Origin of the sequence: Streptomyces sp. NPDC051664, from assembly GCF_044453545.1 — a bacterium.
In the GTDB taxonomy this organism is placed as follows: Bacteria; Actinomycetota; Actinomycetes; order Streptomycetales; family Streptomycetaceae; genus Streptomyces.
The window spans coordinates 225,348-283,018 of sequence record NZ_JBITCU010000010.1; the positions used below are offsets into that span (position 1 = coordinate 225,348).

Sequence of the window (57,671 nt, forward strand, 5' to 3'; positions counted from 1 at the left end):
TCGAAGGAGACGACTCTCATGTCCAACGTCTCGCACACCCGCGCTGACATAACCAGTCACCCGGATGTTTCCGAAATGCGGGAACGCTATGCCCGCATGCTCGGTGGTCGCGATGTGGCACTCGTGGACGGACCGGTGTTCCTGGTCGGCCTCTTCTGCGCCATCTCGCCCTGGGTGCTCCACTTCACCGCGAGCCAGCCCACACTCGTGCAGCACAACCTGATCATGGGGATCGCGATCGCGGTGCTGGGACTCGGGTTCACCGTGATGCCGGCCCGGATGTACGGCCTGAGCTGGGCCATCTGCGCCATGGGCATCTGGATGATCCTGTCGCCGTGGATCGTCGGCAGCAGCCCCGACATGGGCGTCATCCTCAACAACGTCATCATCGGCGGTCTGGCGCTGCTGCTCGGGCTGGTATGCGTCGGTGCCTCGATGAAGAGCAGCCGGACCTGACACCCTGCCCGGCGGATCGCCGCCGGGCCGAACGGAGGGAAAGCCGTCGGCCGGTCCGCACCGAGCGGGCCGGCCCAGGTATGCCCCGTCCGCACAGCACATACCGGCCGACCGAGGCGCGGTCCGGTCCCGAAGGCACACCACCCCTGGTGGGGCAGGCAGGCCGTCAGTCGGGCCGCGTCCCCACAATTCTCAACGCCGCATCCGCAGTCGCCGCCGCGAACGCGGCCACCGGCCGTTCCGGCCCCGAGCGGCGGACCAGGATCACGCCCTCGATGAGTCCGAAGACCAGATCGGTACGGAGGGCCAGCTCCCCCTCGTCCAGCGCCGTCCCCGCACGGGTCGCCGCCAGCAGCGTCCCGTACGCCTCCTTCAGCTCGTCCCGCACCCGGTGGAAGCCGGCGAACCGCTCGGCCCGCACCTCGGGCAGTACGTACAGCGCACCCAGGTTGTACGGCCCACCGCACAGCAGCGCCACGTCGGAGCGACAGAGCTCCCACAGCCGGTCCTCGGCGGCCGTCGCCTCGTCGGCGAGCAGCTTCCCGGCCAGCGCCAACGACGGAGTGACCGTGGATTCCAGGAGCTCCGCCAGGAGGTCCTCCTTGCCCGCGACGTAGTGGTACATCGTCGCCTGCCGCATGCCGGCCCGTTCCGCGACGGCCCGGGTGGTGGTCGCGGCGTACCCGCGGGTGGTGAACAGCTCGGCGGCGGCAGTCAGCAGTTCTTCGCGCGCGGACAGTCCGCTGTCCGCGCGCTGCTGGGCGCGCGGCCGGCCGACCCGTCTCCCGGTGGTGGACATGGGCCGATCGTCGCACATCCGTGCCCGCCCCGATCTTGGTGAGCACTCGGTAACTCCCGCGCAACGGACGGGCAATGACCCCGACTCGCCCGCGTCCTAATTTCTGTCACGCGACAGAAATGCACGACGGAAATGCACCACAGAGGTGCGCGACAGCAGTGCGCGATCGACACAGGCACGTCGAGCCGGAGGGTCCAGCCATGGCGACAGCGACGACACACGGAGCCCGGGACCACGCCCGCGCCCAGCACGGCACCCGTACCGAAACCATGCCGGTGGTGCCCGCGAGCGACTGGCCCGCGGCCGTCCCCGGCACGCCGGTCTGGGCCGAGACCGTGGCGGGGGGCAACTACACCCACCGGGTACTCGCCCGCGGCACCGAGCTCCGGCTCACCGATCTCGCGGGCGACGCCTGCGCCCATCTGCTGCTGTACGTGGACGGGCGCCCCTGGGAGCGGCTCAACACCGCGGACACCGTCAAGGTCCAGTGGAACGCCTACCTGGGCGCCGACCGGCTGCTCCTCTCCGACCAGGGGCGGGTCCTCGCCTCGGTGGTCGCCGACCGCTCGGGCCGGCACGACGCCCTGTGCGGCACGTCGACCCTCGTACGCAACACCGAGCGGTACGGGGACGGCACCCCGCAGTCGCCGTCCCCGGCCGGCCGGGAGCTGCTGAAGCTTGCTGCCGCGAAGAACGGGCTCGGGCCGCGCGATCTGCCGCCGTCGCTCTCCTTGTTCCAGGGTGTCGAGGTACGTGAGGACGGCGCCCTGGACTTCACCGGCTCCGCCGGACCCGGCGCGTCGGTGACGCTCCGCGTCGAGCAGGACCTGACCGTTCTCATCGCCAACGTCCCGCATCCGCTGGACCCGCGCCCCGACTACGTGTGCACCCCGCTGGAGGTGCTGGCCTGGCGCGCCCGCCCGACTGCGCCCGGGGACCAGCTCTGGGACGCCACACCGGAGGGCCGCCGGGCCTTCCTCAACACGCTCGACTTCCTCACCGCCAGGGGGCTCGCATGACCGTCGCCACCACTGTCACCAGCACCGTCCGCAGCTCGGACGTGATCCCCGCGCGGGCCGCCTGGTCCGCCGTCGTCCGCACCGGCGAACAGCTCACGCTGACCGACCTGCACGGCAACCAGGCCGTGGACTTCCTGGTGTACGACGCCCAGGACACCGCCGTCCGCTACAGCGCCCCGGACACCGTCCATGCACAGGGCAGCATCTTCCTCACCACCGGCAGCGTGCTGCTGTCCAACGAGCACACCCCGCTGATGACGGTCACCGAGGACACCTGCGGCCGCCACGACACGGTCGGCGGCGCCTGCTCCAAGGAGTCCAACACCCTGCGCTACGGGCACCACACCTGGTCGCAGCACGCCTGCGTGGACAACTTCCTCGCGGAGGGCGCTCGGCACGGGCTCGGCAAGCGCGATCTGGTCTCCAACATCAACTGGTACATGAACGTCCCCGTGGAGAAGGACGGCACGCTCGGCATCGTCGACGGTATCTCCGCCCCCGGTCTGCGGGTCACCCTGCGCGCCGAACGGGACGTCCTGGTCCTGGTCTCCAACTGCCCCCAGATCAACAACCCCTGCAACGGCTTCGACCCGACGGCCGTCGAAGCCACCATCGGCCAGGTCACCGCATGACGAATTTCGACACACTGCTGGTGGCCAACCGGGGCGAGATCGCGGTACGGATCATCCGCACCGCCCGCCGCCTCGGCCTCCGTACGGTCGCGGTCTTCTCCGACCCCGACCGCTCAGCGCCCCATGTCCGCCTGGCCGACACGGCGGTACGGCTGGGGCCCGCGCCCGCCAAGGAGTCGTATCTCGACGCCGACCTGGTCCTGAAGGCCGCCAAGGACACGGGGGCCGGTGCCATCCACCCCGGCTACGGCTTCCTCTCCGAGGACGCCGGGTTCGCCAGGCGCTGCGAGGACGCGGGGATCGTCTTCGTCGGCCCGACCGCCGAGCAGCTGGAGCTGTTCGGAGCGAAGCACACCGCTCGCGCGGCCGCCGAGGCCGCGGGCGTACCGCTCGCCCCCGGCACCGGGCTGCTCCCCGATCTGCCGTCGGCGGTGGCGGCAGCAGACCGCATCGGCTATCCCGTGATGCTCAAGGCGACCGGCGGTGGCGGCGGTATCGGCATGTCGGCATGTCGATCCGTCGACGAACTCGCCGACGCCTGGGAGCGGGTGCAGCGGGTCGCCGCAGCGTCGTTCTCCTCCGCCGGTGTCTTCCTCGAACGCCTCGTGGAGGACGCCCGCCATGTCGAGGTGCAGGTCTTCGGTGACGGCCGGGGCCGGGTGGTGACCTTCGGCGACCGCGACTGCTCCCTCCAGCGCCGCAACCAGAAGGTCCTGGAGGAGGCGCCCGCCCCGGGGCTGCCGCCGCACGTCCGTAAACAACTGACCGCGTCCGCCCAGGATCTGTGCGGGGCGGTCGGCTACCGCTCGGCGGGCACCGTGGAGTTCGTCTACGACGCGGCGCGCGCGGAGGCGTACTTCCTGGAGGTCAACACCCGCCTCCAGGTCGAACACCCGGTCACCGAGGAGATCTACGGCGTCGACCTCGTCGAGTGGATGCTGCGCCTCGCCCAGGGCGACACGGATGTCGTACGCGAACCGGATGCGCCGCGCGGCCATGCCGTCGAGGCCCGGGTCTACGCCGAGGACCCGACCCGCGACCACCGTCCCGGCGCGGGCCTGCTGACCCGGGTCGCGTTCCCCGAGGGAGTCCGTGTCGACACCTGGGTCGAGACGGGGACGGAGGTGACGACGTCGTACGACCCGATGCTGGCGAAGGTCGTCGCGTACGGCACCGACCGCGCCGAGGCCCTCGCACGGCTGGACACGGCACTCGCCGCCACCCGGATCGACGGCATCGAGACCAACCTCGGACTGGTACGGGCCGCTCTGGCCGACGACCGGGTCCGCACCGCGGCGCACTCCACGGCCACGCTCGCCACCGTCAGTGACCCGACCCCGCGCATCGAGGTGGTCTCCGGCGGCACCCTCACCACGGTGCAGGACTGGCCCGGCCGCACGGGCTACTGGCAGGTCGGCGTCCCGCCGTCGGGCCCGATGGACGACCTGTCGTTCCGCCTCGGCAACACCGCGCTCGGCAATGACGCGGGCGCACCCGGCCTCGAATGCACCCTCCAGGGCCCGGCCCTGCGGTTCACCCACCCGACCACGGTCTGTGTCACGGGCGCGCCCGCCCCCGTGACGGTCGACGGCGAACCGATCGCCCTGTGGGAACCCTTCACCGTCCCGGCGGGCTCCACACTCGCGGTCGGCGCACCGGACGGTCACGGTCTGCGTACGTACGTCCTCTTCGCCGGCGGCGGCCTGGACGTGCCCGGCTTCCTGGGCAGCGCGGCGACCTTCACCCTCGGCGGCTTCGGCGGACACGGCGGCCGGGCCCTGCGCACGGGCGATGTCCTGCACGGCGGCGCGGTGCGCGCCCCGAGCGCCCCCGTACCGGACGCCGACCGGCCGCACATCGGCGGCAGCTGGCACATCGGCGCGGCCGAAGGCCCGCACGCCGCACCGGAGTTCTTCACCGAGGAGGACATCCACGACTTCTACGCCGCCGACTGGAAGGTCCACTTCAACTCGGCCCGCACCGGTGTCCGGCTGGTCGGCCCCAAACCGCGCTGGGCTCGCACCGACGGCGGCGAGGCCGGACTCCACCCCTCGAACATCCATGACACGCCGTACTCCGTGGGCGCCGTCGACTACACGGGAGACATGCCCGTGCTGCTCGGCCCCGACGGGCCGTCGCTGGGCGGCTTCGTCTGCCCGGCGACCGTGGTGACGGGCGAGCGGTGGAAGCTGGGCCAGCTACGGCCCGGCGACACGGTCCGCTTCACACCGGTGACGATCACCGGCGAGCGGCGTCCGGACATCGTCGACGGCGGCATCCTGTACCGGAGCGACGACGTCACGTACCGCCGCAGCGGCGACGACAACGTGCTGGTCGAGTACGGCCCGATGCAGCTGGACCTGGCCCTGCGGATGCGGGTGCACGCCCTGATGGAGGCGCTGACCGCGGCGGCCGTACCCGGCATCACCGGCCTCACACCCGGCATCCGCTCGCTCCAGATCCAGACGGACCCGGAGCTCCTCCCCCAGCACCGGCTCCTGGCACTCCTCCACGCCACCGAGGCGGCGCTCCCGCCCACGGACGCTCTGACCGTGCCGTCGCGGACCGTGCATCTGCCGCTGTCCTGGGACGATCCGGCGACCCGCGAGGCCATCGCCCGCTATATGGCGGGGGTACGCGACGACGCCCCCTGGTGCCCGTGGAACATCGAGTTCATCCGCCGGGTCAACGGCCTGGACTCGGTCGACGACGTGTACCGCACGGTCTTCGACGCCGAGTATCTGGTGCTGGGTCTCGGCGACGTCTATCTGGGCGCACCGGTCGCCACCCCGCTCGACCCCCGGCACCGCCTGGTCACCACCAAGTACAACCCGGCCCGCACCTGGACTGCGGAGAACTCGGTCGGCATCGGCGGCGCCTATCTCTGCATCTACGGGATGGAGGGGCCGGGCGGTTACCAGTTCGTCGGGCGCACCACCCAGGTGTGGTCGGGGTGGCAGCAGCGCGGCGCCTTCGAGCCCGGCTCACCGTGGCTGCTGAGGTTCTTCGACCGGATCAAGTGGTACCCGGTGGAGGCGGACGAACTCCTGGAGCTCCGCGCGGACATTGCGTCCGGCCGGTTCGTACCGCGGATCGAGGAGGGCGAGTTCTCCCTGGCGCGGTACGAGAAGTTCCTGGCCGACAACGCCGACTCGATCGCCGGTTTCCGCACCCGGCAGGGCGCCGCCTTCTCGGCGGAGCGGGACGCCTGGGAGGCGGCCGGCGAGTTCGCGCGGGCGGAGGCCTCCACGGAACCGGCTCCACCGGCCGCCGAAGTGACTGTGCCATCGGGCGGCCGGCTGGTGGAGGCCGAGTTCGCGGCGTCGGTCTGGCAGCTGAACGTCGCCGCGGGCGACACGGTGACGGCGGGTCAGCCTCTTCTCGCACTGGAGGCGATGAAGATGGAGTCCCGCGTCCACGCCCCGGCGGACGGCATCGTCGTGGAGATCCTCACCCGGCCGGGCGCCCAGGTGGAACCGGGCACGGCACTGCTGGTCCTGGCCCCGCCCCCCACGAACTGAGGAGCACACATGACCACGCCCACACCCGTACTGGCCCGGGTCCGCGCCGCCCACGCCCGGATCGAGGCCGTCGACCGCCCGGAGATCTGGATCGACCTGCGCCCGCTGTCCGAGGTGGAGGCCGAGGCCGGAACCCTCGACGCCCGCGTGTCCGCGGGGGAACATCTCCCCCTCGCCGGCCGCTTGCTGGCCGTCAAGGGCAACATCGATGTCGCCGGCCTCCCCACCACCGCGGGCTGCCCGTCGTACGCGTACAAACCGACGGCCGACGCCCCGGCCGTGGCCCGCCTCCGTGCGGCCGGAGCCCTGGTGATCGGCACGACCAACCTCGACCAGTTCGCCACGGGTCTGGTCGGCACCCGCTCCCCCTACGGAGCGGTCCGCCACGCCCATGACCCGTCCCTGATCAGCGGAGGCTCCAGCTCCGGTTCCGCGGTCGCCGTCGCGCTCGGCATCGCCGACCTGTCGCTCGGCACCGATACCGCGGGCTCCGGCCGGATCCCGGCCGCGTTCAACGGGATCGTAGGCCTGAAGCCGACCCGCGGCCTGGTCCCGACCGACGGTGTGGTCCCGGCCTGCGCAAGCCTGGACTGTGTCACCGTCTTCGCCCGTACGCTCCCCGAGGCCGAGCAGGCGCTCGCCCTGATGACCACGACCGCGCCGCAGTCCGCGCCCGCCCGGGCACCGGGCCCCTGGCGGATCGCGGTCCCGGCGACCGAACAGCTGGGCGAGCTGGACCCCGGCTGGGCGGAGGCGTACGCGGAAGCGGCCGGCCGCCTCCGCGCGGCGGGCGCGCACCTGCAACCGGTGGACCTGACCCCCTTCCTCGAAGCCGCCGCCATGTTGTACGAGGGAGCATTCGTAGCCGAGCGCTACACGGCGGTCGGCGCATTCATCGACACCGCCCCCGCCGCCGATCTCGACCCCACCGTCGCCCACATCATCACGGCAGCCCGGGACATCCCGGCACACCGTCTGTTCGCCGACCGGGACCGGCTGGCGGTACTGCGCGATGCCGCCATGACAGCCCTCTCCGACGCCGACGCCCTTCTCCTGCCCACCGCACCGGGTCACCCCACGCTGGCGGAGGTGGCCGCGGACCCGCTGGGCGTCAACGCACGGCTGGGCCGGTTCACCAACTCCACCAACCTGTTCGGCCTGTGCGCGGTGGCCGCCCCGGCCGGCGACGTGGCCGGACACCCCTTCGGCGTGATGCTGATCGGCCCGGCCCACACGGATGAACGCCTGGCCCGCATCACCGCGCTGCTGACCCCGCCCACCAGGCTGGTCGTCGCGGGCGCCCATCTGACGGGCCAGCCCCTGAACCCTCAACTCCTGTCCCTGGGCGCCCACTTGCTCCGTACGACGACCACGGCCCCTGCGTACCGCCTGCACGCCCTGCGCACCGACCCGCCCAAGCCCGGCCTGGAACGGGTGGGCGAAGACGGCGCCGCGATCGAGGTGGAGGTGTGGGAACTGCCCCCTGAGGGTCTGGGCCGCCTCACGGCGGAGCTCCCGTCCCCCATGACACTGGGCCGGGTGGAACTCTCGGACGGCACCACCGCCCCCGGCTTCCTGTGCGAGCCCTACGCGCTGCGCAGCGCAACGGACATCACGGTGCACGGCGGCTGGCGCGCCTACCTCGACCGCTGACCGGGAACACGGCCGGCGCAGCACCGTCCACTGACCCCGGTCCTCACCCCCGGACGGGCGGCCGATCCACCCGGCCCCACCCCGTCCGGGCAAGTGGTGCAGCCCTCCGGCGCTGAGGACCGGGGCCCGGGGCAGCGGCCCCGTCACCCCACGGAGCTGTAAGCCACAACCCCCCGCAACACCGCATCCATCCCCTTACGCGCATTGCGAGCCACGGAGCTTTCCCCGCCCCCCGGCGCCGCAGCAGCGATCTGCCCCAGCACGTCGATCACCTGCTTGCACCACCGCACGAAGTCCCCTGCCGGCATCTCCGCCTCGCGCAACACCTCGTCCAGCGTCCGCCCCGACGCCCACATGTAGACCGCCCAGGCGAACCCGAGATCGGGCTCCCGCTGCCCGACCCCCTCCGCCTGGTTGATCTTGAAGTTCTCCTCCAGGGCATCGAGCCGCCCCCAGATATGGACCATCTCGGCCATCGCCGTCTTCGCCGGCCCGGACGGCAGCTTCGGTGCCACCGCGTCGTCCGCCTGCCGCGCCTCGTACACCAGCGCCGACACACATGCGGCGAGCTCCGCCGGGTTCAGCCCTTCCCACACCCCGGCCCGCAGGCACTCGCTCGCCAGCAGGTCGAGCTCGCCGTACAACCGGGCCAGCCGCCGCCCGTGCTCGGTGACCTCGTTGCCCCGCAGATAGTCCAGCTCGGTGAGGAGCGCGACGATCCGGTCGAAGGTGCGGGCAATCGTGTTCGTCCGCCCCTCGATCCGCCGCTCCAGCTGCTTCGTGTCCCGCTGCAGGCGGTGGTACCGCTCCGCCCACCGCGCATGGTCCTCGCGCTCGGCGCACCCATGGCAGGGGTGGGCCCGCAACTCGGCCCGGTAGCGGGCGATCTGCTGGTCGTCGGCGGCCTCGGCCCGACCTCTGCGGTGCCGCTCCGGCACGATGTGCCCCGCCTTCGTCCGCAGCGCCGACGCCAGATCGCGCCTCGACTGCGGCGACCGCGGGTTGAACGACTTCGGCACCCGCATCCGTTCCACGGCCTCGACCGGCACGGGGAAGTCGATCGCGGCGAGCCGCTTGACCTGCCGCTCGGAAGTCAGCACCAACGGCCGCGGCCCGTCGTAGTATTCGAGCCCCCGGTACCCGTTGACCCGCCCGGCCGGCAGCCCAGGGTCCAGCACGAGCGCCAGGCCGGCGAACTTCCCGGTCGGAACGTGGATGACGTCGCCCGGCTTCAGCTTCTCCAGGGACGCCGCAGCCGCCGCCCGACGCTGCGACGCACCGTGCTTGGCGAGCTCCGTCTCCCGCTCCTTGAGGTCGCGGCGCAGCCGTGCGTACTCCTCGAAGTCACCGAGGTGGCAGGTCATACCCTCGCGGTAACCCGCCAGGCCCTCCTCGTTCTTCTGCACCTGCCGGGAGATCCCGACGACCGACCGGTCGGCCTGGAACTGTGCGAACGAGGTCTCCAGCAGCTCGCGCGACCGGTGCCGCCCGAACTGCTGCACCAGGTTGACGGCCATGTTGTACGAGGGCCGGAAACTGGACCGCAGCGGATAGGTGCGCGTACCCGCGAGTCCGGCCAGCGCCCCCGGATCCATGCCGCGCTGCCACAGCACCACCGCATGGCCCTCGACATCGATCCCGCGCCGCCCGGCACGACCGGTCAGCTGGGTGTACTCGCCGGGGGTGATGTCCGCGTGCTGCTCGCCGTTCCACTTGACGAGTTTCTCCAACACCACCGAGCGCGCGGGCATGTTGATGCCGAGGGCGAGGGTCTCCGTCGCGAAGACCGCCTTGACCAGCCCGCGCACGAACAGCTCCTCGACGACCTCCTTGAAGGTCGGCAGCATGCCCGCGTGGTGCGCGGCGATGCCCCGCTCCAGCCCTTCGAGCCATTCGTAGTAGCCGAGGACATGGAGGTCCTCGCCGGGGATGGACGCGGTCCGCTCCTCGACGATCTCCCGCACCAGCCGGCGCCTGTCCTCGTCGTTGAGCCGGAGTCCGGCCTGCAGACACTGCTGCACGGCGGCCTCGCAGCCGGCCCGGCTGAAGATGAACGTGATCGCGGGCAGCAGCCCTTCCGCGTCCAGCCGGTCGATGACCTCGGGCCTGGACGGGGTCCAGATCCGGCTGCGCTGGCGCCGCTCGCGCTCGCGGTCCGCCTCGCGCACCATCTTTCCGCGGCGGCGCTCGCGCGGGTTGTACCCGCGCTGGTTCTCCATGCGGGCGAGCCGGACGAGGTCGGGGTTGACCTCGCGGCGGCCGGCGCCACGGCCGCCGTGGTCGGTCTCCTCCTCGAAGAGGTCGTACATCCGGCGGCCGGCCAGCACGTGCTGCCAGAGCGGCACGGGCCGGCTCTCGGCGACGATCACCTCGGTGTCGCCTCGGACGGTGTCCAGCCAGTCGCCGAACTCCTCGGCGTTGGACACGGTCGCCGACAGCGACACCAGCGTCACCGAATCCGGCAGATGAATGATCACTTCCTCCCACACCGCGCCGCGGAAGCGGTCGGAGAGGTAGTGCACCTCGTCCATCACGACATGGCCGAGGCCACGGAGCGCCTGCGAGCCCGCGTACAGCATGTTCCGCAGCACTTCGGTGGTCATGACGACCACCGGGGCATCGGCGTTCACGCTGTTGTCGCCGGTCAGCAGGCCGACCTTGTCCGCGCCGTAGCGCTTGACCAGATCGGCGTACTTCTGGTTCGACAGGGCCTTGATGGGCGTGGTGTAGAAGCACTTGCGCCCCTGGCGGAGCGCGAGATGCACGGCGAACTCGCCGACGATCGTCTTGCCCGACCCGGTCGGGGCGGCGACCAGCACCCCCTTTCCCGCTTCCAGGGCCTTGCATGCCTCTATCTGGAACGGGTCCAGATCGAACTCGTACATCTCGCGGAAGGGCGCGAGTGCCGTGGCCTGCTCGGCGGCGCGGATCCGGAATGCCTGGTATCGCTCAGCTGGTGAGAGGTCCTCTGTCATCTTGCTTACGAGCGTACCCGTCACCTCTGACAGTCAGCGCGATCTTTATTTCACTGTGCAAGAACCCTGACCGCAGCCGGCACGCACGTGGCGGTGAGCGGCAGCGGACCGAGCGGTTCGCCGTCCGCGTAGGCGGTGACGGAGGCGGCGGCCAGCTCGATCGACGAGACCCGGTGCACGGTGACCGCGGGGTGGTCGAGGTGGGTGCCCCGGTAGACCCGGGGAAACACCTTGAGCAGCGTCGTACGGCTGCAGTCGCCGACGACGGTCAAGTCGAAGAGCCCGTCGTCCATGACGGCGTCCGCACAGATCCGCATGCCACCGCCGTAGGTGGAGCCGTTGCCGACCGCGATGAGCGTCGCCTCGATCTCCTGGACCGGCCCGCCGTCGAGCCTGATGCGGTACGGGATCGTCCGGAACGCGGCGAGTTCGGCGAGGATCGCGAGGTCGTACTTGAACCGTCCGCCGACCCAGCGCATCCGGTTGCCCCGGTCGTTGACCCGGGAGTCGAAGCCGGAGGCGAGCACGGACCCGAACCACCGGTCGCCGACCCGGCCGAGGTCGATGTCCCTGATCGCCCCGCCCTTGAGCGCCTCGGCAGCCAGCCGGCCCGCAGCAGCCGGATCCCGTATCGGCAGACCGAGGGCGCGGGCGAAGTCGTTGCCGGTACCGACGGCGATCACACCGAGCGGCGTCATGGTCCCGGCCACGGCCTGGAGGGCGAGGGACATCATGCCGTCCCCGCCCACCGCTATCAGGGCACCGGTCCCGCCGTCGACCGCCTCACGGGCCCGCCGCAGCGCGTCGTCGGCGTCCTCGCCCAGGACCGTACGTACGGAGAATCCGGCGTCCCGCAATGCGGAAGCGGCCGGCTGCGCGGCGTGCGCGCCCCGGCCGCGTCCTGCGGTGGGATTGACGAAAAGGGTGATCTCGCTGGTCACCCGGGGGACCTTACAAGGTCAGGTGATGTCGTCGTAACCGTTCACCCGGTCACGGTCCGGCCCCGACTGCGCCGGCAGCGACCTGACGGACGAGACCGGTTCGATCTCACCGACGTCCTCGGGAGTGAGGTCCAGCTCCGACGCCTCGTCATCGGCGGGACCCTCCGCCGCGCGCTGTGCCTTGCGGCGGTCGTTGAGGAGCGAGAGCGCCGTCGCGCAGAAGTACAGGACCCAGATCGGCCCGGCGAGCGCCAGCATCGTCAGGGGGTCCGTACTGGGCGTCGCCAGTGCGGCGAAGACCGTGATGCCCATGATCATGCCGCGCCACCAGCCGAGCATCCGCTTGCCCGTGATGACGCCGCCGAGGTTGAGCATGACGAGCAGCAGGGGCAGCTCGAAGGAGAGCCCGAAGACCACCACCATGCGCGTGATCAGGTCCAGCAGGTCGTCGAGCGGCAGCTGGTTGTCCAGACCGGCCGGCGAGAAGTCCAGCAGGACCTTCGCCATCGTGGGCAGCGTCTTGTACGCGAAGAACCCACCGGCGAGGAAGAGCGGGAAGCCCGCGCCGACGAAGCCCAGCGAGTACTTCTTCTCGTGCCTGTGCAGTCCCGGGGCGATGAACGCCCAGAGCTGGTAGAGCCAGATCGGCGACGAAAGGACGACGCCTGCCATCAGGGAGACCTTGAGCGCAAGGGTGAACGGCGTCAGCAGACCGTTCAGGACGATGCGCGCACAGGTGCCGTCCTCCTTCTGGGCGAGTTCGGCGAAGCTCGAATCGCAACCGACCGCCTTCAGCACCGGGTCGGTGAAGAACTCGATGATCCCCTTGTAGAAGAACGCGGCGACGATCGTGACGACGACGATCGCCAGGAGAGCCTTCGCCAGCCGGTTGCGCAGCTCACGCAGGTGCTCCACCAAGGGCATGCGGCCCTCGGGGTCCGTCTCCTGTTTGCGGGCAGACTTGAGCAACCCACGTCCTCATCTCGTGCAGCAGGCCGTCACCGATCACGGCGCCTGCGTCGGCCCAGTTGTCAGCGGTTGGTCGAGTCGGTCGGCTCGGCGACCGGCCGCGAACTCGTCACATCGCCGGGCGCGGCCTTGATCGTGCGCGGGGCAGCCTGGTCCTGAGCGGGGTCGTGCGGCGGGTCGGCAGGGGTGGCCGACGGGTTGCCCTCCGACTTCATGGCCTTGGCCTCGCTCTTGAGGATGCGGGCCGACTTGCCGAGCGAGCGAGCCATGTCAGGAAGCTTCTTCGCGCCGAACAGCAGAACAATGACGACGAGGATCAGGATGATCTCGGGAGCGCCGAGCCTTCCGAACATATGCGTGTACCTTCTCACCGAGGCAGCAGGGGTGGGGCTGATCGAACGTCGGACAGACGTCCGATCTTCGTACTGTCAGCGATCGTATCCCGCAGGAGTAAACGCAGGGCAATACCCATGCATCCTTGCGATTACGGCCCACGCCTCGCTCTCAGGGCCGCCAGTGCAGCGTACCCTCCGAACCTGAGAAACTGGAGGCCGCGCCCTCCCCGATCGACCGGCCCGACCCGAAAGACCTGGTCTACCGGAGGGATTCACCGGTGGCTGCGAGGTCGGTGGCGGCCCGTTCGAGATCCTCAGCCGCCCGGTTGATGCGTTGAGTGGTGCGGGTCACCTGGCGCCCCAGGCGCTGGGCCTCGACGAAGACCTTGACGGCCAGCACCCCGAGGACGGCGATGCCGAGGAACCCCAGGGCGATGGCGAGCATGGGCCAGAACATGCGCAGAGCCTCGATATGTCTAGGTGGGCCGGTGTCCGGAGTGCTACAGCCCGGCGTGGAGGCGGAGCGTCCGTACGCCGCCGCCGGTCAGGAGCTCAATGATCCGCTCACCGGCCGGCTTGCGGACGGCTGCTCCGCACTCGGGGCAGGTGAAGGAGTAGAACGTCGTACGGCGGCTGGCGCCGATGGCGAGCCGCAGGGCGCCCGCCGCGAGCTCGAAGCGCCCGCGACAGTCCGGGCAGGCGGCCTTGAACCGTACGGACTCGGGTACCACCACAGTCGAGATACCTGACACCACAGACAAATTGCTCATATCTCCTCGGATATCCGCTCAGGCCGCGGCGTCATAGGCGGCCAGCGCCGCCCGCGCCGCCTGCCGCGCGCTCTGCGCCAGCTCCTGCGGGGCGACAATGTGCCCATCCCCGCCGAGCCGCAGCGCGAGCCTGCGCAGCGAGGCCGGATCGGGGGTGCGCAACGTGATCCGCAGTCCGCCGTCGGCCAGTTCCTCCGCGCTGTCGTGCGGGTAGTACTCGGCGACCCAGCGGCCACCGGGCCCCACCTCGATCACGACCTCGGGATCCTCGGCCGCCGGCTGCACCAGCCCCTCGGAGAGATCCCGCAGCTCCAGCTCCGGGGGCGCGGACGGCTCGTCCAGCAGCCGGATCTCGGCGACCCGGTCGAGCCGGAACGTACGCCGGTCCTCGGAGAGCCGGCACCAGGCCTCCATGTACGTGTGCCCCACGGCGAACAGCCGGATCGGGTCCACCTCACGCTCGGTGAGCTCGTCGCGCGCGGGCGAGTAGTACCGCAGCCACAGCCTGCGCCGCTCGGAGATCGCCCGGTCGACATCGGCGAAGACGCCGCCCTCCGACTCGAAGGTGACCGAGAGCCGGGAGCTCGCCGCCGCCGTCTCACCGGCCGCCGTCTCCAGCTTGGCGGTGGCCCGCAGCAGCGCCTGCCGGTCGCTCTCCCGCAGCCCCGGCAGCGTGGCCACGGCGCGCGCGGCGACCAGCAGAGCCGTCGCCTCGTCGGCCGCGAGCCGCAGCGGCTCGGCCACGTCGTCCGGGTTGTGCCACCAGATCCGGTCGCCGTCGGTGTCGATGTCCAGCAGATCGCCACCGCGGAAGCTCGTCCCGCACATGGGGAGCACATCGAGGTCCGAGATCAGCTCGTCCTCGGTGATCCCGAAAGCACGGGCGACGTCCTGCACATGGGCGCCGGGGCGCTCCCGCAGATACGTCACCAGGGACAGCATCCGGCGCGTCTGGTCGATCGCGTTCGTCGCCATGAATACGGTCCTCTCAGTCCTTGGCCACGGCGCGCAGCCGGTCCACCACATCGGCCCGCAGATCCGCGGGTTCCCGCACGACGACGTCCGGGCCGAACTCGACGAGCCAGGCGTCCAGACCGTGTCCGTACGGGATCTCCAACTCGTCCCAGCCGTCTCCGAGTTCCCGCACGGATATCGCGCGCGACCGCAACGGGTAACCGGAACCCGACCGCAGCCTGATCAGCGCGGTCCGGGTCGCCGTCTCCCCCGCCCAGCTCTCCACGGTCTCCCGGACGGTCACCACATCGGGCACCTCGGCGGTGAAGGCCCCGGCCCGGGAGCGGACCCGGCCGCTGATCCTGGACAGCCGGAACACCCGCTCGGCGCCACGGTCCCGGTCCCAGCCCGCCAGATACCAGTGCCCGCGCCAGCACTCCAGCGTCCAGGGCTCGACCTGGCGCTGCTCGGGCCTGGCGGCGTTGGCCTTGCGGTAGTCGAAGGTGACCGGACGGCGGTCGCGGCACGCCAGCATCAACGGCTCGAACGCGGTCTCATGCACCGGAATGCGGGGTTCGAGCGCACTGTGCACCTCGTACGCGTCCTCGGCCTCGGGCATCCCCGCGGCCCGCAGCTTCTGCAGCGCGCCACTGGCCGCGCCGGCGAGCCGGGCCTGCTGCCAGACCTTCGCGGCCAGACCGAGCGCCGCGGCCTCCTCGGCGTCCAGCGTGATCGGCGGCAGCCGGTTGCTGTCCCGGCGGGCCAGGTAGCCGGTGTCGCCGTCCAGGTTCTCCACGGTCTCGATGACCAGACCGAGCTCGCGCAGATCGTCCTTGTCACGCTCGAACATCCGGTTGAAGGCGTCGTCGGAGCCCGCTTCCAGGTACGCCTCGATGGACCCGCGCAGCTCGCGCTTGCTGAGCGGGCGCCGGGTCCCCAGCAGGCACAGCGCCAGGTTCATCAGCCGCTCGGCCTTGGCAATGGCCATCGACGCCCCTTTTCTACTTGCTCTACGACGATCGACCGTACCGCTCCCGGGTGTCCGGACAAAAGCGAGGGCCCACACCGGACGGAACGAGGGCCCGTGCAGTCCAGCACGGGCCCTCGAGATGCGTCCGGGGACGGATATCAGACGGCGACCAGGTCGCAGACGAAGATCAGCGTCTCGCCCGGGGCGATACGGCCGCCGGCTCCGCGGTCACCGTAGGCGAGGTGCGCGGGGATGGTCAGCTGGCGACGGCCGCCGACCTTCATGCCCTGCACGCCCTGGTCCCAGCCGGAGATGACCTGACCGACACCCAGCTGGAACTGCAGCGGGGTGCCGCGGTTCCAGGAGGCGTCGAACTCCTCGCCGGTGGAGAAGGCCACGCCCACGTAGTGGACCTTGACCATGTCGCCGGCCTTGGCGACCACGCCGTCGCCCTCCCAGATGTCCTTGATCTCCAGGTCGGCCGGCGGCTCGCCACCCGGGAAGTCGATCTCGGGCTTCTCGATGCTCACTGAACTGCTCCTCCAAATGATGAACTGGACAACCGGGACAGTCTTACATCTTCGCCAGCAGGTCCACGGCGAACACCAGGGTGGACTTGGCGGGGATGGACTGCTGCGCCTTGTCGCCGAACGCCTGGTCCGGCGGGATGACCAGCAGGACACGACTGCCGATCTTCTTGCCGATCAGACCGTTCTTCAGACCCTTGAGGGTGACCTGGGCCAGCGGGAAGGTCTGGGTCTTGCCCTGGGCGTAGGTGCTGTCGAACGTCTTTCCGTCCTTCCACAGCAGGCCCACGTAGTTCACGACGACGCTGTCGGTCTCCTTGATGACGGCGCCGTCGGACTCCAGGATGTAGTTGGAGACCAGCTTCGTCGGCGGGTCCGTCTTCTCCGGGACCTTGACGGACGGCGCCTTGCCGTCGGTGTCGGTGCCCACCTTCGGCAGGTCGACGTTGTCCTGGGCGACCGCGGTGCCCTTGGCGGACGTCGGGATCTGCGTGGCCTTCAGGATGTCCACGACGAAGACGAGTGTGGCGTTCGGCTTGATGTCGCCCTGGCCCTGCGCGCCGTAACCGAGGTCCGGCGGAATGACCAGCTCGACGCGGCTGCCGACCTTCTGGCCGACGAGGCCCTGGTCCCAGCCCTTGATGACCATGCCCGCACCGAGCGTCAGATCGAAGGGCTGCTTGCGGTCGAAACTGTTGTCGAACGGCTTGGTGGAGTCCCACGCCTGTCCGAGGTAGTTGACCTGGATCGCGTCGCCGTTCTTGAGCTTCGCGCCATCACCCTCGCTGATGACCTGCGTCTTCAGCTCCTTGGGCGGATCGCCCTGTCCCTTGGACAAGGTGGGCTTCTCGCCGAACTTCGCACCCGCGGTGATCGCGGGGAATCCGTTCTTCGAGGCGGAGTCGGAGCCCTTGCCGTCGCCACCGCATGCCGCCGTCAACAGCAGCAGGGGGACAACGAGAAGGGCGGCAAGTCGGCGCACTGGTTCCTCAGATCTCAGACGACACAGATGGTTGAGTCCCCGACACTCTAGGGCGTGCACAGGGCCCCGTACGAGGACGTACGGGGCCCGAGTCGCACAAGTGCCGAGGCGCGTCCTGCGCCGGCTCACATACCCGCGATCAGCTTCTCCACTCGGTCGTCCACCGAACGGAACGGGTCCTTGCACAACACCGTGCGCTGTGCCTGGTCGTTGAGCTTGAGATGGACCCAGTCGACGGTGAAGTCCCGCCGCTGCTCCTGCGCCCTTCGGATGAAGTCGCCGCGCAGCCGCGCCCGGGTGGTCTGCGGGGGCACCGACTTGCCCTCGAAGATCTTCAGGTCGTTGCAGATACGGGCGGCCTGCCCCTTCCGCTCCAGCAGGTAGTACAGCCCGCGCCGACGGTGGATGTCGTGGTACGCGAGATCTATCTGGGCGACCCGCGGATTCGACATGGTCATGTTGTGCTTGGCCCGGTACCGCTCGATGAGCTTGTACTTCATCACCCAGTCGATCTCGGTGTCGATCCGGTCGAGGTCCTCGGCCTCGATCGCGTCGAGCGTGCGGCCCCAGAGCTCCAGGACCTGGGCGACGGTGCCGGTGCGGATGCCGCGGCGATCGACGAAGTCTGCGGCCTTCTCGTAGTACTCGCGCTGCACCTCGATGGCCGACGCCTCACGGCCGCTGGCGAGGCGGACCTTGCGCTGCCCCGTGATGTCGTGGCTGACCTCGCGGATCGCCCGGATCGGGTTCTCCAGTGTCAGATCGCGCATCACCGTGCCCGCTTCGATCATCCGGAGCACCAGGTCCGTCGCGCCGACCTTGAGCAGCATCGTCGTCTCGGACATGTTCGAGTCGCCGACGATGACATGGAGGCGACGGTACCGCTCCGCGTCGGCGTGCGGTTCGTCGCGCGTGTTGATGATCGGACGGGAGCGCGTCGTCGCGGAACTGACGCCCTCCCAGATGTGCTCGGCACGCTGGCTGACGCAGTAGACCGCGCCGCGCGGGGTCTGCAGCACCTTGCCCGCTCCGCAGAGCAGTTGCCTCGTGACGAGGAAGGGAATGAGGATGTCCGCGAGCCGGGAGAATTCTCCGTGCCGTGCCACGAGGTAGTTCTCGTGACACCCGTAGGAGTTTCCCGCCGAATCGGTGTTGTTCTTGAAGAGATAGACGTCGCCCGCGATTCCCTCCTCGTGCAGGCGGCGTTCGGCGTCGACGAGCAGGCCTTCGAGAATGCGCTCGCCTGCCTTGTCGTGGGTGACCAGCTCGGTCAGATTGTCGCATTCGGGGGTTGCATATTCCGGATGCGATCCCACGTCGAGGTAGAGGCGGGCGCCGTTCCGCAGAAAGACATTGCTGCTGCGGCCCCATGACACAACACGGCGGAAGAGGTAGCGCGCCACTTCGTCAGGAGACAGTCGGCGCTGTCCCCTGAACGTGCACGTGACGCCGTACTCGTTCTCCAGCCCGAAAATGCGGCGGTCCATGACTGAACATTACGCCTGATGGCCCGAGCTGAAACCGGGTTCGACAGCACCGTTTCGATCATTTTCCGATACCCGCACAGCAACCGGCGTACGCCCGGGAACTGCGAGGACCCTTCCCGTGGCCAGCAGAACCAGCAGCGCAACCACCCCACCGGCCCCCGCGACGGCGAAGCCGTGCGCCGTCCCGCCCAGTTCTACGGCCGGGCCCGCCAAGGCCGTTCCCGCCGCCGCGCCGACCCCGAACGTCGTCACGAGCCAGGAGAACGCCTCCGTCACCGTGCCCCGCGGAGCATGCCGGTCCACCACGATGAACGAGCACGCGATCGCGGGCGCCAGGAACACCCCGGCGAGCGCGGCCAGTACGGTCATCGGCACCACCCCGGGCGTGAGCATCAGCGGCAGATAGCCGAGTGCCAGCAGCGCGACGATGGCGCGCAGCCGGCGCTCCGGCGCCCCGGCCCACTGCCACGCCCCGTACGCCACGCCGCCGATCAGCGCGCCCAGTCCGAGCGCGGCCATCAGCCAGCCGTACACCGACTCGCGGCCGTGGTCGTCGGCGTACGCGACACCCGCCACCGTGATGGACCCCAGGGCGAGTCCGACGAAGAAGAAGGAACCGAGCAGAGCCAGCAGGCCCGGTGAACGCAGAGCGCCCAGCCAGTGCGCCTCGCGGGGCGCCGAACGCCAGGTGCGGGAGGGCTCCGAGACCACCACCGAGAGCGCCCCGAGCACCCCGATCGCGTTGATGACGAGCAGCGCGGCTGCGGGAGACCAGAGCGAGACCAGCACCGTCACCAGCAGCGGCCCCACCGTGAACATGACCTCCTGGGCCACCGCGTCCATGGCGTACGCGCGGTGCACCCGGTCCTCGTGCCCCAGGACCGTCGGCCACAGGGCCCGCAGGCCGCCCTCCAGCGGCGGTGTGCAGACGCCGGCCACGATCACGGCCGCGTAGGCCAGCGGCAGCGATCCGAGGCCTGCCAGGGCCAGCAGGGCCATGCCCAGCGCGGACAGCACGGAGGCGGGGAGCTGGACGCGAGGCTGGCCGTGCAGGTCCACGGCCCGGCCCAGCAGTGGCTGCCCGACCGCCGTGGAGAGGCCGTACACCGCCGTGAGGGCCCCCGCGAGGGTGTAGCTGCCGCCCTCGGCGCGGGTGAACAGGACGATCGCGATGTGCGCGGTGCCGCTGGGCAGCCGGCCCACCAGTGTGCCGACCAGCAGCCGGGTGGCATGCCGCGCCCGGAGGATGTCCAGATATCCCGCGGCCATGTCTCGCCCCCCTCTCCCTCGGACGTTCTTCCGACGCCCGAAGTTTTACGTATAACGTCGAGGTTCATACGTACCATGTGCCCAGTCCACAGGTCCACCTCGCCGCACGCACCAGCACCGCACCCGTCCGGAGGTCCCAGTGACCAGCGCATCACAGCCCGCCCCGGCCCGGCCCACCAGCCGCGACGTCGCGCGGGCCGCAGGCGTCTCGCAGGCCACCGTCTCCCTCGTGCTCGGCGACAAATGGCGTGGCAGGGTCTCCGAGGCCACCGCCGAGCGTGTCCGCAGCGCCACCCAGGACCTCGGCTACCGGCCGAATCTCGCCGCCCGCAGCCTCCGCCTCGGCCGCACCAGGACGGCACTGCTGGTCGTCCCCGCCCTCACGAACGAGTTCTTCGCCCGCGTCTACACCGGCGCCGCCGCGGTCGCGGCGGAGCACGGCTTCGGGGTCGTCCTGTACCCCTCCCCCGACGGCACGGGGCCGGCCCGGGACCCCTTCGCCTCCGCCCGCGCCGCACTCGACGGAGTCATCGCCTCCTCGATGGCCGCCGACGCACTCGGCGCCCTGCACGGCGCCGACCTGCCCCTGGTCATGCTGGACAGCGACCCCGCGGACACGGGCGTCGCAGCCCACGTCAACCTCGACATCGCCGACGGCATGCGGCAGGTGACGGACCATCTGCTCGCCCTCGGCCACCGCCGCTTCATCCATCTCGCGTCGGCCATCGACTCCTGGACCTTCGCCGTCCGCGCCCGGGCCGTCCACGACGCCGTACAGGGGGTGCCGGGCGCCGTCGTACGGACCGTGCAGGCAGCGCTCGACGTGCGGGCCGGCCGGGAAGCCGCGGAGTACGCGCTGGCCGCCCCCGGCCCCCGGCCGACCGCGATCATCTGCGACGACGACATCCTCGCCGCGGGCGCCTGCAAGGCGGCCCGCCGGCTCGGGCTCCGGGTCCCCGACGACGTCTCCGTCACCGGCTTCGACGATCTGGCCCTGGCGACCGCCGTCGAACCCGAACTCACCACTGTGCAACTCCCCGCGGAACAGGTCGGCGAGCGCGGCATGACCGCCCTGCTGGCCGTCCTGGACGGCCGCCCGGCCGAACCCGGCAGCCTGCCCGTGCAGCTGGTCGTGCGCGGCTCCTCCGCGCCCCCGCCGCCCCGGTCATGACTGTGCCCCGGTCCACCGGGAACGCCGGACCGGGGCACAGACTCAGCGATGGACTACTTGTCGGAGGACTCCACGTCGCCACCGGAATCACTGGACTTGGTGACATCCGTCGTGCTCGCGGAGGACTCGGAACCCTCACCGTCCTCGATGTCGGAGGGGGCGTCGGTCGGTGCGGAGCCACCGTCCGCCTCCAGCAGCCGCGCCAGCTGCCGCCCGACGATCCGCTTGAACTTACGCTGCTGAGGCCTCGTACGGTCCAGGACCGCCACCTCGAGACGCTCGGCGGGGATCTCCCGCTCACTCCCGTTGGGATCACGGGACAGCGCCTGCACGGCCAGCTTGAGGGCCTCGGCCAGCGTCATCCCGTCACGGTGGCGCTGGTCCAGGAACGTACTGATCTGCTCCGCGTTGCCGCCGACCGCGACGGAGCCGTGCTCGTCCACGATCGAGCCGTCGTGCGGCAGCCGGTAGATCTGGTCGCCCTCGGGCCTGGCGCCCACTTCGGCGACCACCAGCTCCACCTCGTACGGCTTTTCGGCCGCACTGGAGAAAATGGTGCCCAGCGTCTGCGCATAGACGTTGGCCAGTCCGCGGGCCGTCACATCGTCACGGTCGTACGTGTATCCGCGCAGATCGGCGTACCGGACACCGCCGATACGCAGATTCTCGTACTCGTTGTACTTACCGGCGGCGGCGAAACCGATTCGGTCATAGATCTCGCTGAACTTGTGCAGCGCACGGGACGGGTTCTCGCCGACGAACACAATGCCGTCGGCATACTGCAGCACAACCAGGCTGCGACCACGGGCGATGCCCTTCCGGGCGTATTCCGCCCGGTCGGCCATGGCCTGCTGAGGTGAGACATAGAACGGCGTCGACACCGGCTATCCGTCCCTTTCTGTCAGTGACGAGTCCATCGAAGAGGCCCTGGAACCGGGATCAGAGCAGCGCGGCACGCGGGCCGTCGGGCTGTTCCAGCCGGCGTTCCAGGATCGCCCGGGCGATCTCGGAGGATTCCGCCTCGGTGAGCTTCCTGAAGCCCTCATCGGTGATGACGGTGACGATCGGATAGATCCGCCGGGCCACATCCGGACCGCCGGTCGCCGAGTCGTCGTCCGCGGCGTCGTACAGCGCCTGTACGACCAGGGTGAGTGTCTGCTGCTCCGTCAGGTCCTCGCGGTAGAGCTTCTTCATCGACCCGCGGGCGAAGATCGACCCGGAGCCGGTGGCCGCGTAGCCGAGCTCCTCGGACCGACCGCCGGTGACGTCGTACGAGAAGATCCGGCCCCTCTCGCGGTCTACGTCGAAGCCGGCGAAGAGCGGGACCACGGCGAGGCCCTGCATGGCCATGGCCAGATTGCTGCGGATCATCGTGGAGAGCCGGTTCGCCTTGCCCTCCAGGGAGAGCTGGGCGCCCTCGACCTTCTCGAAGTGCTCCAGCTCCAGCTGGAAGAGCTTCACCATCTCCACCGCGAGACCGGCCGTACCGGCGATACCCACCGCCGAGTACTCGTCGGCCGGGAAGACCTTCTCGATGTCGCGCTGCGCGATCATGTTGCCCATGGTCGCCCGCCGGTCACCGGCGAGCACCACGCCGCCCGGGAACGTAGCGGCGACGATGGTCGTCCCGTGCGGCGCCTCGATGGCCCCCTGCATGGGCGGCAGGTGCCGGTTGCCCGGGAGCATCTCGGGCGACTGGTCGGACAGGAAGTCCATGAACGAAGAGGATCCCGGCGTCAGGAAGGCAGCTGGTAGACGCCCGGTGCTACGAGTGTTGGCTTCCACGCGTTTCCCTCCAGGTAAGCGATGGCCCTGCGGAAGGTGTCAGGATCATCTCCCAACGTGCCGATGGCCGAATTGCAGTTGAAGCACGGTACGCCACGGACCCTACCCGTCTCGTGGCAGTGATCCACATGGTCTGCGGGGGAAGCTTGCGGAGTCCGAATTGCCGGTTGTGGCCGCGCGGTACGGGCTCCTTTCGCCCGTACCGCGCGCACCATGCCACTCCCCCTGATTCACATGAGTGGACTACTGTCCACCCTTCTGAACGAATGAACGGACGAAGTCCTCGGCGTTCTCCTCCAAGACGTCGTCGATCTCGTCCAGAACCGAGTCGACATCGTCGCTCAGCTTTTCCTGCCGCTCCTTGAGGTCCTCCGAAGCCTGCGCGTCCTGCGCCTGCTCCTCGACCTCCTCGGTGGAGCGTGTCGCCTTCTGCTGTCCGCCGCCGGTGTCCTTGGTCGCCATGTAGCTCACCCCGCTCGGTTCGAAGCACTTGATCAGACCCTACCTACGGGGTCCGACATTGGCCCGGTACTTGTCTCAACGCACGGGGGCCATCTCGATGATTCCCTGATCGCGGCCATTTCAGCCGCCGGACAACACCCGGACCAGCTCTTCCGCCGTACGACAGCGGTCCAGGAGCTCCTTGACGTGGTTACGGGTCCCGCGGAGGGGCTCCAGGGTGGGCACCCGCTGCAGCGAGTCATGGCCCGGCAGATCGAAGATGACCGAGTCCCAGGAGGCAGCGGCGACGTCGTCCGCGTACTGTTCCAGGCAGCGGCCACGGAAGTACGCCCTGGTGTCCTCCGGAGGCTTCGTACGGGCCTGCTCGACCTCACTCTCGTCCAGCAGGCGCTTCATCTTGCCGCGGGCCGCCAGACGGTTGTAGAGGCCCTTCTCGGCCCTCACGTCGGCGTACTGGAGGTCGACCAGGTGCAGCCGGGGCGCGTCCCAGTCCAGGTCGTCGCGCCGGCGGTAGCCCTCCATGAGCTCCCGCTTGGCGATCCAGTCGAGCTCCCCGGAGAGGCTCATCGGATCATTCTCCAGCCGGTTGAGGGTGTCCTCCCAGCGGATCAGAACATCCTTGGTCTGCTCGTCGGCGTCCGCCCCGTACCGCTCCTCGACGTACTTGCGGCCGAGTTCGAAGTACTCCATCTGGAGCTGCACCGCGGTGAGCGTCCGACCGCTACGCAGCGTGATCAGATATTGCAGCGAGGGGTCGTGGGAGACGTGGTGCAGGGTGCGCACCGGCTGGTCGACGGCGAGGTCGACATTGATGAAGCCGTCCTCGATCATGGACAGCACCAGCGCCGTGGTGCCGAGCTTGAGATACGTGGAGATCTCCGACAGGTTCGCGTCGCCGATGATCACATGGAGGCGGCGGTACTTCTCGGCGTCGGAGTGCGGCTCGTCGCGGGTGTTGATGATGGGGCGCTTGAGCGTGGTCTCCAGGCCGACCTCGACCTCGAAGTAGTCCGCGCGCTGACTGATCTGGAAACCGTGCTCGTGACCGTCCTGGCCGATGCCGACGCGGCCGGCACCGGTGACGACCTGGCGGGAGACGAAGAACGGGGTCAGGTGGCGCACGATGTCGGAGAACGGGGTCTCCCGCTTCATCAGGTAGTTCTCGTGCGTGCCGTACGAGGCGCCCTTGTTGTCGGTGTTGTTCTTGTACAGGTGGATCGGCTGGGCGCCGGGCAGCTGAGCCGCACGTTCGGCGGCTTCCGCCATGATGCGTTCACCGGCCTTGTCCCAGAGGACGGCGTCCCGAGGGTTGGTGATCTCCGGCGAGCTGTACTCGGGGTGCGCATGGTCGACGTAGAGCCGTGCTCCGTTGGTGAGGATGACGTTGGCGAGGCCGATGTCCTCGTCGGTCAGCTGACTGGAGTCGGCGGTCTCGCGGGCGAGGTCGAAGCCTCGCGCGTCTCGCAGCGGGTTCTCCTCCTCGAAGTCCCAGCGGGCGCGTCGCGCCCGGTGCATCGCCGCCGCATAGGCGTTGACGATCTGGGACGAGGTGAGCATGGCATTGGCGTTGGGGTGGCCGGGCACGGAGATGCCGTACTCCGTCTCGATGCCCATTACTCGCCGTACGGTCATGCGGCCCTCCTTGCCCGGCGGCGTTCCCTTCCGGGATCGGCGCTCAAGTACCGCTGCTTGTCCGGTGCGTGTGCGGTGCCCGTCCCCGCACTGCGCGACTGGGCGGTACGGAAGAGCCTAGAGCGCCTCTGCGCTGGTGGGGAGATCAATTACGTCATTGCTCCGGTGTCGTGGGAGCTGTCCGGAAAGCAACCGGCTGCGGATGCCCGGCCGGGCATCCGCAGCCGGTCTGCGTTCTACAGGTACTGCCCGGTGTTTGCCACTGTGTCGATGGAGCGACCCGTGTCTGCGCCCTGTTTTCCGGTGACGAGCGTACGGATGAAGACGATCCGCTCGCCCTTCTTGCCGGAGATCCTGGCCCAGTCGTCCGGGTTGGTGGTGTTGGGAAGGTCCTCGTTCTCCTTGAACTCGTCCACGCATGCCTGGAGGAGATGGGAGACGCGAAGGCCCTTCTGGCCCTGGTCGAGGAAGGCCTTGATGGCCATCTTCTTGGCCCGGTCGACGATGTTCTGGATCATCGCGCCGGAGTTGAAGTCCTTGAAGTACAGGACTTCCTTGTCGCCGTTGGCGTACGTGACCTCGAGGAAGCGGTTCTCCTCGGACTCGGTGTACATCCGCTCGACGACGGACTGGATCATGGCGTGCGCCGCGGCTTCCTTGGAGCCGGTGTGCTCGGCGAGGTCGTCCGCGTGCAGGGGCAGGGAAGACGTGAGGTACTTCGCGAAGATGTCCTTCGCGGCCTCCGCGTCCGGACGCTCGATCTTGATCTTCACATCGAGGCGGCCGGGGCGCAGGATGGCCGGGTCGATCATGTCCTCGCGGTTGGAGGCGCCGATCACGATGACGTTCTCCAACCCCTCCACACCGTCGATCTCGGCGAGCAGCTGCGGGACGATGGTGTTCTCCACGTCCGAGCTGACGCCGGATCCGCGGGTGCGGAAGAGCGACTCCATCTCGTCGAAGAAGACGATGACGGGGGTGCCCTCGCTCGCCTTCTCACGGGCCCGCTGGAAGACGAGGCGGATGTGCCGCTCCGTCTCACCGACGTACTTGTTGAGGAGCTCAGGACCCTTGATGTTGAGGAAGTAGCTCTTGCCGGCGGGCTGTCCGGTCACCTCGGCGACCTTCTTGGCCAGGGAGTTGGCGACGGCCTTGGCAATGAGAGTCTTGCCGCAGCCGGGCGGGCCGTAGAGCAGGATGCCCTTCGGCGGCCGCAGTTCGTGCTCCTTGAAGAGGTCGGGGTGGAGATAGGGGAGCTCGACCGCGTCCCGGATCAGCTCGATCTGGTCGCCCAGGCCGCCGATCTTGTCGTAGTCGATGTCCGGAACCTCTTCGAGGACGAGCTCCTCGACCTCGCTCTTCGGCACCACTTCGTAGACGTAGCCGGACCTGGGTTCGAGCAGCAGCGCGTCGCCGGGCCGGATGTTGATGTCGAGAAGCGGTTCGGCGAGCCGTACCACCCGTTCCTCGTCGGTGTGCCCGAGAACCAGGGCCCGCTCGCCGTCCTCAAGGATCTCCTTGAGGGTGACGATGTCCCCTGCCCGCTCGAATTCCATGGCCTCGACCACGTTGAGCGCTTCGTTGAGCATGACCTCCTGGCCACGCCGGAGGTCGTCGATCTCGACGCTGGGGCTGACGTTCACCCGGAGCTTGCGGCCCCCGGTGAAGATGTCGCAGGTACCGTCCTCGTTGCCCTGCAGGAAGACCCCGAAGCCGGCCGGTGGCTGTGCGAGCCGGTCGACCTCCTCCTTGAGGGCGACGATCTGGTCGCGGGCCTCGCGCAGGGTGTTGGCGAGCCGCTCGTTCTGTGCTGAGACGCCTGCGAGGTTGGTCTGCAACTCGACGATCCGCTCTTCGAGAATCCTCGTATGGCGCGGAGAGTCGGCGAGCTTACGTCGCAGGACGGCGATTTCCTGCTCGAGATAGGCGACCTGGCCGGCTGGGTCTTCAGACCCCCGCCCGGGCCGGATGCCGCGGTTGATGTCGTCGTCGTGGGCTGCCACGGTCCTCACCTCCTCCAAGGGGAGCTGGACGCTTCCTGACCCTACCTGGGTGGGTGCTGATTGAAACCCCTAGATCACAAAGACTCCGGGACGTGTCCGATCTTCACCCTTGCGCTCTCCCTCACGCCAGGGGAATACCCACCCTTCAACATCGAAAAGCGGCCGGTTGTATCGTCGAACCGTTCAACACCCGTCAGGGCTGGCCATTTTTGGTTCGGATACGCAGGAAACGGCAGGAGAAATGACCGTGCAGCAGGACGCCCCGACCGGCAGCGACACGCAGGATCTGGAGGTCTGGATCGACCAGGACCTCTGCACCGGGGACGGTATCTGCGTGCAGTACGCACCCGAGGTGTTCGAGCTGGACATCGATGGTCTGGCGTATGTGAAGAGCAGCGAGGACGAGCTGCTGCAGGACAAGGGGGCGACGACGCCCGTTCCGCTGCCGCTGCTTCAGGACGTGGTCGATTCGGCCAAGGAGTGTCCCGGCGACTGCATTCATGTACGGCGCGTTTCGGACAGGGTCGAGGTCTACGGCCCCGAGGCTGCCTGATCAGGCCGCGGCGCGGCCGGGCCCGCTACGCGCAGTGACCGGTCAGGCGCTGCCCGTTTCGCTCTGCGCGGCACGGACGAAGGCGCCGTTCCGCCACTGCCAGGTCACCTTTTCCTGCTGGTCGGGGCAGCAACGCGGGACGTCGGCCGAGGAGTAGCCGAGGAGCGTGGCGGAGATGATCCCGTCACGCACGGTGAGGTCGCCGACGCTCATCTTCTGCGCGGGGTCCACCAGGGTCGCAACGATCCGGGGTTCGGCCCCGCTTCCCTGTGTGAGGACATAGACGCCGCTCGGCGGTGTACCGGATCCGGCCGCACAGTGGACCACCGCGACGCTCTCCGGGCGGCCGTCGCCGTCGAGGTCGCCGGGGGCTCGATCGGCAACGGTACTGTCCGCCGTCCCGCACTGCAGCGGGAAGGTCACACGGGCCGGATCGGGGGCCGCGACGGGTGCGGTGCCGTGCTGCGCGGTCGTGCGGTGGGACGTCGAGGCCGAGGCGGTCGCGTCGTCGGGCTGGAGCATGCCGGCCCCGGCGATGACGGCGGCCATGGCGGTCGCGGTGGCGAGCCAGTGCATCGGCGTCGTGTCGGTGTGCGCGAGGTCCGGGAGGTCGGAGGTCTGCACGCGGGATGTCTCCTGTGGTTCCTGTGGTTCGGCGATGCCCGTGAACGACGGGGCCGGTGGGGCGAACGCCGTAGGTGGGGGTGGCCAGCATCGTGCCATACCTCACAGGGCAGTGGAACGGTGGGGTCGGTACGGATCCCGATATCCGTCGGGCGGTCCCGTGCCGGCAGCCTCCGCGCGGGCAACGAAAAGGCGCCGCCGTCGAGTTCCCGGGTCGGTCCGGGAACTCGGCGGCGGCGCCGGTGCGTTGCGCGGGTCAGCCGCGGGAGGAGCCGCTCTGGCTGCCGGGACCGTCGTAGTCCTCGCCGTAGGCGCCCTTGGCGGGGCGGCGGCGGCGCAGCGGGGCCTCCACACCGTCGGCCAGGCGGCGGGCGGTGACGAGGAAGCCGGTGTGGCCGATCATGCGGTGGTCCGGGCGGACGGCCAGGCCCTCGACGTGCCAGTTGCGGATCATCGATTCCCAGGGCTGCGGCTCGGCGAAGCAGCCCATCTCACGGATGGACTCGACGGTCCGGGCGAGCTGGGTGGTGGTGGCGACGTACGCGCAGAGGATGCCGCCGGGCACGAGCGCCTTGGCGACGGCGTCCAGACACTCCCAGGGGGCGAGCATGTCGAGGATGACCCGGTCGACGTCGGTGTCGGACAGGTTGTCCTGCAGATCGCCGACGGTGAGCTGCCACGCGGGGTGCGGTTCGCCGAAGTAGCGCTCGACGTTCTGCTGGGCGATCTCGGCGAAGTCCTCCCGGCGCTCGTACGAGTGCAGCATGCCCTGGTCGCCGATGGCGCGGAGCAGGAAGGTGGAGAGCGAGCCGGAGCCGACCCCGGCCTCCACGACGCGGGCGCCGGGGAAGATGTCGGCGAACGCCAGGATCTGCCCCGCGTCCTTGGGGTAGACCACGGCGGCGCCGCGGGGCATGGACAGGACGTAATCGGGGAGCAAGGGGCGCAGCGCGAGATAGGCGACGTTTCCCGTGGTTCGGACCACACTGCCCTCGGGCGCACCGATCAGCTCGTCGTGCGGGAAAGAACCCTTGTGGGTGTGGAAGTTCTTTCCGGCTTCGAGCGTGAAGGTGTAGTGGCGTCCCTTGGGGTCGGTGAGCTGGACCTGGTCCCCGACCTTGAAGGGCCCACGTCGGCGGGCGGCACCGGTCGGTTCAGACATGTGACCAGCGTACCGGTGTTTCCCGGGGCTCCGACCGCCCGCCGGGAGCGGCTCAGGCTGCGGGGCGGGCCATCGCCGCGACGAAAGCGCGTTCGACGTCGGCGGTGGAGAGGACGCCGTAGATCTCGCCGGTCTCCTCCAGGACGAGGTACTCGGTGGCCGGGCTGGCCCTGAGGGTGTCCAGGAGCGTCTCGCCGGACAGCTCGACGGAGATCTTCATGCCGTCGCTGAGGTCCTGGGCGAGGGTGCTGACCGCAACCCAGGGACGGCGGTGTTCGGGGACCGAGCCGATGGCGGCCTCGCGGACGACGGCCTTGGGGTCACCGTGCCCGTCGACGACGACGAGCGCGCGGGCGCCCGCCTCGTTGGCCCGGCGCAGCGCCTCGGAGAGCGGGGTGGCGGCCTCGACGGGGACGGCACGTCGGGTCAGGGTGCGGGCGCGCAGCTCGGGGAGGTGCTCGCGCAGGCGGGCCATCCGCAGGCTGTTGCCCGCCCCGGTCCAGATGATGGCGCAGAGGATCGCGGCGAGCAGGGCGTCGGTGACGGTGTCCATGCCGCTGATGTCGTCGGTGCTGTTCCCGAACCCCCCGGTCTGGGTGAGGAGCGGGAGTCCGATGAGGACGCTGACGGCGAGGGCGCGGCCGACCCAGGCCGCGGCGACGGTGCCGCTCATGGGGCGTCCGGTGATCTTCCAGACGACGGCCCGGAGCATGCGGCCGCCGTCGAGCGGCAGCCCCGGCAACAGGTTGAAGGCGGCGACGATGAGGTTGGAGATCATCAGCCCGGCGAGCAGGACACCGGGGACGGTGCCGGGTTCGACGAACTTCATGCCCAGGTAGAAGACACCTGCGAGGACCAGCGAGAGGAGCGGGCCGACGAAGGCGAGGACGAATTCGCGGCCGGGGGTCTCGGACTCCTTCTCGATCTCCGAGACACCGCCGAAGAACTGCAGCTGAATGCGCCGCACGGGGAGCTTGTAGCGGAGTGCGACCACGGTGTGGGCGAGTTCGTGGACGAGTACGGAGGCGTAGAAGGCGATAGCGAAGAAGAGGGAGACCAGATAGCGGGCCGTGCCGAGCTCGGGCAGCACCCGGTCGAGCTGACCGCCGAAGACCCAGGTGATGAGCGCCGCGACGAGGAACCAGCTGGGTGCGACGTATACCGGCACACCGAAGGGACGGCCCATCAGGAGGCCGCCGCCCGGCTCTCGGGGGCGTTGCGGTTTGCCGTTCTCGGGCGCGGCGGGGTCGGTTCCCCCTGCGCCGGGCTGCGGCTGGCCGCTGTCGCCGCTCTCGTCCACGGGGTCCCTTCGGTCGGTGCCGTTCGGCACGATCATGCAGTGTGCGAGGGTCTGTGGTCGATGGTATGCCGCTGAGTGTCAGTGGGGGGTCGTAGGGTCTTCGTCATGACTTCCGTGCCCCGGCCGCCGCAGCCGCCCTCGTCCCTGTCGCCGTCGCGGGCGAGTGACTTCATGCAGTGTCCTCTGCTGTACCGGTTCCGGGTCATCGACAGGCTGCCCGAGAAGCCCAGCGAGGCAGCTACCCGCGGCACACTGGTGCATGCGGTACTGGAGCGGCTGTTCGACAATCCGGCGGTGGAGCGTACGGCCGGCCGGGCCACGGCGTTGATCCCCGCCCAGTGGGACCGGCTGCTGGAGTCGAAGCCGGAGCTGTCGGAGCTGTTCGCCGACGATGCGGAGGGTGAGCGGCTCTCGCGCTGGCTGGCGGAGGCGGAGCGGCTGGTGGAGCGGTGGTTCTCGCTGGAGGATCCGACGCGACTGGAGCCGGCCGAGCGGGAGCTGTTCGTCGAGACGGAGCTGGAGTCGGGGCTGCGGCTGCGCGGGGTGATCGACCGGATCGATGTGGCGCCGACGGGCGAGGTCCGGATCGTGGACTACAAGACAGGGAAGGCGCCGCGGCCGGAGTACGCGGAAGGCGCCCTGTTCCAGATGAAGTTCTACGCCCTGGTGATCTGGCGGCTGAAGGGTGTGGTGCCGCGGCGGCTGCAGCTGGTCTATCTGGGCAGCGGCGACGTCATGACGTACGACCCGGTCGTAGCTGATCTGGAGCGGGTGGAGCGCAAGCTGCTGGCCCTGTGGGAAGCGATCCGGCTGGCCACCGAGACGGGTGAGTGGCGGCCCCGGCCGACGAAGCTCTGCGGCTGGTGCGACCACCAGGCGGTCTGTCCGGAATTCGGCGGGACTCCCCCGGTATACCCGCTGTCCGTACCGCCGGCGGAACCAGGGCAGGGTGTCCAGGGCACAATGGGCCCGGTCCGGGCCGGGACCGGCCGGCCTGCGGCCGTCGAGGGACCTTGAGGAGATCTGGTGGCAATCCGCGTCCTACTCGTCGATGACCAGCCGCTGCTGCGCACCGGCTTCCGGATGATTCTGGAGGCCGAGGGAGATCTTGCGGTGGTGGGTGAGGCCGGTGACGGCCTCCAGGCCCTCGATCAGGTGCGGGCGCTGCAGCCCGATGTGGTGCTGATGGACATCCGCATGCCGCGGATGGACGGCGTCGAGGCGACGCGTCAGATCACCGGCCCGGGACGGGACGGTCCGGCGAAGGTGCTGGTGCTGACCACGTTCGATCTCGACGAGTACGTGGTGGAGGCGTTGCGCGCCGGCGCCAGCGGCTTTCTGCTGAAGGATGCTCCGGCCAATGAGCTGGTGCAGGCGATCCGGGTGGTCGCGGCAGGCGAGGCGATGCTCGCCCCGAGCATCACGCGCAGGCTGCTGGACAAGTACGCGGACCATCTGCCGTCGGGCGAGGACGCCGTGCCGGACACGCTGCACACGCTGACGGAGCGTGAGGTGGAGGTGTTGAAGCTGGTGGCGCGCGGCCTGTCGAATGCGGAGATCGCCGCCGACCTGTTCGTCAGCGAGACGACGGTCAAGACGCATGTCGGCCATGTGCTGACGAAGCTGGGGCTGCGCGACCGGGTGCAGGCCGCGGTGTACGCGTACGAGAGCGGGCTGGTGCGCCCCGGCGCCCAGTGATCCAGCCGGTGCGGCCGGGACGGGGCGCCGGGGTGGCACCGTGATTCAGACGGCGCTGCGGCCGAGCTCCCAGAGCTGCAGGTCGGCCGAGGAATTGACCGACCACTCGACGCCGGTGAGGCCGTCGCGGGAGGCGACGTACTGCTTGCCCTGCCAGATCGGAAGCACGGGAACGTCGGCGGCGACGATGTCCTGGAGCTTCCGGAAGGTCTTGGCGGCCGAGGCCCGGTCTTCCTCCCGGCGGGACTGCGGGATCAGCGTGTTCTGGGCCAGTGCGGACCTGTACGGCGAGTTGAGGAAGTTGTTCCTGTCGAGGAACGGCGCCGTGTAGTTGTCCGGGTCCGGGAAGTCGGGGAACCAGCCCATGCCGTAAACGGCGTAGTCGCCGCGCTTCTGGGCGGGGCGGTACTTCGCCCAGGGGGTGCCCTGGACGTCGACGTCGAACAGCCCGGTGGCGTTGAGCTGCTTCTTCAGCGCCTTGAACTCGGTGGCGGTGGCGGGCCCGTAGTGGTCGGTCGTGTAGTGCAGGGTGAATTTCACCGGTGTCTGTATGCCGGCGGCCTGCAGGATGGCGGCGGCCTTGGTGCTGCTGGGCTCGCCGTACTTGTTGTAGAACGAGTTGGTGTGTCCGGTGATGCTGGACGGGATGAGCGAGTAGAGGGGCTCGGCGGTGGCGCCGTAGACCTGCCCGGCGATCTGGCCTCGGTCGACGACCTGGGCGATGGCCTGCCGGACGGCCTTGCTCTTCACCGCGGGGTCGGTGGTGTCGAAGGCGAGATAGCTGATGGCGAGGCCGGGCATCTCGGTGAGCTCGATGCCGTCCTTCGGCCGCTCCAGCATCTGCTGAGCCTGCCCGGGAGACATGGTGCGGGTCATCATGTCGATCTTCTGGGCGTCGAGCGCCTTGCCCATCGCCTTGGCGTCGGGGAAGAGGTCCAGCTCGACCTTGTCGTTCAGGACGTTCAGATCGCCCTTGTAGCGCGGGTTCCTGGTGAAGACGACCTTGACGACCTGGTCGTTCCTGACCTCCGGCTTCATCGTGTACGGACCGGAGCCGTCGACCTGGAAGCCGCTGCGCGGGGACCTCGCCGGGTACTTGCTCTTCTGCACGATGCCTGCGGCCGGCGTGGCGAGCTTGTACGGGAAGGTCGCGTCCGGCGTCTTCAGATGGAAGATGACTTCGTCGTCACCGCTCGTCTCGATCGTGTCGATGTTGGTGAGCAGACCGACGGGGCCGCTGTCGGACTTGATGTCGATGACGCGGTTGATGGAGTACTTGACGTCCTCGGCGGTGACGGCCGTGCCGTCGGCGAACGTGAGGCCGGTGCGCAGCTTGCAGCGGTAGCTCTCGTTCTCACGGTCGGTGAAGGTGCAGCTCCTGGCGGCCTCGGGGACGGGCTGGCCGCCGCCACGCGGCACGTGGGTCAGGGTCTGCACGGTCTGCCGCAGGACGTTCCAGACGCCTGCTTCGTAGCCTATGGCGGGGTCGAGCGGCGCGGGGTTGTCCTCGGTGGCGACGAACTGGTCCGTGGTGCCGACAACGATGGCGGCCTTGCCATCGCTCCCGCTGTCCGTCCCGCCGCAGGCGGCGAGTACGGGCGCGAGCAGGCCGACGACGGCCGGCAGCACCAGAGTCTTGCGGTTCATCTTGGACGTTCTCCCTCATCCGGCCATTGAGAAAACGACATTAGTGGGCGCCGCCGGTAATGCCGGACGGGTGCTCTGCGCTGCGTAATCGAATGATGAGGGGAATGGTCTGCGAGCCGATTTCCCGAGCGGGGAACGTTCCGTACAGGACTCCATGAAACGGGACAGACGGGTGGATCAAAACGGACAGCTGGGTCGATCTTGGAGGGGCTCAAAAGCCCGGGGCGTGATAAAACTCACGCCCGAGCAATTTCTCGTCTTTGACGTGGCCCCGCCTTGCCCACACGCACGTACGACGAAATGCGCACATCGCAGTGGCGAGAGTTTTGCTGTTTATTCACAGAAATACTCTCGGTATACGTATCAACGCACTCCGGTGACCAGTCCCCGGAGAAATGCGAGATCGACTTCTTCGAGGGAGCTCACGACGACCCGGCCGGAGGCGGGTGCGATCGGTGCCACGGACGGCACGGCGACGACCCGGCAGCCGGCCGCCTCCGCCGCGGCGACACCGGTCGCGGTGTCCTCGATGACCGCGCAGCGCTCCGGAGCCACCCCGAAGCCCGAGGCGGCGGTGAGATAGGGCTCCGGGTGCGGCTTCGTCCGGGAGACCTCGTCGCCTGCGACGGTGAGCGAGAAATGGTGGTGCCCGACCGAGTCCAGCACCCGGTCGATGATGCGCCGGTGCGAGGCGGAGACCAGGGCGGTCGGCACCTCGTGGGCCGCCAGCTCGGCGAGCAGCCGGGCGGCGCCCGGCATCAGCGGTACACCGCGGCCGATACGCGCCTCGAAGCGGTCGTTGAGCAGCACGGTCAGCTCGGGCAGCGTGATGTCCGCGCCGGTGACATCGATGAGGTAGCCGGCGCTGCGGGTCATCGGGCCGCCGACGACCACATTCCTCCACGCCTCGTCCAGCCGGTGACCGAGATCGGCGAAGACTTCGACTTCGGCGTCCCACCAGAAGCCCTCGGTGTCGACCAGGGTGCCGTCCATGTCGAGAAAGACGGCCTGAAGGGCGGCGCCGTCGGCCATACGGGTCAAGGACGCGGAGACCGTACTGGTCATGCGGCACACCTTCCACGAGGGACGAGAAGGCCGGTCACCGTTTCCGGAGAAAAAGGCGACCGGCCTGCACTGGACCGACCAGTCTACGACTCGACCCGCGACAACGCGTCGATCATTTTCTACCGCGCGTTGAAGTACTTCGCCTCCGGGTGATGGATGACGATCGCGTCGGTGGACTGCTCCGGGTGCAACTGGAACTCCTCGGAGAGGTGCACCCCGATCCGCTCGGGCTGGAGCAGGTCGGCGATCTTCGCCCGGTCCTCGAGATCGGGGCAGGCGCCGTAGCCGAGGGAGAAGCGCGCACCGCGGTACTTCAGCGCGAACATGTCCTCGACGTCGGCCGGGTCCTCACCGCCGAAGCCGAGCTCGGAACGGACCCGGGCGTGCCAGTACTCGGCGAGGGCCTCGGCCAGCTGGACGGAGAGGCCGTGCAGCTCCAGGTAGTCGCGGTAGGAGTTGGCTTCGAAGAGCTTGGCGGTCTCCCCGCCGATCCTCGAGCCGACCGTGACGACCTGGAGGCCGATCACATCCGTCTCGCCGGACTCCTCGGGACGGAAGAAGTCCGCGAGACAGAGGCGGCGGCCGCGGCGCTGGCGCGGGAAGGTGAAGCGGGTGCGCTCCGAGCCGTCCTCGTGGAGCAGGATCAGGTCGTCGCCCTTGGACACGCAGGGGAAGTAGCCGTAGACGACGGCGGCTTCCAGCAGGTTCTCGGTGTGCAGCTTGTCGAGCCAGCCACGCAGGTGCGGGCGGCCCTCGGTCTCCACGAGCTCCTCGTACGTCGGTCCGTCACCGGCGCGGGCCTGCTTCAGACCCCACTGCCCCTTGAAGAGCGCACCCTCGTCGAGCCAGGAGGCGTACTCCTTGAGCTGGATGCCCTTGACGACGCGGGTGCCCCAGAACGGGGGCTCGGGGACCGGGTTGTCGATGGCGACGTCGGAGCGGACGCCCTCCTCCGGCTCGTCGACCTCCAGCACGGCGGTCTCCCGCTTGGGCACCCGGCGCTGCTTGAGCTCCGGGAGAGTGGCGCCGGGGACGCCGCGCTTCACCGCGATCAGGGCATCCATCAGGCGCAGGCCCTCGAACGCGTCGCGGGCGTAGCGGACCTCGCCCTCGTAGATCTCGTGGAGGTCCTGCTCGACATAGGCCCTGGTGAGAGCCGCGCCGCCGAGGATCACCGGATATTCGGCGGCCAGCTTGCGCTGGTTCAGCTCCTCCAGGTTCTCCTTCATGATCACGGTGGACTTCACCAGGAGGCCGGACATGCCGATGACATCGGCGCGGTGCTCCTGCGCGGCCTCCAGGATCGCGGAGACCGGCTGCTTGATGCCGATGTTGACGACGTTGAAGCCGTTGTTGGACAGGATGATGTCGACGAGGTTCTTACCGATGTCGTGGACGTCGCCACGGACGGTGGCCAGGACGATCGTGCCCTTGCCCTCCGCGTCGGACTTCTCCATGTGCGGCTCCAGGTAGGCCACGGCGGACTTCATGACCTCGGCGGACTGGAGCACGAACGGCAGCTGCATCTGGCCGGAACCGAACAGTTCGCCGACGACCTTCATGCCCTCGAGCAGTGTGTCGTTGACGATGTCGAGAGCCGGACGGGTCTGCAGTGCCTCCTCGAGGTCGGTCTCCAGGCCGTTCTTCTCACCGTCGATGATGCGGCGCTGGAGGCGCTCGTCGAGCGGCAGCGCGAGGAGTTCCTCGGCCTTGCCGGCCTTCATCGACTTCATGTTGACGCCCTCGAAGAGCTCCATGAGCCGCTGCAACGGGTCGTAGCCTTCGGCGCGGCGGTCGTAGATGAGGTCGAGTGCGACCTTCACCTGCTCCTCCTCCAGGCGCGCGATCGGCAGGATCTTCGACGCGTGCACGATGGCGGAGTCGAGTCCGGCCTTGACGCACTCGTCGAGGAAGACGGAGTTCAGGACGACTCGAGCGGCCGGGTTGAGACCGAAGGAGATGTTCGACAGGCCGAGCGTGGTCTGGACGTCGGGATGGCGCCGCTTGAGCTCGCGGATGGCGCCGATGGTGGCGATGCCGTCCTTGCGGGACTCCTCCTGACCGGTGCAGATGGTGAAGGTCAGTGCGTCGATGAGGATGTCCGACTCGTGGACGCCCCAGTTGCCCGTCAGATCCTCGATCAGCCGCTCGGCGACGGCGACCTTGTGCTCGACGGTGCGGGCCTGGCCCTCCTCGTCGATGGTCAGGGCGATCAGCGCGGCGCCGTGTTCGACAGCCAGTGCGGTGACCTTGGCGAAGCGCGACTCCGGCCCGTCGCCGTCCTCGTAGTTGACGGAGTTGAGAACGGCCCGGCCGCCGAGCTTCTCCAGTCCGGCCCGCAGGACCGGCAGCTCGGTGGAGTCGAGCACGATCGGGAGCGTGGAGGCGGTGGCGAAGCGTCCGGCCAGTTCCTCCATGTCCGCGACACCGTCGCGGCCGACGTAGTCGACGCAGAGGTCGAGCAGGTGCGCGCCCTCCCGGATCTGGTCGCGTGCCATCTCCACGCAGTCGTCCCAGCGAGCCTCCAGCATGGCCTCGCGGAACTTCTTGGATCCGTTGGCGTTCGTGCGCTCACCGATGGCGAGGTACGAGGTGTCCTGACGGAACGGGACGGTCTGGTACAGCGAGGCGGCGCCGGGCTCGGGCCGCGGGTCGCGGGGGACGAGGGCCGCGCCGCGCACGCGCTCGACGACCTGCCGCAGGTGCTCCGGAGTCGTACCGCAGCAGCCGCCGACCAGCGAGAGGCCGTACTCCTGGACGAACGTCTCCTGCGCGTCGGCCAGTCCTTCGGGGCCGAGCGGGAAGTGCGCGCCGTCCTTGGTGAGCACCGGCAGTCCGGCGTTGGGCATGCAGAGCAACGGGATACGCGAGTGGCGCGTGAGGTAGCGCAGATGCTCGCTCATCTCCGCCGGGCCGGTCGAGCAGTTCAGGCCGATCATGTCGACGCCGAGCGGTTCGAGTGCGGTCAGCGCGGCACCGATCTCCGAGCCGAGCAGCATCGTGCCGGTCGTCTCGAACGCCAGCGAGCACAGCAGCGGAAGGTCGCTGCCCACCGCCTCGAGCGCCCGTCGCGCACCCAGTACCGCGGCCTTCGTCTGCAGGAGGTCCTGCGTAGTCTCGATGATGAGCGCGTCCGCGCCGCCGGCGATCAGGCCCTCGGCGTTCTGCTGGAAACCGTCGCGGAGCACCGTGTACGGCGCGTGGCCCAGCGTCGGCAGCTTGGTGCCGGGGCCGATGGAGCCGAGCACCCAGCGCTGCTGTCCGGTGGAGGCAGTGAACTCGTCGGCCACCTCGCGGGCGATGCGCGCGCCGGACTCGGAGAGTTCGTGGATGCGCTCGGGAATGTCGTACTCGCCCAGGGCCGAGGCGTTGGCGCCGAAGGTGTTCGTCTCGACACAGTCCACGCCGACCGCGAAGTACTCCTCGTGCACGGAGCGCACGATGTCCGGGCGGGTGACGTTGAGGATCTCGTTGCAGCCTTCGAGGTTCTGGAAGTCCTCAAGGGTGGGATCCTGCGCCTGGAGCATGGTGCCCATGGCACCGTCGGCCACGACCACTCGGGTGGCGAGCGCCTCGCGGAGGGCTTCGGCTCGGTTCCGGCTGTCGGCGGAAAGGGTCGGCAACGAGGCCATGGATCTGCTCCCTGGGATGCGACGGCTGTCGGCTTTACGGCTTCCGGAAGAGGCCGCACCTCGTCAGGGTAGCCGGGCAGCGCCTCGGAGCGTCACTGTGTCCCACGTGACGGACGGCATGCTGTGCGGGGGCTATCCGGATCCGAGCAGTCGAGCGGGTTCCCCGCACGACCGGACATGGGTCGACATCGACCGATAGTGTTCAGCATTGTCGAACCACAATGGAGGAGTACGGCGTCATGGCCAAGAACATCCAGTCGCTCGAGCGGGCGGCGGCGATGCTGCGCCTGCTGGCAGGTGGCGAACGTCGGCTGGGACTCTCCGACATCTCCTCCTCCCTGGGCCTGGCCAAGGGCACCGCGCACGGCATCCTGCGCACACTCCAGCACGAAGGCTTCGTCGAACAGGACGCGGCGTCCGGGCGCTACCAGCTGGGCGCCGAGCTGCTGCGCCTGGGCAACAGCTATCTGGACGTCCACGAGCTGCGGGCACGCGCCCTGGTCTGGACGGACGACCTGGCCCGCTCCAGCGGCGAGAGCGCCCATCTGGGCGTCCTGCACCAGCAGGGCGTGCTCATCGTCCACCACGTGTTCCGGCCCGACGACAGCCGGCAGGTCCTGGAGGTCGGGGCGATGCAGCCGCTGCACTCCACGGCGCTGGGCAAGGTGCTGGCGGCGTACGACCCGGTGGCGCACACCGAGGCCGTCGAGGGCGAGCGTCAGCCCTTCACCCCGCGCACCGTCACCGATCTGGAGGAGTTCGAGACGGTGCTCGATCTGACCCGGGCGCGCGGCTGGGCGGCCGACGTGGAGGAGACCTGGGAAGGAGTGGCCGCGGTGGCCGCACCGATCCACGACCGGCGCCGGATGCCGGTGGGCGCGGTGGCGGTGACCGGTGCGGTGGAACGGGTCTGCTCCGGAGGCGAGCTGCGCCCCGAGCTGGTGGCCGCCGTACGGGACTGCGCGCGGGCGGTCTCCCGGGATCTCGGCGCCGGGCGCTTCTGACCGATTTGACGGATCATCGGTAACGATCGTCGTGTCATCCGTCCCACAACCCTTGACGCTTCATTCACCTGGGGGAAACATTGCCGTTCATCGGTCGACATTGTCGAACGCCTAACGGCAATACGCGCTAGGGTGTGACGGTGCCAAGGGCCGGTGAAGCCCTCACCTGAGGGCGCGGACCACCGGAGGGACCCGGGGTTCGGCTTCCCTGGACGAAGGACAAAGGAGTCGCGGGTGTCCAGCTCCGACATCTTCATCGGCGAGACCATCGGTACCGCCGTACTCATCCTGCTCGGCGGTGGCGTCTGTGCCGCCGTCACTCTCAAACACTCCAAGGCACAGAACGCCGGCTGGCTCTCGATCGCCTTCGGGTGGGGTTTCGCAGTACTGACGGCCGCGTATCTGGCCGGCGGCGTGTCCGGGGCCCACCTCAACCCCGCGGTCACGATCGGCCTCGCGATCAAGGGCGGTACCGCGTGGAGCGACGTACCGCTGTACATCGGCTCCCAGCTGCTCGGCGCGATGATCGGCGCGGTGCTGGTCTGGCTGACGTACTACGGACAGTTCCGGGCCCATCTGACCGACCCGGAGACCTTGTACAGCCGGCCGAGTGAAGAGGGCATGGTCGACCAGGCCGCCGCCCCGAAGGCCGGCCCGGTGCTGGGCATCTTCTCGACCGGCCCGGAGATCCGGAACGCCGTGCAGAACGTGGTCACCGAGGTCATCGCCACCGTCGTGCTGGTCCTGGCGATCCTCACTCAGGGCCTGAACAACGACGGCAACGGGCTCGGCACGCTCGGCGCGCTGATCACCTCGCTGGTCGTCGTCAGCATCGGCCTCTCGCTCGGCGGCCCGACCGGTTACGCAATCAACCCCGTTCGCGACCTCGGTCCGCGTATCGTGCACGCGCTGCTGCCGCTGCCGAACAAGGGTGGCTCCGACTGGGGGTACGCCTGGATCCCCGTCGTCGGCCCCCTCATCGGCGGTGCGATCGCGGGCGGTCTCTACAACCTCGCCTTTGCGTGAACCGTAGAGCCCTGAGCCGTAACCCTCAGATCCCACAGACTTCCAGGAGCACACCGTGACCGACGCACACACCACCGGCCCGTTCATCGCGGCCATCGACCAGGGCACCACGTCGAGCCGCTGCATCATCTTCGACAAGGACGGCCGGATCGTCTCCGTCGATCAGAAGGAGCACGAGCAGATCTTCCCGAAGCCGGGCTGGGTCGAGCACGACGCGGCCGAGATCTGGGAGAACGTCCAGGAAGTCGTCGCCGGCTCCGTCGTCAAGGCGGGTATCACCGCCGCCGACGTCAAGGCGATCGGCATCACCAACCAGCGCGAGACCACGCTGCTCTGGGACAAGAACACCGGTGAGCCCGTCCACAACGCCATCGTCTGGCAGGACACCCGCACCGACGCGCTCTGCAAGGAACTCGGCCGCAACGTCGGCCAGGACCGCTTCCGCCGCGAGACCGGGCTGCCGCTCGCCTCGTACTTCGCCGGGCCCAAGATCCGCTGGCTGCTCGACAACGTCGAGGGCCTGCGTGAGCGCGCCGAGCGCGGCGACATCCTCTTCGGCACCATGGACTCCTGGGTCATCTGGAACCTGACCGGTGGCACCGAGGGTGGCGTCCATGTCACAGACGTCACCAACGCCTCGCGCACCCTCCTGATGAACCTGCACACCATGGCGTGGGACGACAAGATCCTCGCATCGATGGGCATCCCGGCGGCCGTGCTGCCCGAGATCCGCTCCTCCGCCGAGGTGTACGGCACCGCAAAGGACGGCGTCCTGGCCGGCGTCCCGGTCGCGTCCGCGCTCGGCGACCAGCAGGCTGCCCTCTTCGGCCAGACCTGCTTCTCCGAGGGCGAGGCCAAGTCCACGTACGGCACCGGCACCTTCATGCTGATGAACACCGGTGAGACGCCCGTCAACTCGTACAACGGGCTGCTCACGACCGTCGGCTACCGGATCGGCGAGCAGAAGCCGGTCTACGCCCTGGAAGGGTCCATCGCCGTCACCGGCTCGCTGGTGCAGTGGATGCGCGACCAGATGGGCCTGATCAACTCCGCGGCCGAGATCGAGACGCTGGCCTCGTCGGTCGACGACAACGGCGGCGCGTACTTCGTGCCCGCCTTCTCCGGCCTGTTCGCCCCGTACTGGCGTTCCGACGCCCGCGGCGTCATCACCGGCCTGACCAGGTACGTCACCAAGGCGCACATCGCCCGTGCCGTGCTGGAGGCCACCGCCTGGCAGACCCGCGAGATCACCGACGCCATGACCAAGGACTCGGGTGTCGAGCTGACGGCCCTCAAGGTCGACGGCGGCATGACCTCCAACAACCTGCTGATGCAGACGCTCGCCGACTTCCTGGACGCACCGGTGGTGCGGCCCATGGTCGCCGAGACGACCTGCCTCGGCGCCGCCTACGCCGCCGGTCTCGCCGTCGGCTTCTGGCCGGACACCGACGCGCTGCGCGCCAACTGGCGCCGGGCCGCCGAGTGGACCCCCCGCATGGACGCGGACACCCGGGACCGCGAGTACAAGAGCTGGCTCAAGGCCGTGGAACGAACCATGGGCTGGATCGAAGACGAGGAGTAATCGACATGACCACCCTGCAGAGCGTCCCGGCCCTCGGGACGCACCCGGCCTCCGGCTCCCTTCCGAGCCGCGCCGAGACTCGGGAGCAGCTTTCCAAGGCGACGTACGACCTCCTGGTGATCGGTGGCGGCATCCTGGGCATCTCCACCGCCTGGCACGCCGCGCAGTCCGGGCTGCGGGTGGCTCTCGTGGACGCCGGCGACTTCGCCGGCGCCACTTCCTCCGCCTCTTCCAAGCTGCTCCACGGCGGCCTGCGCTACCTGCAGACCGGCGCGGTGAAGCTGGTCGCGGAGAACCACTTCGAGCGACGTGCGGTGTCCCGTCAGGTGGCCCCGCACCTGGCCAACCCGCTCACCTTCTACCTGCCCGTCTACAAGGGCGGGCCGCACGGCGCGGCCAAGCTGGGCGCGGGTGTGTTCGCGTACTCGGCGCTGTCCGCGTTCGGTGACGGCGTCGGCCATGTGATCAGCCCGGCCAAGGCGCAGCGCGATGTGCCGGAGCTGCGTACGGACAATCTGAAGGCCGTCGCGGTGTACGGCGACGACCAGATGAACGACGCCCGGATGGCACTCATGACGGTCCGTGCGGCCGTCGACGCGGGCGCGGTCGTCCTCAACCACGCCGCGGTGACCGGGCTGCGGTTCACCAGGGGCCGGGTGACGGGTGCTGACCTGGAGGACCGTACGGACGGCACGGAGTTCGGCGTCACCGCCCGGCTCGTGCTGAACGCCACCGGACCGTGGGTCGACCACCTGCGGAAGATGGAGGACCCGAACGCGGCGCCTTCGATACGTCTGTCCAAGGGCGCGCACCTCGTCCTGAAGCGCACTCGCCCCTGGAAGGCGGCGCTCGCCACCCCGATCGACAAGTACCGCATCACGTTCGCCCTGCCCTGGGAGGACATGCTGCTGCTCGGTACGACGGACGAGGAGTACGAGGGCGATCCGGCGGACGTCGCGGTCAACGAGAAGGACACCGCGCAGATCCTGGACGAGGCGGCGTTCTCGATCAAGGACCAGCAGCTGTCGCGCGATCTGATCACGTACTCCTTCGCGGGCCTGCGGGTGCTGCCGGGCGGTCCCGGCGACACCTCCAAGGCCAAGCGCGAGACGGTCGTGACGGAGGGCCGCGGCGGGATGCTGTCGGTCGCGGGCGGCAAGTGGACGACGTTCCGTCACATCGGCCGTACGGTGATGAACAAGCTGGCCGCGCTCCCCGGGCACCCGCTGGCCGAGGACATGGAGCCGATGGCCCGTCTGCCGAAGAAGCTCCCGCTGCCCGGTATCGCCAACCCGAACGCGGTCGCGCACCGGCTGCTGATCGACGGCGGAACGCCCGGACCGCGGATGGCCGCCGACACCGCGCGGCACCTCGCCACCCACTACGGCTCGCTCTCCTTCGACATCGCGCGGCTGGCGAACGACAACCCGGCGCTGGCCGAGCGCATCCACCCGGACGCACCGGAGATCTGGGCGCAGGTCGCGTACGCGCGCGACCACGAGTGGGCCGAGACGGCCGACGACGTGCTGCGCCGCCGGACGACGCTGACGATCCGCGGCCTGGCCACGGGCGAGATCCGGACCAAGGTCGAGGGCCTGCTGGCCGACAAGGGCTGAGGCAGGCCGTCGGGTACGCGGACGGGGGCGGCTTCCACGGGGGGAGCCGCCCCCGTCCGCCTACCGATGTGCGCCCATGCCCGCTGACCTGGAGCGGGCGGTGTACGTGCCGCCGTACGCGTGCAATGTGACGCGGGGCGGTGGAGGTCATGAAGTTCTCGGTGCTCTGACCGTGCAGCGGCGCACGGAGGAGATCGCCCCGGTGGTACGGCGCGAGGCGACTCCGACGCTCCGGGACCGAGCGATCGGTCACCAGCTGCGGCAGACCCGGTTCATCCACCTGATTCGACCCCCATAATGAAGGGAGACATCGGATGTCTTCATCCGAGGTCTGATCCCGCCCGAATCCAGGAGGACCGTCATGGCTGTCACCGACGAGGCGATCGAGAAGATCAAGGGAATGATCGTCTCGGGCGCACTACGGCCCGGCGACCGCCTGCCCAAGGAGAGCGAACTCGCGGCGGAGCTCGGGCTGTCCCGCAACTCGCTGCGCGAGGCGGTCCGCGCCCTGTCCCTGATCCGTATTCTCGATGTCCGGCAGGGCGACGGAACGTATGTCACCAGTCTCGACCCGCAGTTGCTGCTGGAGGCGCTGAGCTTCGTCGTGGACTTCCACCGCGACGACACTGTGCTGGAGTTCCTGGCAGTCCGCCGGATCCTGGAGCCGGCCGCGACGGCCATGGCAGCGACCCGGATCACCGAGGCCCAACTCGACGTACTGAGCTCTCAGTTGGACGCACTCGGGGCACAGCCCTCGGTGGAGGAACTGGTCGCCTGCGATCTGGAGTTCCACCGCGGCATCGTGCAGTCGTCCGGGAACTCGGTGCTCTGCTCCCTGCTCGACGGTCTCTCCGGGCCGACGACGCGGGCCCGCGTCTGGCGCGGCCTGACGCAGGAGGACGCGGTCAGCCGCACGCTGCACGAGCACCGGGCGATCCTGTCGGCACTGCGGGACCGGGACGCGGAGGCTGCACGGGCGTGGGCGACGGTGCATGTGGCGAGCGTGGAGCAGTGGCTGCGGTCGACGCTGTGACGCCTGCAGCGGGCTTGTTCCCCTGCCCGCCCCTTCCCCGACCGGGACATCGCACCGGACCTCACACCTCAACGCCGGCGGGGCTGAACTTCTCAGCCCCGCCGGCGTTTGCGGTCGTACGGGTCAGTCCTGCTTCTCACCGCTCGCGAAGCGCGAGATGACCAGCGCGACGATGATGATCGCGCCGTTGAGGAACTGGTTCCACAGCGCCGGGACGCCGCCCAGGGTCATCACATTGACCACCAACTGCAGCGTCAGTACGCCGGTCAGCGCACCGAACAGCGTGCCCCGCCCGCCCTTGAGGCTGATGCCGCCGATGACCGCGGCGGCGAACACCTGGAAGATCCAGCCGTTGCCCTGCGTCGCGGCGACCGCACCGTAGTGGCCGGTGTACAGGATGCCCGCGAAGGCCGCCAGCAGACCGCCGATGGCGAGCACGATCCAGGTGACCCGGTCGACCCGGATTCCGGCGGCCCGCGCCGCCTCCGGGTTGCCGCCGATCGCGTACAACGAGCGTCCGTGGCGCAGCCAGGCCAGCGCCGCGCCGCCGATCGCGAAGAGCACCAGGCAGATCCAGACCGCGGCCGGTGCGCCGAGCCACGCGCTCTTGCCGAGGTAGCGGAACGACTCCGGGACGTCGGTGATGGACTTGCCCTCGGTGATGCCGATGTGCAGGCCGCGCAGCATGGTGAGCATGCCGAGCGTCGCGATGAAGCCGTTGACCCGCAGCTTCAGCATCAGGAAGCCGTTGATCGCACCGATCGCCAGGCCCACCAGCAGACAGAGCGGGATCGCCGACCAGGTGGGCAGCAGGCCGAGGCCGGCGAAGCGGCCGCCCTCGGTGGGCAGGACCAGCCACATCGCGACTACCGGCGCGATGCCGATCGTCGATTCCAGTGACAGGTCCATCCGTCCGCAGATGAGGATGAGTGCCTGGCCGAGGACCAGCAGGCTGAGCTCGGAGGACTGCTGGACGACGCTGATCAGGTTGTCGGAGGTGAGGAACACCGGCGAGACGATGAATCCGATCACCATCAGCACCAGGATCACCGGAACCAAGGAGAAGTCGCTCCACCGGATCAGCCTGAGCCGGCTCAGCGGGCTGTCGTCGTCCAGCCCGCCCTTCGGCCCTCCGTTGATGTCTCCGGCCGCCGGCGGCCGTATCGTGCCGGTCATTCCCTTTCCCCCACACCTTCCATGGCGGCGACGAGTTCCCCGTCGGTCCACCCGCTTGCGAATGCCCCGACCACGCGCCCGTGGAACAGGGCGAGCACCCGGTCACATACCCGCAGATCGTCCAGCTCGTCCGAGACGACGACTGCGGCGTTGCCCTCGTCGGCGACCCGCCGGACGACTCCGAGCAGCGAGTCCTTGGACTTGACGTCCACACCCGCGGTGGGCCGGACCGCGACCAGCACGCTCGGCTTGCGGGCCAGTGCGCGGGCGACCACCACCTTCTGCTGGTTGCCGCCCGAGAGCCCTGCGACGGGCTGTTCGGGACCCTGTGTCTTGATGTCCAGCGACTCGATCATCGACCGTGCGAACTCCCGGGTACGGGAGGGCAGTACGGTCCCCCACGGTCCGAGCTGGTCGGTGACCGTGAGCGTGGCGTTCTCCGCGACACTGCGCCCGAGGACGAGTCCCTGGTCGTGCCGGTCCTCGGGGATGTAGCCGATCCCGGCCTCCAGCGCGTGCGGCACGCTGCCGGACCGCACGGACCTCCCGTGTACGCGGACCGTGCCGCCGGTGGCCTTGCGCATCCCGGCGAGCGTCTCACCGAGCGCGGTGTTGCCGCTGGCCGCGGATCCGGCGAGGCCGAGCACCTCGCCGGGGCGGACCTGAAGATCCAGCGGCTCGAACTGGCCTTCCAGGGCAAGTCCTTCCGTACGCAGTACGGGCTCCGCCGACTCGTCCCGCACCTCCGTCGGCGCACCGCCCGCGTGCCAGGCGGCGGATCCGCCGCCCAGCTCGCCGGTCATCGCCGCGACCAGTTCGCTCTTGGCGAGGTCGGCGACCGGGGCGGTCAGGACATGGCGGGCGTCGCGGTAGACGGTGACCGCGGTGCACAGTTCGTACACCTCCTGCAGATGGTGGGAGATGAACAGGAACGCCACTCCCTGGCTCTGCAGTTCCCGGAGCTTGTCGAAGAGCCGGCCGATGCCCCGGGCGTCGAGCTGGGCGGTGGGTTCGTCGAGGACGATCAGCCGGGCGCCGAATGACAGCGCCCGGGCGATCTCGACGAACTGCCGCTGTTCCACGGCGAGATCCCTGGCCCGGGTGCGGGGGTCGACCTGTACCCCGTACTCGGCGAGGAGCTCCTCCGCGCGCCTGCGGAGCCTCCCCCAGCTGATCCAGCGCGACTCCTCGTCCAGCCGGCCGAGAAAGAGGTTCTCGGCGACGGTCAGATCGGGCACGACCATGGACTTCTGGTAGACGCATGCGACCTTCGACTGCCAGGCCGTCGTGTCCCCGAAGGCGGGCGCGGGCTCCCCGCCGAACCGGACCGTCCCCGCGTCCGCCTTGTGCAGTCCGGTCAGGACGCCGACCAGGGTGGACTTGCCCGCGCCGTTACGGCCGACGAGGGCATGGGACTCGCCGGGCTGCACGGTGAGCTGCACACCGTCGAGCGCCACGGTGGGCCCGAAGCGTTTGACGATGCCTTCCGCCTGTACGGCAGGTGGTGCCTTTTCCATCAGACCCCTTCTCAGCGAGGCGCTGTACCAATGTCGATGCCCTGCCCTCGGGCGGCGGTCAGAGCTTGACCGCGTCTCGGCTCTGCGTTGCCGGGAGGGAAGCCCTCCCGGCAACGCGAGGGAGGAGTCACGGCTAGCTCTTCTTCTCCAGCTGATTGGCCCACAGTTTCGGGTCGTCCACGTTGTCCTTGGTCACCAGGGGCGCGGGAAGCTGGTCCTCGAAACCGTTGGGAATCTTGATGATGTTCGATTCGTGGTCGGTCGGGCCTTCCTTGAAGGTCTTGCCGTCCAGGGCCGCCTTGGCGTAGTACAGGGCGTACTTCGCGTACAGGTCGGCGGGCTGGGAGATCGTCGCGTCGATCTTGCCCGCCCTGATGGCGTCGAACTCCTCCGGGATGCCGTCGTTCGAGATGATCGTGATGTGACCCGCCGTACCGGCCGGCTTCAGCAGTTTCTTCTGCTCCAGGAGCGCGAGCGTGGGCTGCAGGAAGACGCCGCCGGCCTGCATGTAGATGCCGTTGATGTCGGGGTGTGCGGCGAGCGTCGACTGGAGTTTGGCGGACGCCACGTCGCCCTTCCAGTCGGTGGCCAGCTCGAAGACCTTGATGCCCGGGTAGTCCTTGTCCATGCAGGCCTTGAAGGCCTGGGACCGGTCGCGGCCGTTGATCGAGGACAGGTCGCCCTGGAACTCGACGACCTTGCCCTTGCCCTTCAGTTGCTCGCCGAGGTACTTGCAGGCGTTGGTGCCGTACGCCTTGTTGTCGGCGCGCACCACCATGTAGACGTTGCCCTTGTCGGGGCGGGTGTCGACGCTGACGACCGGGATCTTCTTGTCGTTCAGCGTGTTCAGCGACTCGGCGATGGCGCCGGTGTCCTGCGGGGCCATCACCACGGCCTTGGCACCCTGGTCGGTGAAGGTCTGGACGTTGGCGACGAGCTTGCCTATGTCGTTCTGGGAGTTGGTCAGGGGCAGTGCCTTGACGTCCCCCGCCTTGACCCCCTTCTCGATGTAGCTCTGGTACGAGTTCCAGAAGTCGCTGTCGCTGCGCGGCAGGTCGATGCCGACCTTCCCGGCGCCGGCGCCGTCGTCGGTGGACTCGCGGTTGCAGCCCGCGAGGGCAGTGACGGCCAGCAGTACGGCGCAGGCTGCCGCACTTGTCGTACGCACTCTCATTGGTGTCCCGTCCTTTGTGGAGTACCGGCTCGGTGCTGGGTTGGCAAAGACTGGTGCATGGGGCTCAGGGGTTGGTGGAGCGGGGTCAGTCGGCGGCGGGCCGAAGCCGCAGGCCCTGCATGCCTCCGTCGATGGCGAGTGCCGTGCCGGTGACGGAGGCGGCGGCGGGGCTCGCGAGGTAGACGATCGCAGCGGCCACCTCGTCGGCCGACACCAGCCGTCCCAGCGGCTGGCGGGCGTTGAGCGCGGCGCGCTCGGCCGCCGGGTCGTCGGCCTGGCCCAGAAGCCGGCCGATCCACGGGGTGTCCGCGGTGCCGGGGTTGACACAGTTGACGCGGACTCCTTCGCGGACATGGTCGGCGGCCATGGCGAGGGTCAGCGACAGGACCGCGCCTTTGCTGGCGCTGTACAGGGCGCGCTGTGGCAGCCCGGCGGTCGCCGCGATGGAGCAGGTCTGGGTGATGGAGACGGAGCCGGGGCGGTCGGCGGCCGCGCGCCGCAGATGGGGCAGGGCGTGCCGGGCGGTGCGGACCATGCCGAGGACGTTGATGTCCAGGACGCGGGTCCACTCGTCGTCGTCGTTGTCCTCGACGGTGCCGATGGAGCCGATGCCCGCGTTGGAGACCAGGGTGTGCAGACCACCCAGTTCGGCGGCGGCCCGGTCGACCGCGTCGCGTACGGCGTCGTCGTCGGTGACGTCCGCCTTCACGGCGAGCGTGCCCGCCGGGGCGCCCGCCGTCTCCCGGTCGAGTACGGCCACGCGCGCGCCGCGTTCCAGCAGCATCGTCGCGACGGCGGCCCCGATACCGGAGGCGCCGCCTGTCACCAGGGCGGACATTCCGTCGAAGTCGCTTGTGCCGGTCATCAGTTGGCCTCCTCGGGCTTGCGGCGGGCCTGCCATACGGGGCCCTCCGGGTAGCGGTGTGTGGTGATCGAGGCGGGGAGCATCCGGGCGGAGAAGCCCGGGGCGCGCGGCGCGACGTAACGCCCCGCTTCGATCACGGTGGGGTCGGCGAAATGTTCGTGGAGATGGTCGACGTACTCGATCACGCGGTTCTCCCAGCTGCCGGAGACGGCCACATAGTCGAACATCGACAGGTGCTGCACCAGCTCGCACAGTCCGACGCCGCCCGCGTGCGGGCAGACCGGCACGCCGAACTTGGCGGCGAGCAGCAGGATCGCCAGGTTCTCGTTCACGCCCGCCACGCGCGCGGCGTCGATCTGGACGAAGTCGACCGCGCCGGCCTGGAGCAGCTGCTTGAACACGACGCGGTTGGCGACGTGTTCACCGGTGGCGACCTTGATCGGCTGGCCGGCCCGTACGGCGGCGTGGCCGAGGATGTCGTCGGGGCTGGTCGGTTCCTCGATCCAGTGCGGGTCGTACGGCGCGAGCGCGGTCATCCACTCCACCGCGTCGGCGACGTCCCACCGCTGGTTGGCGTCGACGGCGATCCTGATGTCAGGTCCGACGGCCTCGCGGGCCAGGGCGAGTCTGCGGACGTCGTCGCCGAGATCTCCGCCGACCTTCAGCTTGATCTGGGTGAAGCCGTCGGCGACGGCCTCCTTCGCAAGCCGGACCAGCTTGTCGTCGGAGTAGCCGAGCCAGCCGGGCGAGGTGGTGTACGCGGGGTAGCCCTCGGCGCGCAGCCGTTCGGCGCGCTCGGTGCGGCCCGGTTCGGCGGCCTGCAGGATTTCGAGGGCCTCGTCGGGGGTGAGGACGTCGGTGAGGTAGCGGAAGTCGACGAGGGAGACGAGCTCCTGCGGCGTCATTTCGGAGAGGAACTGCCAGACGGGCCGGCCCGCCTGCTTGGCGGCCAGGTCCCAGGCGGCGTTGACGACCGCGCCGGCCGCCATGTGCATCACGCCCTTCTCGGGGCCGAGCCAGCGCAGTTGCGAGTCATGGGTGAGCTCGCGGTACAGCGCGCCGAGATCGGCCGCGGTACGGGGGGCCGGGCGCCCGATCACGTACGGGCGCATCGCTTCGATGGCGGCTGCCATGATCTCGTTGCCGCGTCCGATGGTGAAGCAGAAGCCATGGCCCTCGATGACGGTTCCGTCCGCCTCCTCGCCGAGCGAGGCGCCGGTACGCAGGACGACATAGGCGGCGGAGTAGTCGGGATCGGGGTTCATGGCGTCCGAGCCGTCCAGTTGCTCCGAGGTCGGAAAGCGGATGTCGTGGACCTCGAAGTCCGTGACGGTCTGACTCATGTGCGCCCCCAGGGGAATAACATCGGACCTCTGTTCCGGTCATCCGATGTATAGCGGTGCGGTAGCCCCAAAGTCCAGAGTTGAGACGAAATCCCCGGGACACAGCTCGGATGAATTCGGAGAAAGATGCCCTGGTTGGACCGGTGATGCACCTCGTGGGGCCGGGTTCACCCTGCCGTGCACAGGGGCTGCGGCGGGAGAGGCCGGAAGCCGTAAGGTTGGTGCGTACGCAAGGGAACTTCGGAAGGAGGCCTGGGTGATCGAGCTCGAGGGGGTTCCCGAGCTGATCGACCCGGTCATGGTGGCCGCGTTCGAGGGATGGAACGACGCAGGTGACGCCGCTTCCACAGCGGTCGCACACCTGGACCGGGAGTGGAAGGGCGAGGTGTTCGCGGCGCTCGACGCCGAGGACTACTACGACTTCCAGGTCAACCGGCCGACGGTGTGGCTGGACGGCGGAGTACGCAAGATCACCTGGCCGACCACCCGGCTCTCCGTGGTCCGCGTCGGCGGGGACAAGCCCCGCGATCTCGTCCTGGTCCGCGGTATCGAGCCGTCGATGCGCTGGCGCTCGTTCTGCAACGAGCTCCTGGGCTTCGCCCATGAGCTGGGCGTGGAGATGGTGGTGGTCCTGGGCGCGCTGCTCGGCGACACCCCGCACACCCGCCCCGTGCCGGTCAGCGGGGTCACCTCCGATCCTGACCTGGCGCGGACCATGGACCTGGAGGAGACCCGGTACGAGGGCCCGACGGGCATCGTCGGCATCCTCCAGGAGGCCTGCACGCATGCCGGTGTGCCCGCCGTGAGCCTGTGGGCGGCGGTGCCGCACTACGTGTCGCAACCGCCGAACCCGAAGGCGACCATGGCGCTGCTGAACCGCCTGGAGGATCTGATCGGGTTGCGCATCCCGCTGGGCGAACTGCCCGAGGACGCACGTGCCTGGCAGCTCGGGGTCGACCAACTGGCCGCCGAGGACAGCGAAGTGGCCGAGTATGTGCAGACGCTGGAGGAGGCCAGGGACACCGCGGAGCTTCCCGAGGCGTCGGGCGAGGCCATCGCCCGGGAGTTCGAGCGTTATCTGCGGCGCCGGGATGTCGCGCCCGGCCAGGCGCCCGGCGGGCATGCCACCGAGAGCGGCGACGCCTCATACCTGCGCGACACGTCGAGCGGGCGGACCAGGCCGCCGAAGCCGCCGAAGCCGGAGCCGGGACCGCCGCAGGGAGCCGCGGGCGAGTCCGCCCAGGACGGGCCCACCGACGACGACACCGGTCCCGGTCCCGAGGACTCATCGGGTTCGCCGGATTCATCGGAGGACTGAGGAACGGCACGGCAGTCCGTCGCGACCGGTCGAGCGCCGGGCCGGTGGGACCCGCCCGGCGCCCCCGCTGTCAGGAACAGCTGAACCGCGCCGCGGCCCAGTCCCCGTGGTCACCGGTCTTGGAACCGTTGGTGTCGGTGACCTTCAGGTGCACATGGCGCGCACCGGCGACGTCCACCTCGACCGGCACGGTCGCCGACGCCCCGGTCACCTTCGGCGACGTCCAGAGCACCTTGCCGTCCGCCTCGACGGAGAAGGCCACTTCGCCGTAGCCGTTGATCTCGTCGTCGATCCCCGCGTCGGCCGTGAACGTGGTGCAGCGCCCGCCGAGATAGACCTCGATGTCGGAGTCGGCGTGAGAACCGATCCCCTTCTCGTACGTCTTCCCGGCGAGGGTGAGGGTGTGTCCGTCGGTCGCACCCGATTCGCCGTTGCTGCGGTCGCGCTCGGCCGGGCCGTAGCCGTTGGCCGACTTCAGCCAGACCAGATCGCTCGCCCAGGCGTCGGCGGTCGGGGGCTGAGGCATCACCCCGGCCGCGAAGCGCTGGACGGTGGAGCGGGCTTCACCCGCCGCCCGGTAGCGGGCGACCGCGGTGATCCGGGCCTCCCCGGCCACGGCGTCCTTCGCCGGAGTGACCGCCAGCTCGACCCGCCGGGTGGTGCCTGCCGGGATCCGGTCCACGGTCTTCGCCGGGGTGACCTGCCACCCCTCGGGGACGTCCAGGGTGACCGCTGCGTCCGTCACATCGGCGCTGCCCGCGGTGACGTCGACGGCCACGGTGCCCTCGACTCCCGCCCCGACCTCCTGCGCGTCCGGCGCGGAGACGACGGCCGTGGCGGACGCCTTCCTGCCGCCGACGGCGCTGGTGCCCTCCAGCTTCAGGCTGAACTTCCGGTCTGTGCTCAGCGGCGCGGTCTTGACCTTCACCACACCACCGCGGTCGTCCTGGTCGTACCACCAGCCCTGCTTCGCGGTCCTGTACGCGGCCGCGGAGCCCAGCCGGGGCAGTGTGCCGTTCAGCTTGACGGCCCTCGGTGCCGACCCGGTGTGCACGCTGAACTCGTACGGTCGCCTGCTCTGCTTGCCGGTGAAGTCCCCCTTGCTCCCACCGATGTTCACAGTGATGTCGCCCGCGCCCCGGACGGGTGCGTCGACGTCCGCCCGCTGGGTGGCGTACTTGCCGTCGCGGTGCCGGCGGGTGACGCCGTCGTCCTCGTACAGCGTGAAGGAGGACCTGCCCTGCGGGTAGATGTCCCAGGCCAGCGGGGAGCCGCTCGTGCGGTCCTGGTACGAGCGGATGCCCGGCCACATCGGCACGCTGGCACCGGCCTTCACGAAGAGCGGGAGGGTGTCGAGCGGGGCACTGTAGTGGTCGACGGTGGTCGGCCCCTCGTACGTCCGGCCGCTCCAGTAGTCGATCCAGGTGCCCTTGGGCAGATAGATCCCGTCGCGACGGGTGCTGTCCTGGTAGACGGGCGCGACGAGGAAGTCCTCGCCGGACATGAACTCGTACTTCGCCGCGTCCGTCGCCGCCTTGGGGTCGTCCGGGTATTCGAGGACGAGCGGGCGGACCATGCCGACGCCGGTCTTGGTCGCCTCGTGTGCGTACGAGTACTGGTACGGCAGCAGCGACTCCTTGAGCTTGAGGTAGTCCCGGTTGATGGTGGTGTACGGCTCGCCGTACCGGTAGGGCTGCTTGTCGCTGGCCGCCCAGCCGTCCATGGTCATCGTGGTGCCGAGGAACATCTTCCACTGCAGGTCACGGGTGTACGTCTTGGCGCTGCCGCCGAAGATGCCGTCCACGTCACCGGTGGTGTAGGCGAGGCCGGACATCGTGGCGCCCGCGTAGGTCGGGATCTGCCAGCGGATGTAGTCCCAGGTGCCGTACTGGTCACCGGACCACTGGACGCCGCAGCGCTGTGCCCCCGACCAGCTCTCGGGAGCATAGGTGAAGCCGCGGGCGTCGCTGTTGTCCTCGATGCCCTTGTACGCGTCCTTGCAGCCGTCGAGGGCGAACTTGTAGCCCGAGCCGACCCACGCGACGTCGAGCTTGGCCACCCGCTGACCGGCCTTGACCTGGTCGGCGATCTTGTCGATGCCGTCCTCGGTCCACAGGCCGAGCTGCATGCCGCGGTCCTGGAGGCCCTTGGAGGTCTCGGCGAGGTCCTCGTAACCGCAGCCGTAGCCGTCGTTGACGAGCATCCAGCCGTTCGGCATGTCGTTCTCGACGTAACCGTCGGCGACCTTCAGGGCGTCCAGGGTGCGGCGCTCACCGCGGTTGGCGTTGTGCAGATAGCAGTCGGCGTCGCCGATCTCCATTCCGTACACGGGCGGCAGGAAGGGCTTGCCGGTGAGCTTCGTGTACTCGCCGATGACGTCCTTGGCATCGTCGCCGGCGAAGTAGTAGGCGTCGAAGCGCTGTTCCTGCGCGCTGGTGGTCACCGGGTCGGTGAACGCGTAGGTGTTGGGTGCGTACGTGTTGCGGAAGACGCCGTATCCGGCCGAGGAGAGATAGAACGGCACTGAGTTGGGATGGCCCCCGTCGTCCCAGTTGTAGTCGACGCCGACCTCGACGGTCTGGCCGCGGTGCGAGGTGTTGCCGCGGCCGTTCTGCATCCCGGCGCCGTAGAACTGCTCGTCGGCGCCACGGGCCAGGGTCTGGGTGGTCCGCTTCCCGTCCCAGCTCAGCCCCTTGGCCTCGGACCAGACGAGGCTGCCGTCGGCCCGCCGGAGTTCGAAGCGCAGCGGCGACTTGTAGGCGCGCAGGGTGATGCTGCCGGTGGAGAGTTCGTAGCGGTCGCTCCTCTCCTTCCACCGGGTGTGCGGCGGGGCGCCCTGCGGCAGCACTATGTCGTCGCCGGTCGGGTCGGTGAACGTACCGTCCGGGGCCAGTTCGATACGGAAGGTCTCGGCGGAGACGAAGCTGACACGGGCCTCGGCGGTGCCGGATTCGAGGTGGTAGACGGGCCCGTCGGCAAGGAAGCCGGTGACATCACCGACCGTCGTGGCGTCGGGCTCGGCCGACTCGGCCTGTGCGCTGCCAGGCCCCGCGAAGACGGCGACCAGTCCCAGCAGAGCTGCAACTGCCGCCACTCTGATGCGCGTTGATGATTGCATAGAGCGCTTTTAGCGCAGTCTCGAGCATTTGACCATGGACAAAACAGAACCGGCCCCGAACTTCGTGGAGAAGTCCAAGGCCGGTCACCGGACGGAAACAGACGGGGTGTTACAACGGGTCAGAGCGCGACACCCAGCAGCGCGTCGACGGTACGCGAGACGAGACCGGGTGCACCCTCGTCCGTACCGCCCCCGGCGTTCTGACGCTCGGCCCAGCGGTCCACGGCGGCCAGGGCGGCCGGGGCGTCCAGGTCGTCGGCGAGGGCCTCACGGACCTCCTCGACCAGGGCGTCGGCGGACAGTCCGTCGGGCCGGGAGACGGCGGAACGCCACCGTCCGAGCCGCTCGACGGCGTCGGCGAGCACCTGATCGGTCCACTCCCAGTCCGACCGGTAGTGGTGCGAGAGGAGGGCCAGCCGGATCGCGGCCGGGTCCACACCGTCCCGGCGCAGCGCCGATACGAAGACCAGGTTGCCCCGGGACTTCGACATCTTCTCGCCGTCCAGGGCCACCATCCCGGCGTGCACGTACGCCTTTGCGAACGGGTGCTCGCCGGTCAGCACCTGGGCGTGCGAGGCGCCCATCTCGTGGTGCGGGAAGGCGAGGTCGGACCCGCCTCCCTGGACGTCGAAGCCCATGCCGAGGTGGTCCAGGGCGATGGCCACGCACTCGATGTGCCAGCCGGGCCGGCCCGGGCCGAGCGAGGCCCCGTCCCAGCTCGGCTCGCCCTCGCGGGCGGCCATCCACAGCATCGGGTCGAGCGGGTTCTTCTTGCCCGGGCGCTCCGGGTCGCCGCCGCGCTCTGCGGACAGCAGCCGCATCGCCTCGGCGTCCAGGTTGGACACCTCGCCGAAGTGCGGGTCGGCCTCGACGGAGAAGTACACATCACCGTCGAGCTCGTAGGCGGCGCCGGCGTCCCGGAGGCGTTCGACGAGCGGGACGATGCCGGGTATCGCCTCCACCGCGCCGATGTAGTGCTCCGGCGGAAGCATGCGCAGGGCGGTCATGTCCTCGCGGAAGAGGGCCGTCTCGCGTTCGGCGAGCTCGGTCCAGTCCTGACCGTCGCGCACGGCTCGCTCCAGCAGCGGGTCGTCCACGTCAGTCACATTCTGGACATAGTGAACCTGCCGCTTGGTGTCGAGCCACACGCGCTGAACGAGGTCGAACGCGTTGTAGGTCGCCGCATGACCCATATGGGTCGCGTCGTACGGCGTGATGCCGCAGACGTAGATGCGGGCGACGGGACCGGGGTCAAGAGTGATCCGTCCGCCGGTCGCGGTGTCGTGGATCCGAAGGTCGCGGCCCTTGCCAGGCAGGGCGGGGACCTCAGAAGCGGGCCAGGCATGCATGTCATGAGCGTAACCGGACGTTGCTTCCGGATACGAACCGGATACGGGATCCTGGCCGGAGAGGCGGTCTTGCGCGTGCCGGGTGTGCTCTCCTCGCGCCGCCTCTTCCCGAGCCGGGCACGGCCCCGGACCCCTTGGAGTACGCCCTCGGACGCCGGACGGGACGAAAAAAATGTCCTCGGTCGCCGGACGGGCTCGATGTTGCCGTTTCAGCCCGACCGCCGATTCCAGCCAGTCCCGACCCAGCCCCTCCGGCGCTCGGCTCGCGGAGCGGGGCCCAGGGCGGAGCCCCCGAAGAACCCGGCCCGTCCGGCGCTTCAGGACACCGGCGTCCGGGGCGGAGCCCCGGTTCCGGGAAGGGGCGGGTAGGGGAAGAACAACGTCTCGCCCGTCACACCGGCGGCCACGGTATGGACGGCCACCCCCCACTCGGCTGCGGGTGCCGCCCCGCCACCCGCAGCCCCTCCACCCTCCCCCGCAACGCATCGATCTCCGCCGTTGTGATCAGCTCCGCCAGTCGAGTGGCCAGGGCTGTCCCCGGTGCGAGTTCCTCCGCC

Annotated in this window: 48 protein-coding genes and 1 pseudogene (1 of these 49 only partly in view); 16 read left to right on the plus strand and 33 right to left on the minus strand. The window is 69.4% G+C overall.

All coding sequences use genetic code 11. From position 1 onward, the window contains the following. The first annotated feature begins 18 nt into the window (after positions 1–18). Complete coding sequence (locus tag ACIA8E_RS20880) at positions 19–456, plus strand: SPW repeat protein (protein ID WP_399300220.1); 438 nt, start codon at positions 19–21, stop codon at positions 454–456. 166 nt (positions 457–622) lie between these two features. Here the strand turns inward: ACIA8E_RS20880 and ACIA8E_RS20885 are convergent, their stop codons facing one another. Then, a complete protein-coding gene (locus tag ACIA8E_RS20885; protein ID WP_399300223.1) occupies positions 623–1,255 on the minus strand; it encodes a TetR/AcrR family transcriptional regulator in 633 nt (210 codons plus the stop codon). 200 nt (positions 1,256–1,455) lie between these two features. Between ACIA8E_RS20885 and ACIA8E_RS20890 the strand changes: the two genes are divergently transcribed. Genes ACIA8E_RS20890 through atzF form a run of 4 tightly spaced genes read left to right on the plus strand, consistent with a single transcriptional unit; the run spans position 1,456 to position 8,080 of the window. Continuing rightward, on the plus strand, positions 1,456–2,274 hold the full coding sequence (locus ACIA8E_RS20890) for an urea amidolyase associated protein UAAP1 (RefSeq protein WP_399300225.1): 819 nt from the start codon (positions 1,456–1,458) through the stop codon (positions 2,272–2,274). Next, positions 2,271–2,906 carry an urea amidolyase associated protein UAAP2 gene (locus tag ACIA8E_RS20895; protein WP_399300228.1) on the plus strand — a complete coding sequence of 212 codons (636 nt, stop codon included), beginning with the start codon at positions 2,271–2,273 and terminating at the stop codon, positions 2,904–2,906. The genes ACIA8E_RS20890 and ACIA8E_RS20895 overlap by 4 nt, the downstream gene beginning before the upstream one ends. Further along, positions 2,903–6,427 carry a 5-oxoprolinase/urea amidolyase family protein gene (locus tag ACIA8E_RS20900; RefSeq protein WP_399300231.1) on the plus strand — a complete coding sequence of 1,175 codons (3,525 nt, stop codon included), beginning with the start codon at positions 2,903–2,905 and terminating at the stop codon, positions 6,425–6,427. The genes ACIA8E_RS20895 and ACIA8E_RS20900 overlap by 4 nt, the downstream gene beginning before the upstream one ends. 9 nt (positions 6,428–6,436) lie before the next feature. Further along, positions 6,437–8,080, plus strand: a complete 1,644-nt coding sequence (gene atzF, locus ACIA8E_RS20905) for an allophanate hydrolase (RefSeq protein WP_399300234.1) — start codon at positions 6,437–6,439, stop codon at positions 8,078–8,080. Between the two features lie 143 nt (positions 8,081–8,223). Here the strand turns inward: atzF and ACIA8E_RS20910 are convergent, their stop codons facing one another. From ACIA8E_RS20910 to ACIA8E_RS20965, 12 genes are all read right to left on the minus strand, one after another. After that, complete coding sequence (locus ACIA8E_RS20910; protein WP_399300236.1) at positions 8,224–11,055, minus strand: DEAD/DEAH box helicase; 2,832 nt, start codon at positions 11,053–11,055, stop codon at positions 8,224–8,226. A gap of 50 nt (positions 11,056–11,105) precedes the next feature. Then, positions 11,106–11,996, minus strand: coding sequence for a diacylglycerol kinase (locus ACIA8E_RS20915; RefSeq protein ID WP_399300239.1), 891 nt, complete (start codon positions 11,994–11,996; stop codon positions 11,106–11,108). Between the two features lie 18 nt (positions 11,997–12,014). Then, complete coding sequence (gene tatC / locus ACIA8E_RS20920; protein ID WP_399300242.1) at positions 12,015–12,965, minus strand: twin-arginine translocase subunit TatC; 951 nt, start codon at positions 12,963–12,965, stop codon at positions 12,015–12,017. Positions 12,966–13,027: 62 nt separating this feature from the next. Continuing rightward, the gene (gene tatA, locus ACIA8E_RS20925) at positions 13,028–13,318 is read right to left on the minus strand and encodes a Sec-independent protein translocase subunit TatA (RefSeq protein WP_030918467.1); all 291 of its coding nucleotides are present in this window, start codon (positions 13,316–13,318) and stop codon (positions 13,028–13,030) included. A 241-nt stretch (positions 13,319–13,559) separates the two neighbouring features. After that, positions 13,560–13,757 (minus strand): hypothetical protein, encoded by a 198-nt coding sequence (locus tag ACIA8E_RS20930; RefSeq protein WP_351079209.1) that lies wholly within the window; start codon positions 13,755–13,757, stop codon positions 13,560–13,562. 43 nt (positions 13,758–13,800) lie between these two features. After that, the gene (locus ACIA8E_RS20935) at positions 13,801–14,070 is read right to left on the minus strand and encodes a hypothetical protein (RefSeq protein ID WP_399300247.1); all 270 of its coding nucleotides are present in this window, start codon (positions 14,068–14,070) and stop codon (positions 13,801–13,803) included. An 18-nt stretch (positions 14,071–14,088) separates the two neighbouring features. Beyond that, positions 14,089–15,045, minus strand: coding sequence for a helix-turn-helix transcriptional regulator (locus ACIA8E_RS20940; protein ID WP_399300250.1), 957 nt, complete (start codon positions 15,043–15,045; stop codon positions 14,089–14,091). Between the two features lie 13 nt (positions 15,046–15,058). After that, positions 15,059–16,012, minus strand: a complete 954-nt coding sequence (locus ACIA8E_RS20945; protein WP_399300253.1) for a helix-turn-helix transcriptional regulator — start codon at positions 16,010–16,012, stop codon at positions 15,059–15,061. A 140-nt stretch (positions 16,013–16,152) separates the two neighbouring features. Beyond that, complete coding sequence (locus ACIA8E_RS20950) at positions 16,153–16,524, minus strand: FKBP-type peptidyl-prolyl cis-trans isomerase (RefSeq protein WP_355760109.1); 372 nt, start codon at positions 16,522–16,524, stop codon at positions 16,153–16,155. Positions 16,525–16,567: 43 nt separating this feature from the next. Then, positions 16,568–17,503, minus strand: a complete 936-nt coding sequence (locus ACIA8E_RS20955; protein ID WP_399300257.1) for an FKBP-type peptidyl-prolyl cis-trans isomerase — start codon at positions 17,501–17,503, stop codon at positions 16,568–16,570. Positions 17,504–17,628: 125 nt separating this feature from the next. Further along, entirely contained in the window at positions 17,629–18,990 is a 1,362-nt protein-coding gene (gene pafA / locus ACIA8E_RS20960; RefSeq protein ID WP_399300260.1) for a Pup--protein ligase, read from the minus strand. Between the two features lie 9 nt (positions 18,991–18,999). Beyond that, positions 19,000–20,259 carry an MFS transporter gene (locus tag ACIA8E_RS20965; protein WP_399300263.1) on the minus strand — a complete coding sequence of 420 codons (1,260 nt, stop codon included), beginning with the start codon at positions 20,257–20,259 and terminating at the stop codon, positions 19,000–19,002. Positions 20,260–20,398: 139 nt separating this feature from the next. On the opposite strand from ACIA8E_RS20965, the gene ACIA8E_RS20970 reads away from it, so the two are divergent. Then, entirely contained in the window at positions 20,399–21,430 is a 1,032-nt protein-coding gene (locus ACIA8E_RS20970; protein WP_399300266.1) for a LacI family DNA-binding transcriptional regulator, read from the plus strand. A 53-nt stretch (positions 21,431–21,483) separates the two neighbouring features. On the opposite strand, the gene prcA is transcribed toward ACIA8E_RS20970, so the two are convergent. The 6 genes and pseudogenes from prcA to arc all read right to left on the minus strand — a co-directional run bounded on the left by prcA (position 21,484) and on the right by arc (position 27,312). Next, positions 21,484–22,311, minus strand: coding sequence for a proteasome subunit alpha (gene prcA / locus ACIA8E_RS20975; RefSeq protein ID WP_399300269.1), 828 nt, complete (start codon positions 22,309–22,311; stop codon positions 21,484–21,486). Between the two features lie 58 nt (positions 22,312–22,369). After that, positions 22,370–23,215 carry a proteasome subunit beta gene (gene prcB, locus ACIA8E_RS20980; protein ID WP_399300272.1) on the minus strand — a complete coding sequence of 282 codons (846 nt, stop codon included), beginning with the start codon at positions 23,213–23,215 and terminating at the stop codon, positions 22,370–22,372. Continuing rightward, a pseudogene (locus ACIA8E_RS20985) lies at positions 23,167–23,358 on the minus strand (endonuclease VII domain-containing protein); the annotation flags it as partial. The pseudogene ACIA8E_RS20985 and the gene prcB, both read right to left, overlap by 49 nt. Before the next feature lie 100 nt (positions 23,359–23,458). Next, on the minus strand, positions 23,459–23,677 hold the full coding sequence (locus ACIA8E_RS20990) for a ubiquitin-like protein Pup (protein WP_016325855.1): 219 nt from the start codon (positions 23,675–23,677) through the stop codon (positions 23,459–23,461). 120 nt (positions 23,678–23,797) lie between these two features. Beyond that, positions 23,798–25,309 (minus strand): depupylase/deamidase Dop, encoded by a 1,512-nt coding sequence (dop, locus tag ACIA8E_RS20995; RefSeq protein ID WP_399300275.1) that lies wholly within the window; start codon positions 25,307–25,309, stop codon positions 23,798–23,800. Positions 25,310–25,545: 236 nt separating this feature from the next. Beyond that, positions 25,546–27,312, minus strand: a complete 1,767-nt coding sequence (arc, locus tag ACIA8E_RS21000) for a proteasome ATPase (protein WP_399300278.1) — start codon at positions 27,310–27,312, stop codon at positions 25,546–25,548. Positions 27,313–27,553: 241 nt separating this feature from the next. Between arc and ACIA8E_RS21005 the strand changes: the two genes are divergently transcribed. Beyond that, entirely contained in the window at positions 27,554–27,865 is a 312-nt protein-coding gene (locus tag ACIA8E_RS21005) for a ferredoxin (RefSeq protein WP_030968477.1), read from the plus strand. A gap of 42 nt (positions 27,866–27,907) precedes the next feature. Here the strand turns inward: ACIA8E_RS21005 and ACIA8E_RS21010 are convergent, their stop codons facing one another. From ACIA8E_RS21010 to ACIA8E_RS21020, 3 genes are all read right to left on the minus strand, one after another. Next, entirely contained in the window at positions 27,908–28,489 is a 582-nt protein-coding gene (locus ACIA8E_RS21010; RefSeq protein WP_399300282.1) for a hypothetical protein, read from the minus strand. 256 nt (positions 28,490–28,745) lie between these two features. After that, the gene (locus ACIA8E_RS21015) at positions 28,746–29,651 is read right to left on the minus strand and encodes a tRNA (adenine-N1)-methyltransferase (RefSeq protein ID WP_030918422.1); all 906 of its coding nucleotides are present in this window, start codon (positions 29,649–29,651) and stop codon (positions 28,746–28,748) included. 52 nt (positions 29,652–29,703) lie between these two features. Further along, a complete protein-coding gene (locus ACIA8E_RS21020) occupies positions 29,704–30,951 on the minus strand; it encodes a site-2 protease family protein (protein ID WP_399300391.1) in 1,248 nt (415 codons plus the stop codon). A 171-nt stretch (positions 30,952–31,122) separates the two neighbouring features. Here ACIA8E_RS21020 and ACIA8E_RS21025 point away from each other — a divergent pair, with 171 nt between their 5' ends. Both ACIA8E_RS21025 and ACIA8E_RS21030 read left to right on the plus strand, forming a co-directional pair. Beyond that, positions 31,123–31,968: a RecB family exonuclease gene (locus ACIA8E_RS21025; protein WP_399300394.1), complete on the plus strand. Its 846-nt coding sequence runs from the start codon at positions 31,123–31,125 to the stop codon at positions 31,966–31,968. Positions 31,969–31,977: 9 nt separating this feature from the next. Then, a complete protein-coding gene (locus ACIA8E_RS21030) occupies positions 31,978–32,649 on the plus strand; it encodes a response regulator transcription factor (RefSeq protein ID WP_030918413.1) in 672 nt (223 codons plus the stop codon). A gap of 45 nt (positions 32,650–32,694) precedes the next feature. Here ACIA8E_RS21030 and ACIA8E_RS21035 read toward each other — a convergent pair whose 3' ends face one another. From ACIA8E_RS21035 to metH, 3 genes are all read right to left on the minus strand, one after another. Next, entirely contained in the window at positions 32,695–34,296 is a 1,602-nt protein-coding gene (locus ACIA8E_RS21035) for an ABC transporter substrate-binding protein (RefSeq protein WP_399300285.1), read from the minus strand. 363 nt (positions 34,297–34,659) lie between these two features. Beyond that, a complete protein-coding gene (locus tag ACIA8E_RS21040; protein WP_399300288.1) occupies positions 34,660–35,361 on the minus strand; it encodes an HAD family hydrolase in 702 nt (233 codons plus the stop codon). A 119-nt stretch (positions 35,362–35,480) separates the two neighbouring features. Continuing rightward, positions 35,481–38,993, minus strand: a complete 3,513-nt coding sequence (metH, locus tag ACIA8E_RS21045) for a methionine synthase (RefSeq protein ID WP_399300291.1) — start codon at positions 38,991–38,993, stop codon at positions 35,481–35,483. Positions 38,994–39,232: 239 nt separating this feature from the next. Between metH and ACIA8E_RS21050 the strand changes: the two genes are divergently transcribed. The 6 genes from ACIA8E_RS21050 (at position 39,233) to ACIA8E_RS21075 (ending at position 45,254) form a co-directional block, all read left to right on the plus strand. Next, a complete protein-coding gene (locus ACIA8E_RS21050) occupies positions 39,233–39,997 on the plus strand; it encodes an IclR family transcriptional regulator (RefSeq protein ID WP_313936456.1) in 765 nt (254 codons plus the stop codon). Between the two features lie 234 nt (positions 39,998–40,231). Continuing rightward, entirely contained in the window at positions 40,232–41,023 is a 792-nt protein-coding gene (locus tag ACIA8E_RS21055) for an MIP/aquaporin family protein (protein ID WP_030918401.1), read from the plus strand. A gap of 55 nt (positions 41,024–41,078) precedes the next feature. Next, entirely contained in the window at positions 41,079–42,605 is a 1,527-nt protein-coding gene (gene glpK, locus ACIA8E_RS21060; RefSeq protein WP_399300296.1) for a glycerol kinase GlpK, read from the plus strand. 5 nt (positions 42,606–42,610) lie between these two features. Beyond that, positions 42,611–44,221 (plus strand): FAD-dependent oxidoreductase, encoded by a 1,611-nt coding sequence (locus ACIA8E_RS21065; protein ID WP_399300299.1) that lies wholly within the window; start codon positions 42,611–42,613, stop codon positions 44,219–44,221. 76 nt (positions 44,222–44,297) lie between these two features. Continuing rightward, a complete protein-coding gene (locus ACIA8E_RS21070) occupies positions 44,298–44,519 on the plus strand; it encodes a hypothetical protein (RefSeq protein ID WP_399300301.1) in 222 nt (73 codons plus the stop codon). Between the two features lie 63 nt (positions 44,520–44,582). Further along, a complete protein-coding gene (locus tag ACIA8E_RS21075) occupies positions 44,583–45,254 on the plus strand; it encodes a FadR/GntR family transcriptional regulator (protein WP_399300304.1) in 672 nt (223 codons plus the stop codon). Between the two features lie 123 nt (positions 45,255–45,377). On the opposite strand, the gene ACIA8E_RS21080 is transcribed toward ACIA8E_RS21075, so the two are convergent. From ACIA8E_RS21080 to ACIA8E_RS21100, 5 genes are all read right to left on the minus strand, one after another. Beyond that, positions 45,378–46,430 carry an ABC transporter permease gene (locus ACIA8E_RS21080; protein ID WP_399300307.1) on the minus strand — a complete coding sequence of 351 codons (1,053 nt, stop codon included), beginning with the start codon at positions 46,428–46,430 and terminating at the stop codon, positions 45,378–45,380. Beyond that, complete coding sequence (locus ACIA8E_RS21085; protein ID WP_399300310.1) at positions 46,427–47,947, minus strand: sugar ABC transporter ATP-binding protein; 1,521 nt, start codon at positions 47,945–47,947, stop codon at positions 46,427–46,429. Before ACIA8E_RS21085 ends, ACIA8E_RS21080 begins: the two co-directional genes overlap by 4 nt. Positions 47,948–48,080: 133 nt before the next feature. Further along, on the minus strand, positions 48,081–49,121 hold the full coding sequence (locus ACIA8E_RS21090) for a sugar ABC transporter substrate-binding protein (RefSeq protein ID WP_030918382.1): 1,041 nt from the start codon (positions 49,119–49,121) through the stop codon (positions 48,081–48,083). Positions 49,122–49,206: 85 nt separating this feature from the next. After that, positions 49,207–49,986, minus strand: a complete 780-nt coding sequence (locus ACIA8E_RS21095; protein WP_399300313.1) for an SDR family NAD(P)-dependent oxidoreductase — start codon at positions 49,984–49,986, stop codon at positions 49,207–49,209. Beyond that, positions 49,986–51,329 (minus strand): L-fuconate dehydratase, encoded by a 1,344-nt coding sequence (locus ACIA8E_RS21100; protein ID WP_399300316.1) that lies wholly within the window; start codon positions 51,327–51,329, stop codon positions 49,986–49,988. The genes ACIA8E_RS21095 and ACIA8E_RS21100 overlap by 1 nt, the downstream gene beginning before the upstream one ends. A gap of 256 nt (positions 51,330–51,585) precedes the next feature. Here ACIA8E_RS21100 and ACIA8E_RS21105 point away from each other — a divergent pair, with 256 nt between their 5' ends. Continuing rightward, a complete protein-coding gene (locus tag ACIA8E_RS21105) occupies positions 51,586–52,647 on the plus strand; it encodes a PAC2 family protein (protein WP_399300319.1) in 1,062 nt (353 codons plus the stop codon). Between the two features lie 70 nt (positions 52,648–52,717). Here the strand turns inward: ACIA8E_RS21105 and ACIA8E_RS21110 are convergent, their stop codons facing one another. The 3 genes from ACIA8E_RS21110 to ACIA8E_RS21120 form a co-directional block, all read right to left on the minus strand. After that, entirely contained in the window at positions 52,718–55,765 is a 3,048-nt protein-coding gene (locus tag ACIA8E_RS21110; protein WP_399300322.1) for an NPCBM/NEW2 domain-containing protein, read from the minus strand. 119 nt (positions 55,766–55,884) lie between these two features. Next, complete coding sequence (mshC, locus tag ACIA8E_RS21115; protein WP_399300325.1) at positions 55,885–57,114, minus strand: cysteine--1-D-myo-inosityl 2-amino-2-deoxy-alpha-D-glucopyranoside ligase; 1,230 nt, start codon at positions 57,112–57,114, stop codon at positions 55,885–55,887. Between the two features lie 391 nt (positions 57,115–57,505). Continuing rightward, on the minus strand, positions 57,506–57,671 hold the final stretch of the coding sequence (locus ACIA8E_RS21120) for an SCO1664 family protein (protein ID WP_399300328.1). Its footprint extends 680 nt past the window's final position; 166 of the gene's 846 nt are visible here — the last part of the coding sequence; the start codon falls outside the window, past its right edge; it ends in the stop codon at positions 57,506–57,508.

Excerpts from the sequence above, each read along its gene's own strand:
- metH (WP_399300291.1), bottom strand. The coding sequence starts at position 38,993 with ATGGCCTCGTTGCCGACCCTTTCCGCCGACAGCCGGAACCGAGCCGAA.
- ACIA8E_RS20910 (WP_399300236.1), bottom strand. The coding sequence starts at position 11,055 with ATGACAGAGGACCTCTCACCAGCTGAGCGATACCAGGCATTCCGGATC.
- ACIA8E_RS21090 (WP_030918382.1), bottom strand. The coding sequence starts at position 49,121 with ATGAGAGTGCGTACGACAAGTGCGGCAGCCTGCGCCGTACTGCTGGCC.
- ACIA8E_RS20885 (WP_399300223.1), bottom strand. The coding sequence starts at position 1,255 with ATGTCCACCACCGGGAGACGGGTCGGCCGGCCGCGCGCCCAGCAGCGC.
- ACIA8E_RS20890 (WP_399300225.1), top strand. The coding sequence starts at position 1,456 with ATGGCGACAGCGACGACACACGGAGCCCGGGACCACGCCCGCGCCCAG.
- ACIA8E_RS21025 (WP_399300394.1), top strand. The coding sequence starts at position 31,123 with ATGCAGTGTCCTCTGCTGTACCGGTTCCGGGTCATCGACAGGCTGCCC.
- ACIA8E_RS20900 (WP_399300231.1), top strand. The coding sequence starts at position 2,903 with ATGACGAATTTCGACACACTGCTGGTGGCCAACCGGGGCGAGATCGCG.
- ACIA8E_RS20940 (WP_399300250.1), bottom strand. The coding sequence starts at position 15,045 with ATGGCGACGAACGCGATCGACCAGACGCGCCGGATGCTGTCCCTGGTG.
- ACIA8E_RS20880 (WP_399300220.1), top strand. The coding sequence starts at position 19 with ATGTCCAACGTCTCGCACACCCGCGCTGACATAACCAGTCACCCGGAT.
- ACIA8E_RS21095 (WP_399300313.1), bottom strand. The coding sequence starts at position 49,986 with ATGACCGGCACAAGCGACTTCGACGGAATGTCCGCCCTGGTGACAGGC.
- ACIA8E_RS20895 (WP_399300228.1), top strand. The coding sequence starts at position 2,271 with ATGACCGTCGCCACCACTGTCACCAGCACCGTCCGCAGCTCGGACGTG.
- ACIA8E_RS21050 (WP_313936456.1), top strand. The coding sequence starts at position 39,233 with ATGGCCAAGAACATCCAGTCGCTCGAGCGGGCGGCGGCGATGCTGCGC.
- ACIA8E_RS21110 (WP_399300322.1), bottom strand. The coding sequence starts at position 55,765 with ATGCAATCATCAACGCGCATCAGAGTGGCGGCAGTTGCAGCTCTGCTG.
- ACIA8E_RS21075 (WP_399300304.1), top strand. The coding sequence starts at position 44,583 with ATGGCTGTCACCGACGAGGCGATCGAGAAGATCAAGGGAATGATCGTC.
- ACIA8E_RS21005 (WP_030968477.1), top strand. The coding sequence starts at position 27,554 with ATGACCGTGCAGCAGGACGCCCCGACCGGCAGCGACACGCAGGATCTG.
- pafA (WP_399300260.1), bottom strand. The coding sequence starts at position 18,990 with ATGGACCGCCGCATTTTCGGGCTGGAGAACGAGTACGGCGTCACGTGC.
- ACIA8E_RS20935 (WP_399300247.1), bottom strand. The coding sequence starts at position 14,070 with ATGAGCAATTTGTCTGTGGTGTCAGGTATCTCGACTGTGGTGGTACCC.
- ACIA8E_RS20990 (WP_016325855.1), bottom strand. The coding sequence starts at position 23,677 with ATGGCGACCAAGGACACCGGCGGCGGACAGCAGAAGGCGACACGCTCC.
- ACIA8E_RS21040 (WP_399300288.1), bottom strand. The coding sequence starts at position 35,361 with ATGACCAGTACGGTCTCCGCGTCCTTGACCCGTATGGCCGACGGCGCC.
- dop (WP_399300275.1), bottom strand. The coding sequence starts at position 25,309 with ATGACCGTACGGCGAGTAATGGGCATCGAGACGGAGTACGGCATCTCC.
- atzF (WP_399300234.1), top strand. The coding sequence starts at position 6,437 with ATGACCACGCCCACACCCGTACTGGCCCGGGTCCGCGCCGCCCACGCC.
- ACIA8E_RS20965 (WP_399300263.1), bottom strand. The coding sequence starts at position 20,259 with ATGGCCGCGGGATATCTGGACATCCTCCGGGCGCGGCATGCCACCCGG.
- ACIA8E_RS21070 (WP_399300301.1), top strand. The coding sequence starts at position 44,298 with ATGCCCGCTGACCTGGAGCGGGCGGTGTACGTGCCGCCGTACGCGTGC.
- ACIA8E_RS21065 (WP_399300299.1), top strand. The coding sequence starts at position 42,611 with ATGACCACCCTGCAGAGCGTCCCGGCCCTCGGGACGCACCCGGCCTCC.
- ACIA8E_RS20945 (WP_399300253.1), bottom strand. The coding sequence starts at position 16,012 with ATGGCCATTGCCAAGGCCGAGCGGCTGATGAACCTGGCGCTGTGCCTG.
- tatA (WP_030918467.1), bottom strand. The coding sequence starts at position 13,318 with ATGTTCGGAAGGCTCGGCGCTCCCGAGATCATCCTGATCCTCGTCGTC.
- ACIA8E_RS21100 (WP_399300316.1), bottom strand. The coding sequence starts at position 51,329 with ATGAGTCAGACCGTCACGGACTTCGAGGTCCACGACATCCGCTTTCCG.
- mshC (WP_399300325.1), bottom strand. The coding sequence starts at position 57,114 with ATGCATGCCTGGCCCGCTTCTGAGGTCCCCGCCCTGCCTGGCAAGGGC.
- ACIA8E_RS21035 (WP_399300285.1), bottom strand. The coding sequence starts at position 34,296 with ATGAACCGCAAGACTCTGGTGCTGCCGGCCGTCGTCGGCCTGCTCGCG.
- ACIA8E_RS21015 (WP_030918422.1), bottom strand. The coding sequence starts at position 29,651 with ATGTCTGAACCGACCGGTGCCGCCCGCCGACGTGGGCCCTTCAAGGTC.
- ACIA8E_RS21080 (WP_399300307.1), bottom strand. The coding sequence starts at position 46,430 with ATGACCGGCACGATACGGCCGCCGGCGGCCGGAGACATCAACGGAGGG.
- ACIA8E_RS20930 (WP_351079209.1), bottom strand. The coding sequence starts at position 13,757 with ATGTTCTGGCCCATGCTCGCCATCGCCCTGGGGTTCCTCGGCATCGCC.
- ACIA8E_RS21085 (WP_399300310.1), bottom strand. The coding sequence starts at position 47,947 with ATGGAAAAGGCACCACCTGCCGTACAGGCGGAAGGCATCGTCAAACGC.